This window comes from Streptomyces anandii JCM 4720 (assembly GCF_014650655.1).
GTDB classification, from domain to species: Bacteria; Actinomycetota; Actinomycetes; order Streptomycetales; family Streptomycetaceae; genus Streptomyces; species Streptomyces anandii.
The window spans coordinates 8,677-49,661 of the sequence record NZ_BMVJ01000024.1 but is presented as its reverse complement, the minus strand read 5'-3'; the positions used below and the strand labels follow the sequence as shown (position 1 = coordinate 49,661).

The window sequence follows — 40,985 nt, the reverse complement described above, 5'->3', positions numbered from 1 at the left end:
CGGGATGCCGCTGTGTTCGGCATCGTGGGCCGGTGCCTGTTGCCGATGGACAGAAGCCGGGCGGCCGCGTCCTGCTCGTACTCGCGTCACCTGGGGATTTCGGCCCAGACCACCTTGCCGGTGTTGGTCCATCGCACTCCCCATCTGCTGGTGAGTTTGTGCACGACGTGCAGGCCGCGGCCGCCGGCTGTGAGGAGGCCGTCGCTGTGCAGTCGCGGCCGGCCGTTGCCGGTGTCGCCGACCTCGCACAGCAGGCTGTGGCCCTTCGCGATCAGCCGCACGGTGATGGGCCCGGTGGCGAAGCGGACCGCGTTGGTCACCAGTTCGCTGATCACCAGCAGTACGTTGTCGCGGGTGTCGTCCCGGGTGCGCCAGCGCCGCAGCAGGGCCGACGCCTGTGTGCGGGCCTGAGCGGGTGCGTCGTCGCGGGCGGCCAGCCGCCAGGTGGCGGTGGCCTGCTTGCGGTAGCCGATCATGCGGGCGAGCAGCAGGGTCACGTCGTCGCGCTGGGGTACGGGCGCCAGCGCGGAGACGACGCGCCGCGCCGTCTGCTGCAGGGGGTCCCAGGGGTGCACCGTGGACACCGCGTCCGTGAGTCTGCCGATGCCTTCGTCGATCGGGGCGGCCGGATCTTCCACCAGGCCGTCGGTGTAGAGGGCGAGCAGGGAGCCGGGGGGAGCGTCGAAGGTGTGTACGTGGAAGGGCTCACGCAGGGCGAATTCGGTTCCCAGCCCGGGATGGGGGCGGACCGGGAGCGGGCCCGCTCGCCCGTCCGAGGAGACCAGGACCGGGGGCAGGTGGCCGGCGCTGGACAGTGCCACCTGGTGGCTGACCGGGTTGTAGAGCGCGATGCAGCAGGTCGAGCCCAGGGCGCTGTAGCCGGCCGCGAGTCCGGTGTCGGGTTCGTCCAGCAGGGACACGGTCTCGTCCAGGTGCTGCAGTACCTCGTCGGGGGCCAGTCCGGCGGAGAGGAGCGCGCGGGCTTCTATGCTGAGCTGGCCCATCGTCGCCGCGGCTCCCAGGCCGTGCCCGACGACGTCACCGACCACGAGTGCGGTACGGCCGTCCGGCAGGGGGAAGCTGTTGACCCAGTCGCCGCCGACGCCTGCGCTGTCCGGGGTGGCGGGCTGGTAGACGCTGGCGATGTCGATGGTGTCGTCGCCGGTCCGGGGCAGCAGTCGGCGCTGCAGTGCCAGTACCTGTGTGTGTTCGCGCTGGTGCTGGCGGGCGAGGTCGACGTGATGGGCGGTTCTGGCCACCAGTTCTTGCAGGTCGAGGAGTTCATTGTCGTGGAAGGGGTGGTCCGCCCGCCGCCAGACCTCCGCCACGCCCAGGACGACGGGTGGTGTGTCGTCCAGGACCAGCGGTATGCAGGCCACGCCGGCGGACCGGTCCACGGGTACCAGGGCGCGTATGGCTTGGGGGCTGCCGAGGACCCGTTCGATCGTCTCGCGGTCGGGTAGGACGATGGCCTGCGGGGCGTCGTCCCGCAGGACCGCCTGTGCGAGCAGGCGACTGGCGTCGCCGGGAAGATCGTCGCCCGGGGTCGCGTAGCCCTCGGGCCACGCCCGGTCCGGCACGAGGGCCGCCCGCCGCAGCCGGATGCGCTCCTGCCTGTGCCCGGTGGCTTTCTCGCCCGTCCACACCGCGTAGTCGAGGTCGACGGCGGCCACGTCTCCCCAGGCCAGCAGGGATTCTGCCAGCGACTGCGCGGTCTGGCCGATGTCGAGGGAGGTGCCGATCGCGGTCTCGGCGGCGTACAGGTGAAGTCTCGTCGCCATGGCGATCACGGAGACCGTCAGGCCCTCGTGGGGTTCCGCGGCGGGCAGGATGCTCAGCGACACCACCAGTTCCGAACCGTCCTCGCGTCGCAGGCGCTGGATCCGGGCGACGTGTGCCTCACCGGTTTCCAGGACCTGTCGCAGCCGCCGGGTGACTGTCGGTACGTCCCCGGGCGGCAGGAGGCCGACGAAGTAGCTCCCCGCCGTGGCGTTCAGGCCCGTGAAGACGGGGGCCTGGAGATTGCAGCGGGTGATCCTCAGCTCCCGGTCGAGGTTGACGGCGCCGAGGATCTGGTCCTGACGGCCGGCTGCCGCGTCGCCGGGCCGGCGCTGGCTGGTGATGTGGTTGTCCTGCGCGTCGTCGGGCGCGCCGGCGGCTGCCGCTCCACCACCCGGGATGTGGCGTCCCAGGGCGCCGCTGACCATCTCGAACGGCGACGGCGACGAAGGGGAGGGTGTGGAGTCCATGCGGCTCTCTCAGCGATTCCCGACGCCGGGCCGGGAGGGTACTCGGACCCGTGCGACCGGGGCCGGCGGGATCCCTGACCGCACACCTCATTGAATAACACCGGGGGTCGCTTCGCCCACATCGGTGAATCACGCGAAGAGCGCGGACAGGATCCGCGGGCGCCGCATCACGAGGGCGGCCGCACCCGCGGTGTCGCTCCCCGGTCTCCACGCCGCACCGGCCACGAGCCGGCGCCCGTCCGTGCGCGGCCGTCGACCACCTGGTCCACCAGCACCGTGTGGCGGGGCGTTCCGGTCGTCCGCGGACCGGTGGGACGGCGTCGAACGGCGGCAGCAGTCGTGCGGAGCCCCCTCTTGGCGCCCTGACGTACGAGGAGTCGACCACACAGCGAGCGGTCCAGCTCGGCCGCCGCCGTCGGGCTGTTCGTTCAGCGGGCGTCGGACCGGTGCTCGTTGATCCAGCGGGCGGCGAGGAGACCGGAAGCGGCGGTCAGGACCGCGGCGGCGATGACGGTGGCGTTCAGGCCCAGGGTGTCGGCGAGGACGCCCGCGACCAAGGCGCCGGCGGCGTAGCCGATGTCTCGCCAGAACCGGTACGTTCCGAGGGCGTTGGCCCGCCAGGCGGGGTGGGCGTGGTCGGAGATGGATGCGATGAGGGCCGGATAGACCATGGCGGTGCCCAGGCCGAGGAGGACCGCGGACACGATGCCCGCGAGCAGGGGCCGCTCCAGGAGGACGAGGGCGAGGACGAAGCCGCCTGCCTGGACGAGCATCCCGTAGACGATGAGCGGTTTGCGTCCGACGCGGTCGGAGAGGTGGCCGGTGGCGACCTGACCGAGGCCCCACAGGACGGGGTAGAGGCCCTTGATGAGGCCGACGGCGGCGAGGCCGAGGCCGTGGTCGGTGAAGAGCAGGGGGAAGACGCCCCAGGAGAGGCCGTCGTTGAGGTTGTTGACCAGGCCGGCCTGGCTGGCGCCGCGCAGGGAGCGGTTGAGCCAGGAGGTGCGGGCGAAGGTGGACCTCAGACCGGTGTTCTCGTCGCTGGGCAGCGGCTCGGAGTGCTGGGCGAGCTCGAGGGCGACGTGGGCGGCGGTGTCGCGCACGGCCAAGGCGAGAGCGAGCCCAGCGCCGACGAAGACGACACCGATGAGCTCGGGGAGGGGACGCAGGCCGTAGCCGGCCGGCCGAAGCCCACCAATCCGCCGTGGCCGCCGCGCGCGACGCCTACCTCCGCGAGAACGGCGCAGCCGAGCTCGGCCGTGAGGAGCTGCGGGTCCGCATCGCGGCCGGGGACGTCGTCGTACTCGACGTGCGCCCGGTGTCGGAGTTCCGGGCCGGGCACATCCCCGGCGCGATCTCCATCCCGGTCGAGGAGCTTGCCACCCGGATCAACGAGCTGCCCGAGGACCTGGAGATCGTCGTCTACTGCCGCAGCGAGTACTGCGTCCTGGCCTACGACGCGGTGCGACTGCTGATCGACCGCGGCCGGCGCGCGATCCGTCTCGACGACGGCATGCTGGAGTGGCGCCTGTCGGAGCTGCCCGTCGACGCCTCGGACCTGACGTGATGGACCCGGCGGCGACTTTCCGCCGCATCCGGGGCCGGCGGGCCGTTCTGAGGTGGCGAGTCGGGCGCCGCGGGTGCCGGTGAACGACGCCCTGAGCCGGGTGGGCCGCTCGCCGGCGTGAAAGTCCGGCTCTCACCGGTGAGGCCGGATCCCGCTCTGCGGGGGCGGGCAAAGGGCGGTACACAAGAGACAGGGCCAAGAGACAGGGCTACGGGTGGGGGCGTCCGCCACCGGTCCACGGAGGTTTCGAGCGTGTCCACGCCGATCGAGGAACCGAATCACCGCGCACGGGACGCCGCCGTGGAGGAAGCGTTCACACAGTGCCACATGCCGGTCGCGATATGCGACACCGAGCTTCGGGTCCTGCGGGCGAGCAGGGGGATGGCCCAGGAGGCCGGCCTGAGCGAAAGCCAGATGCACGGTCGGCGGTTCACGCAGTTCATGCCCGACTCCGCTTACGCGGAAGTGGAAGGCGGGATGCGCCGGGTGTTCAAGACCGGCACGGTCGAGCACCTGGTGGTGTTCGCCGACTCCCGGGCGGAGCCCGGTGAGCGAGTGTGGTCGGTGACGCTGTCCCCGCTGCGGAACGCTGTCGGCACGGTCCATCATGTGCAGTTCACCGCGGTGGACACCACCGCGGAGTACGGAGCCCGGGAGCGCCTTGCCCTGCTGAACGAGGTCAGCGCCCGGGTGGGGACCACCCTGGACGTGACGCAGACCGCTCAGGAGATGGCCGATGTGGTGGCGGGCCGGCTGGCCGACTTCGTCACCGTCGACCTGCTGGACTCGCTCTTCCGTGGTGTGGAGCCCAGGCCCGGTGCCGAGGGTGTGGCCCTTCTCCGTGCCGCGCACCAGTCGGTTCTGCCGGGCGTCCCCGAGTCGGTGATCAGGGTCGGCGAGGTGGACCACTATCCCCGGTCGTCGCCGCCCGCCCGCGTCCTGGCCACCGGCCGGTCCACTCTTCACCGCTTTCTGGACAAGGACATCGCGCGGTGGGCGGAGGGCGACCCGCAGCGGTCACGGACGGTTCACGCCCATGGGGTCCACTCCGTCATGGTGGTGCCGTTGAGTGCCCGCGGGATCACCCTGGGTGTGGCGGTGCTCGTACGCCATCGGCGCCGGGCGGCCTTCACCGAGGACGATCTGTTCCTCGCCGAGGAGATCGCGGCACGTGCCGCCGTCGCCGTCGACAACGCCCGCCGCTACACCCGTGAGCGCACCACGGCAGTAGCCCTGCAACAGAGCCTGCTTCCGCAGCAGTTGCCCGGGCAGGAGGCGGTGCGGGTGGCCACCCGCTACCTCCCCGCCCGTTCCCGTGCCGGAGTGGGCGGTGACTGGTTCGACGTGATTCCGCTGTCCGGGGCCCGCGTGGCGTTGGTCGTCGGTGACGTGGTGGGCCACGGACTGCGTGCGTCCGCCACGATGGGGCGGCTGCGGACCGCGGTACGCACGCTGGCCGATGTCGACCTGCCGCCCGACGAACTCCTCGTCCATCTGGACGATCTGGTCCCCCATCTCGCGGCCGAGGAGGAAACGGCAGTCGATCACGAGCTGGAGATCGTCACCGATCTCATCGCCACGTGTGTGTACGTGGTCTACGACCCGATCTCGCGGCGCTGCACCGTCGCCAGCGCCGGTCACCCCCCGCCCGCGGTGGTCACCCCGGACGGCACGGTGGACTTCATCGACGTACCGCCCGGTCCCCCGCTGGGCGTTGGAGGGCTGCCCTTCGAGGGCGTGGAGCGGGAGCTGCCCGAAGGAAGTCTGCTCGCCCTGTACACCGATGGTCTGGCCGAAGCCTGCGGCCGCGACATCGAGGCGGGCCTCCAGCGACTGCGAGGGGCCCTGGCCAGACCGGCGGACCAGCTCGAGGAGGTGTGCGCAACCGTCCTGGACAGCCTGCTCCCCGGCCCGCCCGCGGATGACGTCGCCCTGCTCATCGCGCGCACCCGCGCGCTGGACTCCCGTCAGGTCGCCACCTGGGACATGGCCAATGACCCCGCGGCGGTGGCAGGCGCGCGTGCTGAGGTCACCCGACAGCTCGCGGCCTGGGGGCTCGACGAGATCGCCTGCACCGTCGAGCTTCTCGTCAGCGAGCTGGTCACCAACGCCATTCGCTACGGCGGCCCGCCCGTCCAACTGCGTTTGATCCGGGACGCGGCGGTCATCTGCGAGGTGTCCGACAACAGCAGCGCCGCACCCCACCTGCGGCGAGCACGTACCCTCGACGAAGGCGGGCGCGGCCTGTTGCTCGTCGCCCAGCTCGCCCGGCGGTGGGGGACCCGCCACAGAGCCGCCGGCAAGACCATCTGGGCGGAGGTCGCCGTTCCCTGAGGTCCTGCCGTGACTCCCTCAGGCCAGTGACAGAAAGAGCCGCTCCAGGCGCGCGCGCATGGCTTCCGAGCTCTCGCCGTCCTTGCGGCCCGACTCGATGTCGATCACACACTGCTGCAATCCGGTGGCGATGATCGCGAAACCGGCGCGGTCGAGCGCCCGCGAGGCGGCGGCCAGCTGGGTGACGACGTCCTCGCAGTCCCGGCCCTCCTCGATCATCCGGATCACGCCGGAGATCTGGCCCTGTGCGCGACGCAGCCGGTTCAGCACGGACTTCAGGGACGCGCCCTCGAGCTCCAGTTCCACGATCACTCCTCAGAATACCCCCAGGGGTACTCTACCACTCCGATCCGGCATGGCGCTGTGGGTTCCCGGCAGGGGACATACCGCGCGTTCAGCGGCGGCCGAAGGGCCACCAGGAGCGCCTGGGCTCCGGAGGGCAGTCGCACCGCCGCGACCTCGGTACGCCCGCGAGGACTTGGTCCACGTGGTTTCCGCAGCCTGCGTACGTGGCCTTGCCGCACTTGGAGCAGGTGACGCGTCGGCACATGGCGGACTTCCTTTCCCGGGGTGGAGACCCGTGGCCCCGCTCGCCACGGAGAGGTGTGCGGGTTCGATCGCCGCGAGTTCGGGGGCCGCCCCCTCGCCCGAACCCGCGGTCGTCCAGGGTGGCTCAGGCAGCGGTTTCCCAGGCGCCGTAGCCGCCGAGCAGGTCGTAGACGTCGGTGCGGCCGCTGTGCCGGATCAGGCTGGCGGCGATGGACGAGCGGTGACCGCCGGCGCAGTGCACCACCAAACGGCCCTCGGCCGGGACCTCGTCGAGACGCTTGGCCAGTTCGGCCAGGGGGATGTGCAGAGCGCCTTCGATGGAGCGGCCGTCCTCGCGCTCGCCGCAGCTGCGCACGTCCAGGACCAGCGGGGGCCGGTCGGAGGCGAGCTCCTCGCGCAGGGCCTCGGCGGTCAGCCGCTCCGCCTGCCGTGTCTGGTCGGAGAGGGCGAGGAAGAGCTGCTCGGGCTCGGCCGCGTAACCGTGGACCCGGTCGAAGCCGATGCGCGCGAGGCGGGTGACGGTCTCCTCGGCGCGGCCCTCGGGGGCGACGATGAGGATCTCGTCCTCAGGGGTGAGAACGCTGCCGGCCTGCTCGGCGAAGCGGCCGTCGAGCGGGACGTTGACCGAGCCGGCCAGATGCCCGGCGGCGAAGTCGAACTGGTCGCGTGCGTCGAGGACCACGGCCCCGGCGGCGCGCAGGCGGGTGAACTCCGTCGCGTCCAGCGCGGGAGCGCCCTGCTGGGCCCGGAACAGGTCGCGGTTGCGGCGGTTGAGGTCGGCGTCGTACGAGAAGTAGCCGGGGGCGGTGGACTGGCCGGCGGTGACGAGGCGGACGAAGGTGTCGTGGTCCATGGGCCGGCAGGCGTAGTTGGTCAGGCGCTGCATGCCGATCGTCGACTGCAGTTCGGTGGAGAGGTTCTTGCCGCAGGCGGAGCCGGCGCCGTGGGCGGGGAAGACGCGGACCTCGTCGGGCAGGGTCATCAGCTTGCGATGCACGCTGTCGTAGAGCATCGCGCCCAGCTCCTCCGCCGTGACCCCCGCCGAGGCAAGCAGGTCGGGGCGTCCGACGTCGCCGATGAACAGGGCGTCGCCGGTGAGCACCCCGTAGGGGACGGTGTCCCCGGGCTTCTCGAAGACCAGAATGCTGATCGACTCGGGCGTGTGGCCGGGGGTCTCCAGGATCTGGAGCGTGACCTCGCCCAGGGAGATCCGCTCGCCGTCGGCGAGCTTGCGGATGGGGTACTCCGTGACGGCACGCTGTCCGTAGCCGATCCAGGCGCCGGTGCGCTGGGCCAGCTCGAGGTGGCCGGCGAGGAAGTCGGCGTGGAAGTGGGTGTTGATCACCGCTTCGACGGTGAAGCCATGCGCCTCGGCGTCCGCGACGTACTCGTCCACGTCCCGGCGGGGATCGACGACGACCGCCTTGCCGCTGGTCGGGTCACCGATGACGTAAGCCGCCTGGGACAGGCAGTCGAGGTAGTGCTGCGCGAAGTACATGAGGTGCCTCCTGGCGCCTGTAGTGCGGGGAACGGCAGTCCGTGGTCCCCGGCGGGGTGTGCAGGCGGATACCCACGGGGGTATCGACGAGGCTCACTGTATACCCAGGGGGGTATGTGGAGGCAAGCCGCCCTGAAGGTCCCGGCGGCCTCCCGGGTGGCCGGCCCGTAGCCGCGGAACCGAAGGTGAACGGCCGGGCGTGTGCCGCCGCCGCCCCGGTTGACCTGCGCTGTCCTGGCGGCGGCCTTGTGTCTGCGGTCTCCCGGGGCTGGGGGTCGTTCAGGGCCGGGAAGTCGAGGGCGGAGGGGTCGGACCGCCAGGTGGCGGTGCCGGTGAAAATACCCCTAGGGGTACCTGTGCTATCGTCGGACACATACCCCCGGGGGTAACCCGGCGGGGTGTCTCCCCGGTCTTCGCCGGCGGCGGTGTACGGACCGCCGCCAAGGCCCGGCTGCTGCACGCCGGCGGACCGGACGGGATGACCGCGGACGACGGCCTGGCTGCTGTCTCCGCTGCGGGCGCTGACCGCGCCCCCACCGGCCGAACACCCCTCCCGCTTCGCCCCTCCCCAATTTCGAGAGGTTGTGTGATGTCCCTCTTCCCCACCGGCGAGGACCGTGTCACCGTCGACGAGGCCGTCCGGCGCACCCGGGACGGCGACGCTCCGGCCGTTCTCCTGGATGTGCGTGAGCAGTGCGAGTGGGACGCCGGCCACGCGCCCGGCGCCGTGTACGCGCCGCTGTCCGCACTGGTGGCGGGGGCGGAGCTGCCGGAAGCGGCTAGGACCCGGCCGCTGGTCGTGATCTGCCGCAGCGGGCAGCGCTCCCGGCAGGCCGCCGAACTGCTGGCCGCGCGGGGTGCGCAGGTGGTGGACGTCAAGGGCGGTATGAGGGCGTGGGCCGCCGCCGGGTATCCGGTCGTGGACGACTCCGGGGACAGCGGCTCGATAGCATGACTGCTCTGATTCTCGCGCTCGTCGCCGGTGCCCTCGTCGGCCTGGCCCTGGGCGGCCTCGGCGGGGGCGGCAGCGTCCTCGCCGTGCCGGCTCTCATTTACCTTCTGGGCTTCTCCCCGGCGGAGGCGACGACAGCCAGCCTGGTCATCGTGACCATCACTTCGGTCACCGCGCTCACCGGGCACGCCCGGGATGGCAACGTGGCCTGGCGCACGGGACTGCTGTTCGCCGCGGCGGGTATCGTGCCCGCGATGGTCGCCGGGGCCGCCGCCGGCCACCTGCCACAGGCGCTGCTGACCGTCGCCTTCTCGGTCGTCGCGGCACTCGCCGCGGTGCGGATGCTGCGGCCCGACCGCGCGGTCGCCTCGTCCGGCGCCCAGGTGAACGCTGGTAAGGCCGGCGCCGCAGGGGCCGGCCTCGGCGCGGTGACCGGCTTCCTGGGCGTGGGCGGCGGCTTCCTCGCAGTACCGGCGCTGGTGAGTGTCCTCCGGCTGCCGATGCGCCGGGCGGTCGGCACCAGCCTGCTGGTCATCACGATCAACTCGCTGGCCGCGCTCGGCGCCCGTGCCGGCAGCGGGACGCAGCTGGACTGGGCCGTCGTCGCGCCGTTCACCGCGGCGGCCGTTCTGGGCGCCTGGGACGGCAAACGCCTGTCCAAGAAGCTCAACGGCGGCACGCTGCAGCGTGTCTTCGCGTACGTCCTGCTCGCGGTCGCCGCCTTCATGCTCCTCGACGCCATTTTCTGACCGACCCGACCGACCCGACCGACCCGACCGACTCGCCGCGGCCCGGGAGTCGTCTCACCGTCCCTCACGGGACGCGGACACGTCTGCTCCGGAGCTGCATCACCACATAAGGAAGTCATCTGCCATGACCATCGCTGCCATCGATCCTCGCCAGGCCAAGACCCGTCTGCACGAACTCGTCGTCATCGATGTCCGCACCCCGGGCGAGTATGCGGGCGGTCACGTCCCCGGCGCCCTGAACATCCCGCTGGACCAGATCGACACCGCGCTGTCCGACATCCGCGACGCCGCCGAGCGCGGTGAGGTGCTCGTGGTCTGTGCCTCCGGTGCCCGTTCCGAGAAGGCGTGCGTGCGGCTCGCCGCGGAGGGCATCCGCACGGTGACGCTCTCGGGCGGCACCGGGGCCTGGGCCGCCCAGGGCCACGAACTGGACCGCGCGCAGGCCTGCGACGTCAAGTCGGCCTGGAGCATGGACCGCCAGGTCCGTCTCACCGCCGGATCCCTCGTCCTGCTCGGCCTGGCCCTCGGTGAGTTCGTGCACCCGGCTTTCCGGCTGCTGTCCGCCGGCATCGCCGGCGGCCTGGTGTTCTCCGCCGTGACCAACACCTGTGGCATGGCGGCCATGCTCGGCAAGCTTCCCCACAACCGGCCCCGCAAGGCCGACCTGGATGCCACGCTCGCCCGTCTGCGCAGCTCCTGACCCCTACTTCAGCGCCGCCATCATGAAACGCCGGCAGAATATTTCGGTCACCGATGTAATCTGGGTGCATGGACACGCGCACGAGTCCCCGCCTGCCCAAGAGCCGCTGGCCCGCGATGCTCGTCGCGGAACGGCCCCGGCCCGAACGGATACGTTCGCGCCCGAACGCGTGGTGGCTCGCCGTGGGAACGGTCTGTTTCGGCGCGTTCATGGGACAGCTGGACGCCAGCATCGTGACGCTGACCTACGGCGGCCTGCGCAGCGAGTTCCACACGTCGCTGGCCGCGGTGGAGTGGGTGTCACTGGCCTATCTGCTGACCTTGGTGGCGCTGCTCGTGCCCGTCGGCCGGCTGTCGGACGCGCACGGCCGCAAGTTGCTGTACCTGTACGGCTTCGCGGTCTTCACCCTGGCCTCCGCGGCCTGCGGCCTTGCTCCCTCCCTCCTCGCGCTGGTGGCCTTCCGCGTGGTCCAGGCGGCGGGAGCAGCGATGATGCAGGCCAACAGCGTGGCGCTGGTGACCACCAGCGCTCCGCGCCGGCGGATGCGCAGCGCCCTCGGTGTCCAGGCCGCCGCCCAGGCGCTCGGACTCGCGCTGGGGCCCACGGTGGGCGGGACGCTGGTGTCGACGCTCGGTTGGCGCTGGGTCTTCGGCGTGAATGTGCCCATCGGGGTGATCGCGCTGGCCGGCGGGCACTATCTGCTGCCGCGGACCCGGGCCCGCACACGCGTCGCCCGTTTCGACTGGGCGGGGCTCGTCCTGCTGGCGGGTGCCACCACCAGCGCGCTGATGGCCGTTTCCGCGGCATCAGGACTGGGGGTGCCCGGCTGGGGAGTGGGCGTGCTGCTCTTCATGGCGGCCGTAGGGGGGTGGGGGTTCGTCCACCGGCAGCAGCGGACGAAGACGCCGCTGCTCGATCTGGACCTGCTGAAGGTACGTGCGGTGAGGCTCGGGCTCGTCGGCGCGCTGAACGGCTATCTCGTGCTGTTCGGACCACTCGTGCTCGTGCCCGTCGTGCTCACTGCCCGGGGTACGCCCGAGCTCACCGCCGGGCTCGTTCTGACGGCGCTGCCGACTGGTTTCGCGCTCTCCGCGACCGGCGGTGACCGGCTCTTGCCGCGGCGCCTCGCGGACCGCGGGCGGTGCATGGCCGGCTCCGTCGTCCTGATGTTCGCGCTGGCCGCCCTGCTGGTCGTGCCGCTGACCATGGTCTGGCTGCTGCCCGTGCTGGCTCTGACGGGGCTGGGGCTGGGAATGTTCACCCCTGCCAACAACGCCGTGATCATGAGTGCGATACCGGCGCGTTCCTCGGGGACCGGCGGCGGTCTCGTCAACATGACACGCGGTCTGGGTACGGCGCTGGGCGTGGCCCTGGTGACACTCGCCCTGCACCTGGCGGGCAGTGCCGGGACGCAGGCCGGGGCCCGGTCGGCCGCCGCCATCTTGATTGCGGCCTCGGCGTTCGCCCTCGCATCGGCATGGCTGAGCCCCCGCACGGATCCCCGAGCGTCGCAGGCGCACGCGACAGAGGACGCGGAGGGATCCCGGAGGTGATCCGAAGAGCGGCTCCCTGCGCGCGGGATGCCTGGATGACCGGCCTCGACGTCCTGTCCACGGCGGCGACAGTGACGGGGGCGGTGGCCTTGCGGTCGCGCTGGCTGGCAGCCGTGGCCGGCATGTGGTTCGTGCTGACGCTGCGACAGGGGTGGCTGGCAGTCAGGGAGAGGCGCCGGACCCACGGGCAGGCAGGCGGGTCACCGGCCGTTGGACGAGGAAGCCGACCACGAGGGTGACTCGGGGAGCCGCGTCGGCGGCGCAGTGGTCGCGGTGGCCGGGATGCCCGTGGGAGTGCCGGCCGGCGGCAGGCGCCCAGCACGCGCGCACCGGTACACCGCGACAGGAACCTGCCCCCGCCAAGAGGCGGGCCGGGGCCGTGGCGCGGAAGACGAACCCGGCCGGCCGACGGCGTGGCCGTGCGGAGAGTGCCCGCACACCGAGCGGTGGCAGCCGGGATGACAGACGTCCGGCCGGCGCGGTACGCCGAAGGTGACGTCGGAAGTGGGGGATGGCGAAGCGGCAGCTCACGCCCACGTCCAGTCGGCCGATCCGTTCGGCAGGGTGGCCGAACTCAATTCGATGTCGGCGCCGGCTCCGCTGCCCCTTCCCGGCCCGGCGGATACGGCGCGTCGTCGTCCGGGCGCGGACGGCGGGTGGTGATCAGACAGAGCAGCGCGGCGCTGAACAGAAGCAATGAGACGTAGTCGTTCAGGCGCAGCCCCAGGAAGCGGTTGGCGTGGTCGATGCGCAGGGCCTCGATCCAGGCTCGCCCGGCGGTGTAGGCGAGCACGTAGCAGGCGAAGAGCCGGCCACGGCGGAGCCGCGGGTGGTGGCGGTGGTCCAGCCAGAGCAGCAGCGCCATGACTCCCAGGTCCCACAGTGACTCGTAAAGGAACGTCGGGTGGTACAGGCCGACCGTCGGCATGTCGGCGGGGCGGTGGGCGGGATCGATCCGCAGGGCCCAGGGCAGGTGGCTCGGGCGGCCGTACAGCTCCTGGTTGAAGTAGTTGCCCCAGCGGCCGATGGCCTGGGCCAGCACGAGTCCGGGAGCGACGGCGTCGGCGAAGTCCGCGAGCTTGATGCCGCGGCGCCGGCAGCCGAGCCAGGCGCCGACCGCGCCGAGTGCGACAGCCCCCGGGATGCCCAGACCGCCGTCCCAGATGTACAGGGCGCGGATGGGCTGCCGGCCGGCGGTGAAATACAGCTCCGGGTCCGTGATGACGTGGTACAGGCGACCGCCGGCTATGCCGAAGGGCACCGCCCAGATCGCGACGTCGGCGATGTCCTCACGGCGACCGCCCCTTGCCTCCCAGCGGCGGCCGGTGAGCCACACGGCGGTGAACACACCGGCCAGGATGCACAGCGCATAGGCGCGAACAGGCACCGGACCGATGTGCCATACCCCCTGGGACGGGCTCGGAAGGTACGCCAGGTTCATGAGCTCGACCGTTTCTTTCGCGCAGCGGGCCCCGGCGGGCCGGCCGGGAAGGGATCCCCCCGACGATACATCGGATACCGAAGTTTCTGTGGCGAGCGGCCGTGGGGCGGCTGTCACGTCCGCGATCGGCAGGGCCGCCCCTGCCTGGAGTCCGGTCTGGATACTCTTTTCCCATGTCTGCGCAGGCCAGTTCCGAAGCCGGCGCCGCCCGCATCGCCGGGGCGGAGCCGGACGCCCGTCTGCTCACCGAGGCGGTGACCCGGCTGCGGCGCGCGCTGCGCTCGTCGATCCGCACCGACTACCCGTGGGAGGCCCTGCCCATGGCACAGGTCGAATTGCTGCAGGTGCTCGGCGAGCATTCGCCGGCCCGGATCAGCGACCTCGCCGCTCGCCGGCGACTGGCTCCGAGCACCGTCAGCGGCCTCATCGGCCAGATGATCAGCTCCGGGCTGGTCACCCGCGACGTCGACTCCGCCGACCGCCGGGCCTCGGTCGTCGCTCTGACCGAAGCCGGCCGCGAAAAGCTCGCCGCCTGGACCACCGCCCACGAGCGCCGCATCGACGCGGCACTCGCCGCCCTGGACGAGGACGCCCGAGGCGCCATCGGGCAGGCGCTGCCCGCCCTTTTCCAACTCGCCGAAACGCTTGGTGAGTCAGCGGGTGACACCAGGCCGGAGTGACCCCGTGACGACTCGGCCGGCCGGTCCGCCGAGCCGTGTGACGGCCTGTGACCGGCGGCGGCTCGATCCCCCGCCCAGCAGCAAGTCGTCCGGGCAGAGTGACGGAGTTCTGAGCGGGAATCGCCGTCCTTCAGGGCGGCGAGGATGTCAACGCTGCACCGGATACCGGGCCCTTGGCGCGTCGGAGTGTCCGGGAGGCACCTCGGCCCCTGACGCGCCGGCATCACGGCGGACCGTGTCAGTGACACGCTGAACGAGTCCGGTGAGGGCAAGGCCGATTCCCATGACCAGGACGCCGGCGACGGCATCCAGCAGGTAGTGGTTGGCCGTACCCAGCACCACCAGGACGGTGACCACGGGGTAGAGCGCTCCGAGGGCGCGTACCGGCCAGTGGCGTGCGAAGCGGAGGAGGACGACTCCGCACCACACCGACCAGCCCACGTGCAGGCTCGGCATGGCCGCGTACTGATTGGTGAGGTACCCGAGCCCACGTGGCGCGCTCGCATCGGCTCCCCACCAGCCGTAGGAGCTGTACTGCGCCATGGTGTCGACGAAGCCGTAATCCCCGGCCAGCAGCCGGGGCGGTGCTGTGGGCAGCACGGTGAAGCCGATCAGGCCGGTCAATGTGGAGAGCATCAGCCAGGTGCGGGCCGCCCGATAGTGCTGCGGGCGACGCCGCCACAGCCAGACCAGGACAGCAGGCGTCACGATGTAGTGCAGCGAGGCGTAGGCGAAGTCGGCGGGCACCCCCAGTACGGCGTGCGTCGCCAGGAGTTGGTTGAACCAGTGCTCCGGATCCAAGGGCACCAGCCGCTCGAGGTGCAGGATGTCGGCACCGTGCCTCATGGCGTCTCCTGCCTCCCCCCGGATGAGGAGGCGGGTCCCGGAGTAGAGGGCGTAGACGACGGCTATGAGGGGCAGTTCGGTTCGCCAGTGAAGGCGGCGGCGATGCGCCCCGATGGCAGTGATCGTCATCCTGATGTTTCTCCAGGTCACCCGACGGCAGTGAACGGACAGTCGTGAGGCGGTTGTTGTGGGAACGGGCCGAGGCGTTGCGGCTAAGGATCAGTACGTTGCGCGAACAAGCCGAAGACAAAATACATCGGTCACCGAAGTGGTTGGTGGCCGGTGTACCGGAGGTGGCGGTCCGGGGCCGGCCCGGTCCAACGCTCCGTCGAACGGCTTGGGCGGTCCGGACGGGGGCGAAGCTGTCCAGTCCGAACGCCTGAGCCGCTGGCGCCGCACTCGTCACGTTTTGCATAATGCAAGCCGTTCATCAGCCGCCCCGGCACCCACGGGGCATCGAGACCAAGGCACGCACGGGCGCTGCGGCCGTGGTGACGGAGGTGACCCATGGGTTCACGGCTCCGGCCGCCGACGGCGACGCGACCGTCCCTTCCGGATCACCTGCGCACCCGGCTGTGGGGGCCCGCGGAGTTCGTGGGAATGCCGCCGAGGCGGCGGCTCCTGCAAGGTCTCGCGGCCGGAACGACCGGCGTGACCGCCATCCTCGGCGGTGCGGTCCTGGGCGCCTGGCGAGGTCCGCCCGCCCTGGCGGACGGCGCGTTCGGCCTGGTCTGCGCCGCGGTTCTGACCGCCTATCTGCTCTCCTTGCGGGCCGGTCGGGCGCTTGTCGGCGTGGTCGCGGTGCTGGCCGTCTTCCTGGCCCTGCGGTCACCGCAGGCCGCGGCGGGCGTGGTGCTCGCGGAACGGGGGAGAGTGGAGTCGGCCGTGGTGACGTCGATCGAGGACGGCTGGCACCCGGCCGGCCGTCCCCGGCGCCTGTGCACGGTCCAGGACAGCGACGGCGCGGTTCTGCCGGTGCGCATCTGGCGCGGTTGTGAGGGTCGGACACGTCCCGGGGACGTGCTGGCCGTGCTGTACGACCCTGAAGGACGGCTGCCGCCGCGCGGAGCGGGCTCGGGGGCCTCGGTGGGCGGGTCCCTCGCCGGAGTGGCGGGCTGCGTCGCCGCGCTGGTCCTCGGCTGTCTCGTCGCGGTGGTTCGCTCGCACCGTCTGGTCCACGCCGTTCCGGCGTTCCGCGAGCCGGCCCGGTGACCAAGGGGCGGCCGCGTTCCGCGTGATGCGACGGGGCGCACCACGCGGAACCCGCCTGCCGGCGATCGGCGTGACGGCTCAGGTGCCTTCGGCGGAGGAGTGCCACGGCGTCGTGGGCTGCAGGACCGCCTCGGTCAGCGCGCGGGTACGCAGTTGTGTGACGGTCTGGTACTCGGGGTCGGCAACCATACGGCTGAACGCCTCGCGGCTGGGGTAGCGCACGAGGATCACCGCGTCCCACGCCTGACCGTCCTCGGCAACGAGCGCTGTCTCGCCGCTGCCCGCGTACAGCGCAGATTGAGCATCACGACCGGTTCACCCGCCTCCTCGGCGAGCAGGCGCTTCAGATCGGCACCCTTGGGGTCGACAGCCATGTGCGGTCCCCTTTCGTCCGTGTCGTCGCTCCCATGGGCGGAGGCGACGACACGGAGCATACTGACCGGTATGCCCGGTGCCGGTTGGGGGTCCGGCCCGTCGGCCCACTCGGCCCGGTGCCGGTCCGGGTGGGGGCGGGGGCAGGGGCAGGGGCAGGGGTGAGCAACGCTGCCGCAACCGGCCGCGTCTGTGCCCGCTGTGTCCGCTGTGCCCGGTGGTGGGCGGGGGATCCGTCGGCGGGCGGTGTGCCGCCGGCAGCCCGCGATACGGTGCCGGATCACTCCTGAGCGCCCGGCGGTCCCTGCCCGCCGACGGATCCCCTCATGCAAGCTTTGCATACTGCAAGTGTGCGGTGCCAGTGATTGCGGTGGCGTGTGACTCCTCGGCCCCGGGTCGGCCGATTCTCAGGACGAGCTGACGCGTGCCTGTACGCGCACCATCCCGGCCACACCGAACCGCAGGATCACGGGCGGGGTGTGCTCTGCGGTGGCACGGTGCACGTGATGGAGGAGGATTCGCGGTCCGCTGTCGCCGAAGGTGACGGTGCTGCCGCTCGGCACCAGGAATTCCGGCGGTGGACAGTGATCCGCTGCCCCTTGCCCGACCTCGCCACTTCCGGTCGGCAACGCGTTCCTCACGGTGGATCGGAGGGTTCGGGTCACATGAGGTCGGCTCGCGCCGTGGCGCGAGCCGACCGGTCGACTGCCGGTCTCAAGTCCGGCTTCGGGAGGCCATCGCCGTGGTCATCAGCCCGAGAATCACCGCCACGGCGCCCGTGATGGTGTTGCTGACGATCGTGCCCGTCGTGGCCGACGCGTGCTGCACGGCCCAGGGGCTGACGATCGTCCACGCGCCGATGCCGGCCGCGACCCAGCCCATGCCGAACGTCCGCTCGTAGACGGAGCCGAAGCCGAGCGCGAGGACGGCCAGGGCGATTCCGGTGACCAGGTTGCTGATGGCCAGGGGGTTGCCGTTGAATCCGACCACCCACGGGGAAATCGCCAGGTACAGGCCGGTCAGCAGGGTGAGCCCCTCGGCGGCCTGCAGCTGCGGTCGTGCGGAGACCTCCGCGTAGTGCGCCCGCATCGCCATGATATCCGGGTGTTCCTCGATGCGAGTGTGCGTGGCCACGAGGGCCACCTCCTTCCCGTCGGTTCGGGCGTTTGGTCCTCGTCTGGGTATCCGGGTGCGGGTGTCCAATTCGTTGGCATAGTGCAAATTTTTTGGTTCTCCTACGGCGGGTGGAGCGGGTGCCCGCAGGGGCGGTGGTCGGGGGCTGGTGTTCCTGCGCGGTAGAAAGGACCCATGGCGGAGATTGGAGCCCCGGTCGGGGACTTGGACGACGTAGACGCGGTCACGCGCGCTGTGCTGACTGCTTCCCGATTGCTGGTGGCTGTCTCCGCTCGTTCGCTCGCCGAGGTCGAGGAGCGGGTCACCCTGCCGCAGTTCAGGATGCTGGTCGTGCTGGCCAGCCGTGGTGCCACGAAGCTGGTCGACCTGGCCGAGCTGCTGCAGGTCGCGCCGTCGACGGCGATGCGCATGGTGGACCGTTTGATCGCGGCCGGTCTCGCCGACCGTCAGCCCAATCCCGCCAACCGCCGGGAGACCATGCTGGGGCTCACGGAGGAAGGGCGGCGCACGGTCGAGACCGCGACGGTCCGACGCCGGGCCGAGATCGCCGCGATCGTCCAACGCCTCCGTCCGACGCAGCGACTGGCGCTCATCGAGGCGCTCGACGCCTTCAACGAGGCGGGCGGGGAGCCGCCTGCCTCCGCCGGGGGCGCGGAGTCGCAGCCGCTCGGCTGGGCGCTCTGAGCGGCCGTGCCCAGGGTCCTGTGATGTGACTCATAGCATCGAAGTTATTTTGCATGATGCAAAGGTCGAGTGGGTGTAGCGCATCCCGCCGCCGTCAGGCCGTCGGCATCGGCGTGTGCACGGCGCGGAGCGCGCTTTGGTGGCTGAGCCAGCCCACCGGTTCGCCGTGCTCGGTGTCGAAGACGGGAACGCCGGTGCCGCGGGCGGAGAGCAGGACGTGCAGGGCTTGAACGAGTGGCTGCTCCGCGGTGACGGGTGCGGGCGGCTCGGCGAGCTGCTTGACGGTCGAGGGCGCGGCGTCGGCCTGTTCCGCGAGGGCTTCGGCGACGGCCTGGGCGGTGACGACACCGACGTACTTCCCGGTGTCGTCGACGGCGGGCAGCGCTCCGTGGCCGGACAGGCTCAGCAGGTCGGCGGCGTCCGTCAGGGTCGTGGAGGCGGGCATGGGACAGGGCAGCGGTTCCATGACGGCGCCGACGTGCTGCGCGCCGATCCGCGCCCCGGGCGCCGGGCCTGTGAGGTCGATGCCCCGGCGGCGGAGCTTGAAGGTGTAGATCGTGTCGCGGAAGAGCAGGCGGCTGGTTGCGGTGGCCAGTACGACGGCGAGCATCAGGGGAAGGATGATCGAGTACTCGCCGGTGAGTTCGAAGAGGATCACGACGGCGGTGATCGGTGCCCGCGCCCCGCCCGCGAAGGTGGCACCCATGCCGATCAGGGCGTAGGCGCCGACGGCTCCGGCCGTGCCGGGCAGCAGGTGATGGACGCCGATGCCGTACGCCGACCCGAGCATGGCGCCGATGAAGAGGCTCGGGGCGAAGACACCGCCCGAGCCGCCGATGCCGATGGTCAGGCTGGTGGCGAGCATCTTGCCGACCAGGAGCAGGAGCAGGAATCCGATGGCGTAGCCACCTTCGGTGGCTTTCTGCAGGACCGGGTAGCCGACACCGTACATCTCCGGCAGTGCCAGCAGGACCAGGCCGAGGGCCGCACCACCGATCGCCGGCCGGAGCCACTCCGGACCGCGCCAGAGCCAGTCGCAGGCGTCCTCGATCAGGTACAGGACGCGGGCGAAGCCGACGCCGACCACGGCCGCGACGACGCCGAGCAGGGCGAACAGCCCGTACTGGGTGAGGTGATCGACGTGGAAGTGCGGGAGGTCGAGGAAGGGGGCGTCGCCGAAGGCGGCGCGTCCGATGATGCTCGCGGTGACACTGGCCAGCACGGTCGCGCCGAACGCCTCCGCGGAGAATGTGCCGAGGATCAGTTCCATGGCGAAGAAGACGCCGGCCAGGGGAGCGTTGAAGGTGGCCGCGATGCCGCCTGCCGCCCCGCAGGCGACGAGCAGTTTCATGCGCCCCTCGGTGCCCTTGGCGACTCGGCCGAGGGTGGAGCCGAGCGCGGAGCCGATCTGCACGATGGGGCCCTCGCGTCCGACCGAGCCGCCGGATCCGATGGTCAGCGCGGAGGCGAGCGTCTTGACGACGGCGACCTTGGGGCTGATCTTCCCGCCGCGCTGGGCGACGGCCAGCATGACCTCGGGGACGCCGTGCCCGCGGGCCTCTCTGGCGAACCGGTTGACCAGCGGCCCGTACAGCAGGCCGCCGATCACCGGGGCGAGGAGTACGAAGTACGGGCCGAGCCACGGCACATGCGGATTGCCCGCGCCGGGGGAGGCCGCGTAGTCGGCGTGCCCCGAGAGCAGTCGGCTGAACGTTTTGATGCACCAGCGGAAGACCACGGACCCGGCTCCGGCGCCCGCCCCGACGACGACCGCCGGCGCCATCACGCTCCACGCGGCACTGCGCACGCCGGCCAGTCTCGGCGAAGACGTGGACGCCGGTACTCCACCACCGTCACCACTGGCAACGCGCTGACCGGCCGTGGCTGCCTCTAGGGCACTCATCGATTCGGTTCCCCTTCCTTAGTTTTGCATTATGCAATATAGGTCGGGGCGATGCGCGGTGCATCCATGTGGCGGGACTGTTGACGGACATGAGCCGGAGGAGGGTCAGCGCCCGATCGTCACGGTCTTCGATACGGTGACCTGGTCGACGTCGGAAACGCGCACGGTGGCCTTCATCGTCCATGTCCCGGCGACCGGGAGGTTGAGTGTGTCGGTGCCCCAGTAGCCGCGTTCGTCGGCGAGCCGCGCGTCCAGCGGACCGATGCCCCGGCCGTGGTGCGTGAAGGTGAGCCGCAGTTCGGGGATGGCCACGGGGCTGTCGTCGGCGCCGTAGACGATCGCCTCCACCACGTTCCGGCCGACCCGGCCCGGTTCGAGCGCGACCTGGACCTTGCCGCGTCCGACGAGGTTCTTCTCGCCCGTGTCGTACGGAATGAGTGTCAGGTTCACGTCCGGCTGGCCCGGAACCCTGCTCGCCGTGGCGGCGGTCTCCTCGGCGGCCCGCCCCGTCCGGGTGCCCGTCAGAACGGTCGTGAGAACGAGGACCACCACACCGGCCGTCACCTCGGCCAGCACCGAGCGGCGCAGCCGGCCGCGGGACGACGGCGGCACCGGCCCGGCGGGATCGTCGCCGTCCGGCAAGGAGGGCGGCGAAACCTCACCACCCGCGGTGAGCAGCACCCGCTCCTTCCTCCGGACGTCGAGCAGCCTGCCCGTCCAGCGCCGGGAGTACGACGCCGCCAGCAGCATCAGCATCACGGCCCAGATCTTGAAGGCGAGGATTCTGCCGTAACCGGTGGTGAACGCCTCCCAGGACCCGAGCCCGCGCCAGGACTGGTAGACGCCCGTCGCGGCCAGCGTGGCCACCGACGCGAGGGCGAGGCGCGAGAAACGGATCACGGCGGTGTGCGGCAGCGGGTCGTTCGCGGGTGCCCGGTACAGCGCGACCAGCAGAGCCACCAGGCCGCCCAGCCACACCGCCATGGCCAGCAGATGGAGCACGGCGCAGGAGACGGCGACGGGCACCTGTGTGCCGGCGGACGCGTGCTCGGCCGCTGCCCACGTCACCGCGAGGCCCAGGGAGAGCACACCGCCCGATGCGACGACGCCCCGGGTGGGTGCCGGCTCGCGCTGCCGGCGGCGTACCAGCGCGGCCACCACCAGCAGGAGAGCCAGCCGGGCCGACAGAGCGGCCCCCGGCCTGGTGCCGGCCGTCCGCAGCAGCAGTCCCGGGTCGAGGACCGAGCCGAGACCCTCGTCCTCGTCGAAGGGACCGCGCAGCAGCACCATCACGCCTGTGGACGCCAGCAGCGCCCACCAACCGATCACCAACGGCCGGCGCAGAACCCGCACGGACGTGGCCGAGGGCCAGCAGGCCAGGACGAACACGGCGATGCCGATCAGCAGTGCCAGACCGCCGTAGGCGACGTAACGGCACACGCCGTACAGCGCCTCGACGGCGGGGTCCACGGCCGGTGCCGCAGCGGTGGAACCACGGGTGCGCGAGGGTGCGCCGACCGAGAAGGTGAAGGCGCCGGACACGGCGTGCGCGTCGGCCGACACCACCCGCCAGGACACGGTGTACGTGCCCTCTCCCAGACCGCCGGTCAGCGGCACCCGAGCGGTGTTGCCACTGCCGCCGGCATGGTGGGGGTTGCCCGCCGTCACCGGACGGCCGTCCGGACCGAGCACCCGCAGGGAGTTCTCGACGAGGCTGACCGACTCGTCGAACGTCGTTGTGATCTGCCTCGGCGCGGCCTTCAGCACGCTGCCGTCACGCGGGTCGCTGCCCGTCAGCACCGCGTGCGCGGAGACAGGTGCGGCTGCGGCGAGAAGCGCACCGACGGCCACGGCGATCAATGTCAGGAGGACGCCGATCGTGCGGCCGCCGCGGTTCACGTGTCGTCGTGTCACGTCATGCCTCCGAGTTCCGGCTCCTGGTCCTCGGATGTTTACGCAGACGGCCTCGACGCTGCTCACCCCGGTGGCGCCCCCAGCGGAGACTCCATCCGCCCGTGGATCCGCGCCACGAGCGAGGCGGCGTGTTCACGGCGCAGCAGAACGTATGGGAACCCTCGGATTCGCCGTTCACGGCCCGGTGTACATGCTCATCGTCGGTGCCATCGTCCTGGCCGCCCATCTCGTCATCGGGAGGCGGTGGGGGCGCCGACGGGCGGGCCCACCGGTACCCCGTCCGTCGGCACCCCAGGGGGCGGTGTGAGGACCACGGGCGGTTGTCCGGCCGGGGGAACGGGCGGGGTGACCTGGGCTGAGGGGAGCTTCGGCGGGGTTGTCTCCTGGAAGTTGACCTGATCGAAGTTGACCAGTCCGGTCTTCTCCATCTGCGTGATGTGGTCGAGCACCACGTCGTTGGCCTGGTCGGCCAGTTGGCGCACGAGGGTGTTCTTGGTCGTGGAGCGGATCTTGGCGATGGTATTGAAGATCGAGCCGTGGGTGACGCGGAGGATGTTGGCCAGGTCGGTGTCGAAATTCTTGCCGCTGTCCGAGGTCAGGGTGTTCAGAAAGCCCTGCTGCTGCGGAGTGGGCTGGTTGGGCAGGGTGACTCCCAGCAAGGGGGCGATCCTCCGGCAGGAGGCGTCGAGTGCGGCGTGCCCGATGACCAAGTGCTGACCGGCGGTGCGCACGGCCGGGGTCGTGCCCTTCTTGAGGGCCAACTGCCCGGACGGGTACTCCCACAGCCCCGCAGCGCGTACGAAGACGACGAAGTTGCGATCGGCCTCGGTGAGCGGGCCGTACGGAGTCGTGGCAATGACGCGGGCTGGATTGCTGGACGCGTTCTGGACACCGAGCATGCTCGGGTAGGCGAGCGCGACGAGTGTGACGCTCAGCGCTCCGCCGACGAAGACGGTTCCGATCGTGCCGCTCCTGATGCGCATGGTGGCTCCTGAGGGGGACAGCGTGGTCGTCAGCAGGTACGTCGGTCGGAACAGAAGTTATCTTTGCGTTGGGTAAAATTTGCATTGTGCCAGGTATCGCGGTCGTCGATCACCGGGGCGGCAGCGGTGGCCGGCGGGAGGCGGCCATGCGGAGGTGTTCTTCGGCCCCGGCTACGATGCGGCCGAGGCCATGGGTGTGCTGCCCTGGCTGACGGAACTCAGTTATGCGGTCTCGGAGGCGCTCTGTGTGACGAGCAGGGCCGGTGCCGCGCCGGGCTCGGGTACGACCGGTTCGGCCGTTTCCTGAACGGGCGCCTGTCGAGCATCATGCGACCGGACCTGGAGCTGGCGCTGCGGGAACGGCTGTCATTGGCCGTCGGTCTGCGCTTCGGCGTCGGCCCGGCCCGCATCGACACGGGCGCCTACGGCGCCCGCCTCACACTCACAGACGGCCGCGCACTGGACGCCGACCTCCTTGTCGGCGCCGAGGGCATCCATTCCGCCGTGCGCTCTCTGGTCTTCGGCCAGGAGTCCCGGTTCGTACGTCACCCGGGCTACCACACCGCCGCCTTCACCTTCGACGACCCCGAGGCACACGCGGAACTGGGCGACCGGTTCTGTCTCACCGACAGACCAACCGCGACCACACCCCGTACTGGTCAGTGATGGTCTACCTGGCCGCGGCCGCACTGATCATCGTCGCGGCGGCCGGCCTTGAACAGGAACTCGTCCTCTTCTACGCCGTCGCGGTGTTCGTCAGCTTCCTGGTGGGCCTGCTCGCCCTGACACGTTTCGCCCGGAGCGAGAGCAAGCCCGTGCTGGCCTGGGTCAACGGCACCGGACGGCCCAGCGGCATCGAGGACGTCGAGGCGCAGGCTGAGGACTGAACCGTGAGGAAAGCAGCCGGTGATGGACAGGACCCGTGGGAGCAGTCAACGCTGCCGGCTGCCCATCTCCGCGGTGAAGAGCACCGGGTCACTGTCGAAGCCCCGGATCATCTCCCGCACCTGCCACAGTCCGGCGGAGTCCCGAGTGAACTCGGCCACCGTCGCGGCCGTGGCTTCGGCGACCCGGGCGAAGTCGTCCGAGATCAACTGCCGGTATCCCTCGACCACAACCACCCCCGCGTTCGAGATGTCACCGAACGTGCGGGGGTGGCCATTCTGGTGGATCGCCACCCCGACGACCACCCGCCCGTACGCGGACGAGAGACGGTCGAACTCCAGGACCATCACTTCCACGAACCCGAAGCCCATGCCGGTCCGGCTGTGCCGGCTCATGTTGATGGTGCCGTCCGGTGACCGGCTGTCGTAGTGCACGACATACGTCGGCCGGCCGTACGGGTCGTCTGCCGGGTATGTCGTCGCGATGATGTCGAGGTGCCGTGGCGGCTCACCGTACGGACTCGGATCCCACTTCAGTCGCACCTCGACCTTGCCCAGCCCCTGGCTACCGTCACTCACGTTGCCGCTCCCCCTCAGAACCACCGCTGGACCTTCTCGCAGGATCAAGTATGTGGTGCTCACGGCACTTTGACCCGTGCCTGACGGTCACCGTCCGACGCTCACTCGGGTACGACTTGCCGGTCATGCAAACGGCTCCTCGTCGATGACGTTCGCGGCCATCGACCTTGAGTTGAACGACGTTCAGAAGAACTCCGAGGCGGAGTCGGCCGCCTCCACTTCTGGACCGCGGAGTGGATGTGCGACCGACTTCCGCAGCAACCCGCGGCACCCCGCCGATCTGTCCGTCCGGGACACGACCGAGGGACCCGAGGGAGCTACGGCGTGGTCGACGTCGGCATTCCCGGGAAGGACAGACGCGCCGGTCGGCATTGACGGGTGGGTGCTATGAAGGGTGTATGGAGGTTTTTTCCGGGCGCCCTCGGAGCCCGGAACGTCATCCGCTCACCGGACACCCGCGGCGGCGCCGGGGCTTCCTCCTGGACGTGCGCAGTGCGGCCGGCCAGGTGTTCCTGCTCCAGGTCGCCATCGTGGTTGTGCTGGTCCTGGCCGCGGTGGCGGCCATGGTGTTCCAGACGGCCCGGGACGCGGTGCAGCGGGGCCGCCGTGAGTCGGTCGTCGCGGCCCAGTCGTTCGCCAGTGCCCCCGGCACGGCGGCGGCACTGCAGAGCCGCCACCCGACGGCGGTGCTCCAGCCGCGGGCCGAGGAGGCGCGCAAGCGCACGGGCGTGGACTTCATCGTCGCCATGAACACGCAGGGGATCCGCTACACGTATCCCTATCCGCGGGAGATAGGCAAGAAGTTCGTCGGCACGATCGCGCCGGCGGTGAACGGCCGGACCGTGATCGAGCAGGCCGGCGGGCCGCCCCTGCCCGCGGGCAGGGGCACGGACGTGCAGGCCGTGGTCCCGGTGACCGACTCGCGCGGCAAGGTGGTCGGTCTGGTCTCCGCCGGAATCACGGTCAGGAACGTATCGGCACTGTGGCTGCCCCAGCTGCCGATCATCCTGGGCAGCGGGGCCGCCGCGCTGGGGATGGCCACAGCCGGGACGACGCTGGTGGCGCGGCGGTTGCGCCGGCAGACCCGAGGCCTGGCCCCGGAGGAGCTGGCGAGCCTGTACGAGCACCACGACGCGGTGCTGCACTCGGTGCGCGAAGGGGTGCTGATCAACAGCGCCGACGGGCGGCTCCTGCTGGTCAACGACGAGGCCAGGCGGCTGGTGGACCTGCCGGCCGACGTCGAAGGGCGTCCGGTGGGGAAGCTGGGGCTGCCAGAGTCTGTCATGCGCCTGCTGTCGTCGTCGGAGCCGGTCACCGACGAGGTGCACCTCGTCGGTGACCGGCTGCTGACGGTGAACAGACGGCCGACGTACGGGCACGGCGGCCCGGGAGGCAATGTCGTGACCCTTCGGGACACCACGGAGCTGGCGGCGGTCTCGGGTCGGGCGGAGGCCGCGCGGGAGCGGTTGATGCTGCTCTACGAGGCCGGCGTGGGGATCGGCACCACGCTGGACGTGGAGCGCACGGCCCAGGAGTTGGCCGACGTCGCGGCGCCGCGGTTCGCCGACCTGGTGACGGTGGACCTCCTGGACGCGGTGATGCGCGGGTGGGAACCGACGGCGGAGGGCTGGCGGAACCTGCGCCGGGCGGCAGTCGGCGGCGAGCAGCGGTCGATTCCGGTGTTCCCGCCCGGCGAGGTGGTCACGTTCTCGAGCCGGGCACCGCAGTTGCGCGCGCTGCAGGAGCGGCGGGGCATGCTGGAGACGGACCTGAGACAGGCGCACGGCTGGCGGGAACAGGACCCGGAGCGCGCCCGGAAGGCCGTGGAGCACGGCTTGCGTTCACTGGTCACCGTACCGCTGCGGGCGCGCAACGTACCGCTGGGCGTGGCGAACTTCTACCGGACAGCGGACTCCCCGGCATTTCAGCCGGACGATCTCTCCTTCGCGGAGGAACTGGCCGCGCGGGCGGCCACCGCCATCGACAACGCCCGCAGGTTCACCCGGGAGCACGCGATGGCGGTGACCTTGCAGCGCAGCCTGCTGCCGCGGGCCCAGCCGGACCAGGACACACTGCAGGTGGCCTGGCGGTATCTGCCCGCGGAGGCGGGGGTGGGCGGGGACTGGTTCGACGTCATCCCCCTTGCCGGAATGCGGGTGGCACTGGTCATGGGCGACGTCGTGGGGCATGGCCTGCAAGCGGCGGCGACCATGGGGCGGCTGCGCACCGCAGTGCACAACTTCTCCACTCTGGACCTCCCCGTCGACGAGGTGCTCGGGAACCTGGACGATCTCGTCATCCGCATGGGCGAGGAGGAGAGGGCGGGCGATGCGGCTGACGGGCATGCTCACGGGCATGAGGGGATGGGTGTGACCGGAGCGACATGTCTCTACGCGGTGTACGACCCGGTGGCGGGGACGTGCACGATGGCCCGTGCCGGGCACCCGGAGCCGGTGGCAGTGCGGCCGGACGGGACGGTCGCCTGTCCCGGCGTTCCGGCCTCGCCCCCGCTCGGTCTGGGCGGCCACCCCTTCGAGACCGCCGAGATCGCGCTGCCGGAGGGTTCACAGCTGGTGCTGTACACCGACGGACTGGTGGACGACCGCGCCCACGACATCGACGTGGGGATGGAACGGCTGCGAAACGCCCTGGCCGGCTCGGGAGGACGCGCTCCGGAGGAGACGTGCCAGGCGGTGATCGATGAGCTGAAGCCGTCGCACGCCTCCGACGACGTCGCGCTGCTGGTGGCGCGCACCCGGGTGCTCCCGTCCTCGCACGTGGCGCAGTGGGCCGTACCGCCGGACCCGGCGGCGGTCCCCGAGGTGCGCGAGCGATGCAGGCGGACGTTGCGGGAGTGGGGGCTGGGGGAGGCCGGCTTCGCCACCGAGCTGATCCTCAGCGAGCTGGTCACTAACGCGATCCGGTACGGCTCGCCTCCGGTCGGCGTGCGGCTCCTGCGAGGGCGCTGCCTCGTCTGCGAGGTGTCGGACGGCAGCGGAACCTCCCCGCGTCTGCGGCGGGCGGCGACAACGGACGAGGGCGGGCGTGGGCTGTTCCTGGTGGCGCAGTTCGCTCAGCGGTGGGGCACGCGGTACACGACTGGTGGCAAGGTCATCTGGACGGAGCAGCTCCTCCTCGACGGCACGCCCGCCGCCACGAGCCACGCGCCGGTCGACTTCCTCCTCGACCAGTTCGACGACCTGGAAGCGTGAACGCGTGTGGCCCACGGGGCGCCTAGCCCTTGAGCGGCCGGTCCTTGCCGGACCCGCCCGACACCAGGTGCGCAGGGCGATGGCCGGGGTGAGCGAGGAGCGGACGGCCCGTGACGCCTGAGGCGATCCGATCAACTGGAGTACGCGCCGGAGAGGACGCTCGGCGTGGTGCTGAGCGCCGTGCTGTGCACCACGAAGTGCGTCGACGCCGCCGTCGCCCGGCAGCGCCACGGGATTCCGCCCGGTACGGTTACGAGCCGGGGACGGTTCGCGGGATGCGCAGGGCGAGCAGGGCGAGGTCGTCGTGGCCGTCGCTGGGGTGGTGGTCGGCCAGGGCGCGGCACCACTGGTCCAGGGGTAGCCGATGGTGGGCGCGGGCGGTGGCGGCCAGTGTGTCCAGGCACTGCTCCAGGGCGCGGTCGGGGTGTTCGACGAGGCCGTCGGTGAAGAGCAGCACCGTGTCTCCGGCGGCCAGCGCGTCGGTGTGGTCGGGGCGTGGCAGGTGCTCGTCCACCCCGAGCGGAACACCGGGCTCGCCCTCCAGGTAGCGGGTGTGCCCGTCTGCGGTCATGACCAGCGGGGGCATGTGGCCGGCGGTGGACCAGTGCAGGCGCCACGTGTCGTCGACGTGTTCGATGCGGGCGAGGCAGGCCGTCGTGACGGGCGCTTCCGTGATGGCGTGCAAGGTGAGGTCGAGGCGTTGCAGGACCAGGCTGGGCGGGGTGCGCCGGTCGTAGAGAAGGGCGCGCAGCATGTTGCGGATCTGCGCCATGGCCGCGGCGGCGGTCAGGTCGTGGCCCAGGACGTCGCCGATGATGGCTGCGCAGGACCCGTCCGGGAGCATCAGTGCGTCGTACCAGTCGCCGCCCAGGTGGTGGCCGGGGGCGGTGGCGGGCCGGTAGACCGCGGCCGCCGTGAACGGCGCCAGGTCGGGCAGTGTGGGCAGCAGCAGCCGCTGGAAGCGTTCGGCGGAAGAGCGGGTCTGCTCGAAGAGGCGGGCGTTTTCGATGGCGATACCGGCCGCACCGGCCAGTGCGGTCACCACCGCCTCGTCGTGGTCGTCGAAGGGTTTCCCGTCGCGCCGGTCGCAGAGGTACAGGTTGCCGTAGATCCGGCCGCGCACGCTGATCGCTACCCCGAGCAGCCCCCGCATCGGCGGGTGCCCCTGGGGGAAGCCGACGGAGTCCGGGTGACGGGTCAGATCCTTCACGAGCAGCGGCTCGGGATGACGGATCAGGTGGCCGAGCAGGCCCCGTCCGTGAGGCAGGTCGTTCCCGTTCAGGTCCTGGCGTTCCTGCGGACCGAGGCCGAGGGGGATGAACTCCTCCAGAGCCGTCCCGTCAGGGGTCAGCACGCCGAGCGCACCGTAACGCGCGTCCACGAGTTCCATGGCGGTGCTCACGATGCGTCGCAACACCGAGGGCAGCTCCAGCTCCCGGCTGACGGCGAGGACTGCGTCCAGCAGGGCGTGCATCCGCCGCTGCGCCTGGGCGAGCTGACCGATCCGCTCGGTGATGCGGTCCAAGTTGTCGTCCCAGCTGAGCGGTGGCAGGTTCCAGTGCCGCCGGTCGTCGTCCCGGACCACTCTTTGCCCACCTCTCGTCGCACGCCGGACACGGCATCGGCAACCCTAGAACACGCAGCCAGCACGTTTGCGTTTCACCCAGTGCTACCGGGATGTGCCGACCGGGGGCCGCTCACGACGGCTGGGGCAGGCGGCCCTTGCCGGCCGGGGCTGGGTACCAAGGCTTTTTTGTGGGAGGTGGGACAGTGCCGACGGTCCGCACCAGTTTCACACCGAGCGGTTGGAAGTGGGACGACCGGTCCTGGCGTTGACGTATGCCGTGGGCGACGCAGTCGTGATCAGTGTGTCCGACGGGATCAGGTGCGGACAAATCCTGCTGGGTCCGTCAGATAGCGGTCGAGCTCCGGGTCTTCGTGGAGCGGGAGGAACTCATCGTGGATCTGCCACGCCGGGCCGAGTTCCGCGCGAAGGCGGCCGAGCGCCTGGCGCACCGCCTCGTTGAAGTCCTGGCACTCCGCTTCACGCCAGGGTCCCGGATCCGGGGGGTAGTCCCGGTTCAACGACGTATCGTACCGAGCCATCAGCCTACTCAGGCCATGACGGAGGTCGTGACTGATCGGTAGTCGCTCCAGGTCAACCGGGTACCCCCACGCCTCCCGATCCTCCGTGCCCGCCCACAGAACTGCGCCTGACCCCGCGTCGAAGAAGAACCTGGCGGTGGGCATGGGGTCGGCCTCTCCATGGGTAAGTCGGCTCAAGCGGCCACCACGGTACTCAACGGCAGAGGCGGCGTGGAAGGACCAGGCTCTGCTGCCGGCCTGGCCTGCGGCTCCTGTTGTTCCGTCAGTTCCCATGCGGAGCCGGTCGGTCATGATGGAATGCACCGCGTCGTGGTGCTCGGAGTGCTGGTGCCACGCACACTCTCTCCTCTCGACGTGACGCGGGTCACATCGACCCCACGTCACGAACGGAAGGGCAGCTTGCGTCTGGTGGTCGTCCGCACAGCGGGAACGACCGACACGGAAGAGGCAGCAGAGCGATGAACGCGACAGCAGCGCAGCAGCACGAGGTCCTGGTCCTGGGCGCCGGCTACGCCGGGCTCTCCGCCGCGATCCAGCTCGCGGTCCGCGCCAAGAAACGCGGAAACGCGCGAGTGACGCTGATCAACCCCTACGACACCTTCACCGAGCGACTCCGACTGCACATGACCGCCACCGGTCAGGAGACGGCCGCGATGAACATCCCGGGGCTGCTCGACGGCACCGGCGCCGGCTTCGTCCGTGGTTGGGTCACCGCCGTGGACGCCGAGACGAAGACCGTCCGGATCGACGACGACCGGGTCCTGCGCTACGACACCCTTGTCTACGGCCTGGGCAGCATCGCGAACACCGTGACCGTCCCCGGCGTGGACGACCACGCCTACACCCTCAACAGCCCGGAGGACGCCGCCCTTCTCGCCGACCGGCTGACCCGGCTCGACGGTGGGACCGTCGTGGTCGGCGGCAGCGGCCTCACCGGCGTCGAGGCCGCCGCGGAGATCGCCGAGCGGCACCCGGAACTGAAGGTCGTGCTGCTGGGCCGGCAGGAGCCGGGCGCGAGCATGCACCCGAAGGCCAAGGCCTACATGAACACGGTGCTCGCCCGGCTCGGCGTGCGGGTGCGCAGTGGCGTCGAGGTAGCCAAGGTGCTGCCGGACAGTGTCGAGCTCGCGGACGGCTCCAGCATTCCGGCGGGCGCGGTGCTGTGGACCAGCGGCACCCGTGTCTCGCCGCTGGCTGCCGCCGCCGGCCTGACCGTCGATGAGCGCGGCCGTGTGGTCACCGACAGCGCGCTGCGCTCGGTCTCGCACCCGGACGTCTACGCCGTGGGCGATGCGGCGGCGATCCGTCAGGGCTACGGCGTGATGCACGGGACCTGTCAGGGGGGTATGCCCACCGGCGTGCACGCGGCCCTGTCGATCCTGCGGGTGCTGGTCGGCAAGGAGCCCAAGCCCTTCCGTTTCGGCTACTACCACACACCTGTCAGCCTGGGCCGGAACGACGCCGTCGTGCAGTTCACCCGCCCCGACGACAGCCCGCGCCGGATCGTGCTGACCGGCAAGCGAGCCGCAAAGTACAAGGAGGCGGTCACCGCCGCGCCGTGGCCGACCTTCGCCCGCATGAAGAAGATGCCCGCCTCGGGCGCGTTCTGGCCGCGCGGCGGCCGCTACACCCGGATGCGGAGCGCCAAGTGACCCAGCCGCAGCAGGCCGGCCCCGACCAGCTTGCCTTCCACCAGTACCGCACCCTGCTCTTCTCCGTCGCCTACCGCATCCTCGGCACCGCCGCTGATGCCGAGGACGTGGTCCAGGACACCTGGCTCAAGTGGTCGGCGGCCGACCGTTCCCAGGTCGCCGACCCCAAGGCCTACCTGACCCGGATCGTCTCCAACCTGGCGATGGACCGGCTTCGTTCGACTCGCCATCAGCGCGAGACCTACATCGGGCCATGGCTCCCCGAGCCGATCCTCACCGGCCCGGACACCGCTGACGGCGTGGCCACGACGGACTCGGTCTCCATGGCCCTGCTGGTTGTGCTGGAGACGCTGAGCCCCCTGCAGCGCGCGGTCTTCGTGCTGAAGGAGGTCTTCGCCTTCAGCTATGCGGAGATCGCGGAGGCGGTGGAACGCTCGGAGGCGGCGGTCCGGCAGGCCGCGCACCGCGCCCGAGAGACGTCCGGGCCCGCCGGCCCCGTTTCACCGCGGACCGCGCCCGCCAACGCGACGTCACCGAGCGCTTCTTCGCCGCGACGGCGGGCGGCGACCTCAACACCCTCATGGAAGTGCTCTCCCCGGACGTGACGCTGTGGACCGATGGCGGCGGCAAAGTCCGCCAGGCCCTCAAGCCGGTCGTCGGCCTGGAGACCGTGGCCCGTTGGTTCGCCGCACTCGGCACCGCGACCTACCAGGGTATCGAGCCTGGGCAGATGCGGGCAGAGCTCACCTGGATCAACGGCGGCCCGGGCATTGTCTTCTGCGGCCCGGATCGCGTGGTCGCCGCGCTGACCTTCGACTTCGATCCGGAAGGCCGCATCTCGACCATCCACAACGTGGCCAACCCCGACAAGCTCCGCGCAGTCGCCGACGGAACTCTGCACGAACTCTCCTGAGCCGCCCGTTCATTGTCGACGCCCTCCGCAATCACCGTGAGCGCCCGGGCCCGCTTCCCCAGCACGGCCCGGGCCCAGGTGGAAGCGGATGCGGCAGGCTGCGGCCGTCTGATCCACTTCTACTGATCGGCGTGCCTGCCTTGCCCGTTGCTGCCGCGCGCCCGATAGCCCTGACCGCCACCGAGCGGCACCGCTTGAAGAAAGCGGCCTGGGGTCATAAGACCGACTACAGGGCCAGGCTGCGGACGCAGATCGTGCTCCGGGCGGCTCGGGGGCAGGTCCAACGCGCGGATCGCCGTCGACGTGGGAGTGGTGTGGACACCGTGCGCATGCGGCGGGCCGGCTCGCCGACCTGGGCCTGCCGGGCCTGGCCGACCGCAAGCGCCCCGGGCGGCCCGCCGCTTTCACCGCGTTGCAAGCTGCGCAGGTCAAGGCGCTGGCCTGCCGGCTTCCGGCCGAGGCCGGGGCACCGCTGTCGCGCTGGTCGTGCCCATAGCCGGCCCGCGAGGCCGTCGAGCGTGACGTCTCGCCCTTCCTGTCGGCGTCCACCGTGCGTCGCCGGCTCGACCAGGACGCGCTCAAGCCCTGGCAGCACCGCTTGTGGATCTTCATCAGCGACCCGGACTTCCGGCCCGAGGCCAAGCGGGTGCTGAACCTGTATACCCGAGCCTGGGACGGCACCACGCTCGGCGCGGACGAGTACGTGATCAGCGCGGACGAGAAGACCTCCATCCAGGCCCGCTGCCGCTGCCATCCCACCCTGGCACCAGGCCAGGCCAGAGCGATGCGGGTGCCTCACAACCTACAGGCGCGGCGGCGCGCTGGCCCGTTCATGGCCCTGGTCGCCCAGGTGATTCGCCAGGAGCCCCACGCGAGAGCGAAACACGTATTTTGGATCGTCGACAACGGCTCCTCCCACCGCGGCAAGGCCGCAGCGGACCGCCTCTTGGCCGCGTTCCCGAACGCCGTGCTGGTCCACACTCCGGTGCACGCCTCCTGGTTGAACCAGATGGAGATCTTCTTCTCCGTCGTGCACGCCGCAGCGCGGCATAGAGCTCGACCTTCGACTGACCAGGCGGCATCGGAGGTGCTCCTTCACTGAGCACATTTCACGAACATACTTCCCAGCCAACCAGCCGATGACATCCACTCAGACGGACAACCGACAACCGACAAAAGCGGTCAGAGCCATCCTTGCGAAAACCATTGGTGCCCGGCTTGCTCCGCTGATGGACTGACGTCCTGCCGTGAGTCTGCCGCGTGACGGAGGTAGTGGTTGTGACAGGTTATGACGTGCTTGCCGAGGTGTACGAATGGCTCATCTCGGATGCAAAGTTGCCTCCAGCCGAGTTCGCTGCGTCGTTCGACGACGTCCTCAATCTCCTGCCGTCGAACGCTCACGTCCTCGACTGTTCGTGCGGAACCGGCCAGTTGGCGGTTGGCCTCGCCGGTCGTGGCATGCAGGTTGTCGCAACTGACGCCAGCGAGGCGATGGTTCGTCGGACTGCAGAGTTGTCTGAGGAGTTCGGGGCATCCGTCCGGGCCTTACGGGCGAACTGGGAAGAGTTGCCCGAGCATTTCCAGGACAACACGTTCGACATGGTCTTCTGCGTTGGCAACTCCCTTCACCATGCCACGGGCGCGACAGGCAGGGGTGCTGCTCTGGAGTCGATGTCACGGCTTCTGCGCCCCGGCGGGCGCTTGGTACTCACGTCGCGCACTTGGGAACTCGTGAGGGCCAGAGGTTCCCGGCTGGAGATCAGTGACCGACTCGTCCGCCGGCACGGTCGCGATGCCGTCGTGGTCTACCGCTGGGAGATTGCGCCGCGTTGGGAGGAGGAGCACCACATCGAGATTGCGATCGCGCAAGTTGATGCGACCGGGTTGGTTCTTGTCCGCTCGGAACTGCTGTCCTGCTGGCCCTACCGGTACGAGGAACTCGAAGTCGAGCTGCACCGGGTCGGACTCCAGACGGAACTGAGCACGTTCGATCCTGAGGCCGAGAACTACATGGTGGTCGCGAGCAAGGTATGAGCACCGGCCTCTCAGTCTCTTGCCGGACCGCGCGGTTGCTCGCAGGACGCTTGCGCCCTCTCATCGGTTGGGGTTCAAGTGGTCGACGCGACGCCTCGGACGAGGAGTGCTCGTCGATCAGCAGCGTGAACGGATCCAGCTTCGACGACCGGGCCGAAGCGGTTGTCGTGCGTGGCTGCGGCCAAGCCGAGGTCAGGGCCTTGTTGACCGTGCTTCATAGGCAGGTTCCGGAAGTCACACCGGAGTTCCGCGGCCCTCTGTCTCGACCACTGCCCCTGCACGAACGGGCCGGAAGGGTCGGAGCCACCCGTGCGAGGCCACGTCACCGGTATCTCGTAGGCTCCCGGTCATGAGCGACGGGGAATCCGGCAGACGGGTCGTAGACGGGCGCTTCGAGCTGGAGGCGCGGCTCGGTGGCGGCGGCATGGGCATGGTATGGCGAGCACGCGATCTGGTCCTGGACCGGGCCGTTGCGCTCAAGGAGGTGCGGCCGCCAGATCCGAGTCTGGCCGAATACGACCCCCATGGCGCGGCGATGCTCAGAGCCCGGGTACTGCGCGAGGCACGGGCACTCGCCCGCGTCGACCACCCCAACGTGGTGACCATCCACCACATCGTGGACGACGGGGAGCACACCTACCCGTGGCTCGTCATGGAGCTGGTGACCGGCGGATCGCTCCAGGACAGGCTCGGGAAGGGGCCGATCCCGCCCGTCGAGGCCGCCCGGCTCGGCCGCGAGCTGCTGGCCGCGCTGCGCGCCGCGCACGAAGTGGGCATCCAGCACCGGGACGTGAAACCCGCCAACGTTCTGATGAGGCCCGACGGACGTCCCGTCCTCACCGACTTCGGTATCGCGGCTATCAGGGAGTCGACCGCCCTGACCGCGACCGGGTCCGTCATCGGCACGCCCGATTACATGGCGCCCGAGCGTGTCTCGGGCGGTGAGGGCGGGCCGGGCTCCGACCTGTGGTCGCTTGCGATGATGCTGTACGTTGCAGTCGAGGGGCATCATCCGCTGCGCAGGGGAACCACGCTCGCGACGCTGGCGGCCCTTCTGAGCGAGGAGCTTCCACCGCCCCTCAAGGCCGGAGCGCTGACTGGCTTCCTGAACGCCGTACTCGTCAAGGACCCGGCCGGCCGGGCTGACGCGGAGACCGCTGACCGGATGCTCGCGGAAGCGGCCGAAGGCAGGGATACGGCTGCGAGCACTCCGCACGGGACGGGCGGGGCCACCTCGTACCGGCTGGCACCTCCGCCGGGTCCGACACCCACACCCCCCGCACCGGCCGGGTTTGGGCCGCCTTCGGGCCACGGGCCGCGGACGGGCTTCGAACCGTCGTCTCCGCACCAGGCCGTGCCCGGCCTCGATGAGCCGCCGGCCTTCTACCCGGTGGGCCCCACACGGCCGACGCGGCCGCGGCCGAGTGGTCGTGCCAAGAGCCGGATCGCGATCGCCTCGTCCGTCGTGGGGACCGTGCTGGCAGGTGTCATGGTGTGGACTCTGCTACCGCAGGGAGGCGACAAGGACGGGGAAAGGGGCGCCAGTTCACTCGGCTCGTCCTCGACCAGAACGACGGGCCCCACTCCAGCACCGCCCAGAGCGTCGCGTTCGGCGCCGGCGCCGCGGGGCGATGCGAAGACCGACCTGCTCACCCCGGACGGCATCCGGAGGGCGGTGAAGGAGATCAAGGCCGCGACCGGCACGGACCGGGCGTGCGACCTCACCGTCTATCCGAACTACGTGTCCGCAGAGATCATGATCAAGGGCAGTGACACGAAGTACGACAGCTACACCTACCGACCGGGCCAGGGGGTCCAGAAGGGGATCATCAGCAGCGCCCTCATCGGCGGCGAGCGTCCGTTCAGCCTGGACGACTTCAACTGGGATGTCCTCCCCGCCCTTCTGAAACGGGCTGAAAGAGACCTGAACGTGAAACGGCCGACCATGCGCTACGTCCTGGTCCGCCCGGCCGACACCACGTTCAGCACTCCGCTGGAACTGGCCGTCTACCTCGCTGACGACCACGTTACCGGCTATCTGAACGCCGATCTGAAGGGCAAGGTGACCCGGGTGATGCCCGCCCAGGACTGACCGGACTGCGGCTGAGTCCGGCAGCCTCGTAGGCAAACGCCACACTGAACGGCCGTGGGGCACCCCTACGCAAGCTCCAGCAGAGTCCACGCACCGGCTTGACTTGGCGCGGGGAAGGAGCGGTCACCGCAACGGTCGGGCAGGCGACCAATCCGCAGCTGTACCGGGGGCCCACTTCTTCCGCGAACGCGTCCAGGACGGCCTTATGGAGCGGAAGGGCCGAGATGTGCAGGAGGTCGTTGTCGACCTCGGGTCCGTCGTCGTTCCAGTCGCGGCGCAACCGGGTCTTCCGGAGCGGCGCGCGCCGCCGTCGAAGACGGACCCGGATCAGTTCCAGATACCGGTGATGTCCGAGGCGCTGGCCGCGGACCCGGCATGGGTGGTCAGGCCGGCCAGATCCTCGATGGTGCGCAGGGTGTCGTAGTGGTTGTAGTGGGTCGTCGTGGAGCTGCCCGGAGCAACGTGTGCGCCGTAGAACACGGTGGCGACGTGGTTGCCGTGAGAGCTGTCGTCCTCGTCGAAGGTGACGGCCAGGATGCTGTTGTGCGTCTTGGCCCAGGCGGCGTAGGCGTCGAGCTTGTTCTGCAGCCAGGTGTCACCAGTGCTGATGGAGCAGTCGTGCATGTCGTCGCACAGGTTCGGGATGACGAACGAGATCTTGGGCAGGGCCGTGTAGTCCGTCGGGAACTGCGCGAAGGTGTACGCCGTGTTCAGCGGGACGTTGCCGAAGGCGAACCACGGGTTGTGCTTCCGGGCGTATTTGGTGGCGGAGTTGGTGCACACCGTGGAGCCCTGGGAGGGCAGGCCCTCGTTGTAACTGCCCCACGTCTTGCCGGCGGCGATGAGCTCGGAGCCGAGGTTCGCGGCGCTGCTGAACTGCGGCGTGTAGCAATTGTCGTTGGTGATGCCCTGGTTGTTGCCGGAGAACAGGTCCAGGTAGTTCGGCTGACTGGGGTGGGTGATGGCGTACGACTGGGTGAGGTTGCCGCCGCCGGCCACGAGGGTGTTGTTGAGGTACGGGGCACTCGTGCTGCCGATGACCTGCTCGTAGGAGTGGTTCTCGAACACCACCACGACCACGTGGTCGGGGGCGGGAAGAGCGGCGGCCTGTGCGGCCGGGGCAGCGGCCCACACCCCGACCAGGGCGGTGGGGAGAACGGCGAGTGAGAGTGCCCGGCGCAAACGCTTCATGCGGCACAGCATGGACACGGTGGACCTCCAGCGGAAGCAGGGGGACAGTGCGGGGGCGTGCTGCTCAGGTGGTCGTCTGTTCTTCGGGCACTGAGAGAGTAGGAGGCCGTTCTCAAGGTCTTCAGGGTCCCTCGATGAAGGTCCGTCGAACAGTTGGTGATGCCTGCGGGTGATCGGCCTGCTTCAGGCGCACGGTTCGCTTCGGAGAGGCTTCTGACCGCTGTGCGGCAGCGGTACCGGGGTGAGTTGGTGGCGTACTGCTACCGGATGCCGGGTTGGTCTGGGCGGCGGGCGCCGCGGTCGTGGCCCGGCTGCGGCCGGGAGCGGGTCTGGCTGCCGCCTCTAGGCTTGCAGCGTTGTGTTCCGGGTGGTCGCGTCGTCGCACGGGTGCGCCGGTCGGGCTGTACGCCTTCCAGGGGTCCCATGTCAAGTCCCGACATGCAGCGGCATGACCCGGCCGGGGGCGGGTGGGCTCAATGGAGACATGAGGCCGCGCACGGCGCACGGCCCGCCCCGGTCCCCGGGAATCCCCGGCACCACCTCCTCATCCCCTTCCTCGCTCAAGGAGAGACCTCATGGCCCGCACCCGTACCCAGCGTCTGTCCCTGCTGACCGCCTCGACCGCCCTGGCCGCCGGTGGCGTCCTGCTGCCGACGAGTGCGTTCGCCGCCGACGCCCACACGGCGGCTCCCGCCCTCGCCGCCGCACACGGTGGCCACGGGCACGGCCACTGGGACCACAGCCGGCACAACGGCAGCAGCGGCGCCAGCAACCGGCCCGGGGGCCAGCCCGCCGTCGGCAACATCATCATCGTGAACAACATCCCCATCACCAACAGCAACACCACCGCCACCGGCGCGGCCGCGCCGGCGGCCAAGTGACCCTCGTCGGGGCGGGCCCGCCGGCTTCTGCGGTTGGTGGGTGCCGGGTGCGGCTGACGGCCGGCGGGCTTCCAGGGCGTATGCATGCAGGCCGGGAGTTCTCGGCGATGCCCGCCGACCGCGGCCGTATCCGCGCCCTCGCCGGCGGCCGCGTCCGTGGTCTGGACTGTAGCGTCGCCGATGTCCCCACCGCCGGGGTTCGCCGGGGGCGGGGTGGGGTCGACCATGGTGGCGGCGCAGCCGTGGGCGTGCTCATGGGGAAGTGACCCCCGAGAAACTCGGCCGGTTCGTCGAGAGACGCAGCGTCTGTACGCGGGCGGCAAGGACGACCGGATCGGTTCGTTTTGCCGACAAGCGGCCTGTCTACCCCGCTCTGCCGGAGTGAGGCAGGACGATATCGGCGGGCGGCAGCCGTGCCGGTTCCCTGCTTGCGCGGCCGATGTGTGCACGGAGCGGTGCGGGAGGGCTGGCGCCACCACTTCCGGGATTGCCGATGCCCCCCAGGGGTACCTGGCGGACTCGGTTGCACCAGGTAGGAGGGTAGGGCATGTCCGTGGTCGGGACGGAATCGGCGAACGCGACGCGCGGCGGTCGGGTCCGGCCAAGCTCGTGTGGCCGGTCGGCCGCCCACCGGGGGAGTGAGGGCGCATGAGCGGTACAACGGCGGCGCTGTCCCTCCTCGGTGTTGCTCTGGTCGCCGTTGCCGCCCTGTACGGGGCGGGATGGGCGGTGCGGATCGCTTCGGATCCGCTCAGTGCCGCGCCGTTCGGGTCGGGGCTGGAGCCGGAGGAGCACGCGGTGAGCCGGTTCCACGTGCGGTGGTACACGGTGACGATGCTGTTTCTCGCGTTCGACATGGAGATGGTCTTCATGTATCCGTGGACGCGAGTGATCTCCGCGATGGGGCCCAGCGCGGTGATCGAGATGTTCGTCTTTCTCGCCATTCTGGTCGCCGGGGTCGTCCATGCCTGGCGGGAAGGCGCGCTGCGATGGGCGTGACGGGCCTGGCTCTGCGCGCCGCGGCGGAGCGGCCGCGCGTTCTCCTGGCGGCTCTGCCGGGCGGCGCGGCGGTACGGCTGGCCACCGAGCGACTGCTGCGGCTGCGTGACTGGCCGCAGACGTCCACTCCGGCGCAGGCCGATCTCCTCTTCGTCGCCGGTCCCGACTGTCCCGGACTGCGGGCGGCGCTGGATCGGCTGTGGCAGGACATGCCCGCCCCCCGCGCCCGGGTGTTCGCCCGCAGGGCCGATGAAGTGGAGGCCGTGTTGGACGCCGGTCGCGCCCTGCTCCGTTCACCGGCTGAGCAGGAGGGGCTCGCAGCGGCGGCCGAAGCGGGCGGTGGGCGGAACGGAGAGCGTGCGGGGCAGGGGCACCGCGAGGGCGGCGACGGCGGTGGTTCCGGCCAGGCGCGGCATGAGCGTCACGGGGGGCACACCGGTGACGGGAAGACGGATGGCGCCGACGGCGGGGGCGACGGGCACGACGGGGAGCATGGCGAGCACGGTGACGGCGACCTCCCGGAGGCGGAGGACGGCGACCACGATGACGATGACGAGGGCGCTGACGGTCACGCCGCACACGGAGGCCATGGCAGTCACGGGGGCGGCGGGATGGAGATGCCGGGCGGGCTGCCCATGGCCGGGCAGGGCGAGGACCGCGACGGGCTGACGTTGGACCAGTTGCATGTGCCGCTGGGGCCGCTGCTGGCCGACTGGCCAACGGGCCTGACGATCCGTCTGGTGCTGCAGGGCGATGTCGTGCAGCAGGCCGATCCCGAGGAACCTGCCGCGCACACCTCCGGGTCGGCGGTTGAGCCCTTCTGGGTGCAGCCGTGGCTGCGGGCGGCATCGGGCGAGCCGGTGCCCGTCGGCGAGGCGATGCGGAGGCGGGCCGCAGCACATCTGGACAGTCTGGGCCGGCTGCTGTCGGTGGCGGGCTGGCCCGCCGAGGCGGTCTCGGCCCGGCGGCTGCGCGACGACCTGCTGTGCGGCGCGTCCCGCGCCGCGGTGGCACCCCGGCTGGAACGCTTCGCCCGCAGGGTCGGCCGGTCGCGGACCCTGGCCTGGCTGACCCGCGGCATCGGCGTCGTGACGGCCGAGGAGGCGCGCGAGGCGGGGGTGA

At 70.7% G+C, this 40,985-nt stretch carries 36 protein-coding genes and 2 pseudogenes; 20 read left to right on the top strand and 18 right to left on the bottom strand.

Going from position 1 to position 40,985, the window contains the following annotated elements:
• Nucleotides 1-86: 86 nt before the first annotated feature.
• Nucleotides 87-2,249, bottom strand: a complete 2,163-nt coding sequence (locus IE249_RS30440) for an ATP-binding SpoIIE family protein phosphatase (protein ID WP_189709939.1) — start codon at nucleotides 2,247-2,249, stop codon at nucleotides 87-89.
• Between the two features lie 428 nt (nucleotides 2,250-2,677).
• The gene (locus IE249_RS30435) at nucleotides 2,678-3,352 is read right to left on the bottom strand and encodes an MFS transporter (RefSeq protein ID WP_229859614.1); all 675 of its coding nucleotides are present in this window, start codon (nucleotides 3,350-3,352) and stop codon (nucleotides 2,678-2,680) included.
• Nucleotides 3,353-3,453: 101 nt separating this feature from the next.
• Here IE249_RS30435 and IE249_RS30430 point away from each other — a divergent pair, with 101 nt between their 5' ends.
• Nucleotides 3,454-3,816: a rhodanese-like domain-containing protein gene (locus IE249_RS30430; protein WP_229859583.1), complete on the top strand. Its 363-nt coding sequence runs from the start codon at nucleotides 3,454-3,456 to the stop codon at nucleotides 3,814-3,816.
• A gap of 327 nt (nucleotides 3,817-4,143) precedes the next feature.
• A complete protein-coding gene (locus IE249_RS30425; protein ID WP_189709937.1) occupies nucleotides 4,144-6,150 on the top strand; it encodes a SpoIIE family protein phosphatase in 2,007 nt (668 codons plus the stop codon).
• A gap of 18 nt (nucleotides 6,151-6,168) precedes the next feature.
• On the opposite strand, the gene IE249_RS30420 is transcribed toward IE249_RS30425, so the two are convergent.
• From IE249_RS30420 to IE249_RS30415, 3 genes are all read right to left on the bottom strand, one after another.
• Entirely contained in the window at nucleotides 6,169-6,456 is a 288-nt protein-coding gene (locus tag IE249_RS30420) for a metal-sensitive transcriptional regulator (protein WP_189709935.1), read from the bottom strand.
• Nucleotides 6,457-6,544: 88 nt separating this feature from the next.
• Nucleotides 6,545-6,700, bottom strand: a complete 156-nt coding sequence (locus IE249_RS40375) for a DUF8730 family Cys-rich protein (RefSeq protein WP_506367740.1) — start codon at nucleotides 6,698-6,700, stop codon at nucleotides 6,545-6,547.
• Nucleotides 6,701-6,823: 123 nt separating this feature from the next.
• Nucleotides 6,824-8,197: an MBL fold metallo-hydrolase gene (locus IE249_RS30415; RefSeq protein WP_189709933.1), complete on the bottom strand. Its 1,374-nt coding sequence runs from the start codon at nucleotides 8,195-8,197 to the stop codon at nucleotides 6,824-6,826.
• A gap of 589 nt (nucleotides 8,198-8,786) precedes the next feature.
• Between IE249_RS30415 and IE249_RS30410 the strand changes: the two genes are divergently transcribed.
• The 4 genes from IE249_RS30410 to IE249_RS30395 all read left to right on the top strand — a co-directional run bounded on the left by IE249_RS30410 (nucleotide 8,787) and on the right by IE249_RS30395 (nucleotide 12,151).
• On the top strand, nucleotides 8,787-9,152 hold the full coding sequence (locus IE249_RS30410; protein WP_189709931.1) for a rhodanese-like domain-containing protein: 366 nt from the start codon (nucleotides 8,787-8,789) through the stop codon (nucleotides 9,150-9,152).
• Nucleotides 9,149-9,898, top strand: a complete 750-nt coding sequence (locus tag IE249_RS30405; protein WP_189709929.1) for a sulfite exporter TauE/SafE family protein — start codon at nucleotides 9,149-9,151, stop codon at nucleotides 9,896-9,898. Before IE249_RS30410 ends, IE249_RS30405 begins: the two co-directional genes overlap by 4 nt.
• 124 nt (nucleotides 9,899-10,022) lie before the next feature.
• Nucleotides 10,023-10,598, top strand: coding sequence for a rhodanese-like domain-containing protein (locus IE249_RS30400; RefSeq protein WP_189709927.1), 576 nt, complete (start codon nucleotides 10,023-10,025; stop codon nucleotides 10,596-10,598).
• A gap of 116 nt (nucleotides 10,599-10,714) precedes the next feature.
• Complete coding sequence (locus tag IE249_RS30395; RefSeq protein ID WP_189710024.1) at nucleotides 10,715-12,151, top strand: MFS transporter; 1,437 nt, start codon at nucleotides 10,715-10,717, stop codon at nucleotides 12,149-12,151.
• A 574-nt stretch (nucleotides 12,152-12,725) separates the two neighbouring features.
• Here IE249_RS30395 and lgt read toward each other — a convergent pair.
• Nucleotides 12,726-13,592: a prolipoprotein diacylglyceryl transferase gene (lgt, locus tag IE249_RS30390; protein ID WP_189709925.1), complete on the bottom strand. Its 867-nt coding sequence runs from the start codon at nucleotides 13,590-13,592 to the stop codon at nucleotides 12,726-12,728.
• Nucleotides 13,593-13,765: 173 nt separating this feature from the next.
• Between lgt and IE249_RS30385 the strand changes: the two genes are divergently transcribed.
• Nucleotides 13,766-14,272 carry a MarR family winged helix-turn-helix transcriptional regulator gene (locus IE249_RS30385; RefSeq protein WP_189709923.1) on the top strand — a complete coding sequence of 169 codons (507 nt, stop codon included), beginning with the start codon at nucleotides 13,766-13,768 and terminating at the stop codon, nucleotides 14,270-14,272.
• Nucleotides 14,273-14,419: 147 nt separating this feature from the next.
• Here IE249_RS30385 and IE249_RS30380 read toward each other — a convergent pair whose 3' ends face one another.
• The gene (locus tag IE249_RS30380; RefSeq protein WP_373304493.1) at nucleotides 14,420-15,118 is read right to left on the bottom strand and encodes a phosphatase PAP2 family protein; all 699 of its coding nucleotides are present in this window, start codon (nucleotides 15,116-15,118) and stop codon (nucleotides 14,420-14,422) included.
• 651 nt (nucleotides 15,119-15,769) lie between these two features.
• On the opposite strand from IE249_RS30380, the gene IE249_RS30375 reads away from it, so the two are divergent.
• Nucleotides 15,770-16,330, top strand: coding sequence for a hypothetical protein (locus tag IE249_RS30375; RefSeq protein WP_229859582.1), 561 nt, complete (start codon nucleotides 15,770-15,772; stop codon nucleotides 16,328-16,330).
• 78 nt (nucleotides 16,331-16,408) lie between these two features.
• Here the strand turns inward: IE249_RS30375 and IE249_RS38970 are convergent, their stop codons facing one another.
• The 3 genes from IE249_RS38970 to IE249_RS30365 form a co-directional block, all read right to left on the bottom strand.
• Nucleotides 16,409-16,552, bottom strand: coding sequence for a DUF1330 domain-containing protein (locus IE249_RS38970; RefSeq protein ID WP_229859581.1), 144 nt, complete (start codon nucleotides 16,550-16,552; stop codon nucleotides 16,409-16,411).
• Between the two features lie 5 nt (nucleotides 16,553-16,557).
• Nucleotides 16,558-16,704: a hypothetical protein gene (locus IE249_RS38965; RefSeq protein ID WP_229859580.1), complete on the bottom strand. Its 147-nt coding sequence runs from the start codon at nucleotides 16,702-16,704 to the stop codon at nucleotides 16,558-16,560.
• Between the two features lie 712 nt (nucleotides 16,705-17,416).
• Nucleotides 17,417-17,836, bottom strand: coding sequence for an SPW repeat protein (locus IE249_RS30365; RefSeq protein WP_229859579.1), 420 nt, complete (start codon nucleotides 17,834-17,836; stop codon nucleotides 17,417-17,419).
• Nucleotides 17,837-18,010: 174 nt separating this feature from the next.
• On the opposite strand from IE249_RS30365, the gene IE249_RS30360 reads away from it, so the two are divergent.
• Complete coding sequence (locus IE249_RS30360) at nucleotides 18,011-18,520, top strand: MarR family winged helix-turn-helix transcriptional regulator (protein WP_189709917.1); 510 nt, start codon at nucleotides 18,011-18,013, stop codon at nucleotides 18,518-18,520.
• 94 nt (nucleotides 18,521-18,614) lie between these two features.
• Here the strand turns inward: IE249_RS30360 and IE249_RS30355 are convergent, their stop codons facing one another.
• The 3 genes from IE249_RS30355 to IE249_RS30345 form a co-directional block, all read right to left on the bottom strand.
• Nucleotides 18,615-20,303 carry a chloride channel protein gene (locus tag IE249_RS30355; protein WP_189710020.1) on the bottom strand — a complete coding sequence of 563 codons (1,689 nt, stop codon included), beginning with the start codon at nucleotides 20,301-20,303 and terminating at the stop codon, nucleotides 18,615-18,617.
• Between the two features lie 225 nt (nucleotides 20,304-20,528).
• A complete protein-coding gene (locus tag IE249_RS30350; protein ID WP_229859578.1) occupies nucleotides 20,529-22,337 on the bottom strand; it encodes a copper resistance CopC/CopD family protein in 1,809 nt (602 codons plus the stop codon).
• A 230-nt stretch (nucleotides 22,338-22,567) separates the two neighbouring features.
• On the bottom strand, nucleotides 22,568-23,320 hold the full coding sequence (locus tag IE249_RS30345; protein WP_189709913.1) for a DUF4142 domain-containing protein: 753 nt from the start codon (nucleotides 23,318-23,320) through the stop codon (nucleotides 22,568-22,570).
• A 327-nt stretch (nucleotides 23,321-23,647) separates the two neighbouring features.
• On the opposite strand from IE249_RS30345, the gene IE249_RS30340 reads away from it, so the two are divergent.
• On the top strand, nucleotides 23,648-23,986 hold the full coding sequence (locus IE249_RS30340) for a Rossmann-fold NAD(P)-binding domain-containing protein (protein ID WP_189710047.1): 339 nt from the start codon (nucleotides 23,648-23,650) through the stop codon (nucleotides 23,984-23,986).
• Nucleotides 23,986-24,207, top strand: coding sequence for a hypothetical protein (locus tag IE249_RS30335; RefSeq protein ID WP_229859572.1), 222 nt, complete (start codon nucleotides 23,986-23,988; stop codon nucleotides 24,205-24,207). The genes IE249_RS30340 and IE249_RS30335 overlap by 1 nt, the downstream gene beginning before the upstream one ends.
• A gap of 45 nt (nucleotides 24,208-24,252) precedes the next feature.
• Here the strand turns inward: IE249_RS30335 and IE249_RS30330 are convergent, their stop codons facing one another.
• On the bottom strand, nucleotides 24,253-24,783 hold the full coding sequence (locus tag IE249_RS30330; RefSeq protein ID WP_189709911.1) for a TerD family protein: 531 nt from the start codon (nucleotides 24,781-24,783) through the stop codon (nucleotides 24,253-24,255).
• Nucleotides 24,784-25,181: 398 nt separating this feature from the next.
• Here IE249_RS30330 and IE249_RS30325 point away from each other — a divergent pair, with 398 nt between their 5' ends.
• Entirely contained in the window at nucleotides 25,182-27,995 is a 2,814-nt protein-coding gene (locus IE249_RS30325) for a SpoIIE family protein phosphatase (RefSeq protein WP_189709909.1), read from the top strand.
• Nucleotides 27,996-28,245: 250 nt separating this feature from the next.
• On the opposite strand, the gene IE249_RS30320 is transcribed toward IE249_RS30325, so the two are convergent.
• Nucleotides 28,246-29,469 carry a PP2C family protein-serine/threonine phosphatase gene (locus IE249_RS30320; protein ID WP_189710018.1) on the bottom strand — a complete coding sequence of 408 codons (1,224 nt, stop codon included), beginning with the start codon at nucleotides 29,467-29,469 and terminating at the stop codon, nucleotides 28,246-28,248.
• A gap of 407 nt (nucleotides 29,470-29,876) precedes the next feature.
• The gene (locus IE249_RS40370) at nucleotides 29,877-30,245 is read right to left on the bottom strand and encodes an immunity protein CdiI family protein (protein ID WP_189709907.1); all 369 of its coding nucleotides are present in this window, start codon (nucleotides 30,243-30,245) and stop codon (nucleotides 29,877-29,879) included.
• A gap of 314 nt (nucleotides 30,246-30,559) precedes the next feature.
• On the opposite strand from IE249_RS40370, the gene IE249_RS30310 reads away from it, so the two are divergent.
• From IE249_RS30310 to IE249_RS30290, 5 genes and pseudogenes are all read left to right on the top strand, one after another.
• Nucleotides 30,560-31,753 (top strand): NAD(P)/FAD-dependent oxidoreductase, encoded by a 1,194-nt coding sequence (locus IE249_RS30310; protein ID WP_189709905.1) that lies wholly within the window; start codon nucleotides 30,560-30,562, stop codon nucleotides 31,751-31,753.
• Nucleotides 31,750-32,666: pseudogene (locus IE249_RS30305) on the top strand (RNA polymerase sigma-70 factor). The gene IE249_RS30310 and the pseudogene IE249_RS30305 overlap by 4 nt, the downstream one beginning before the upstream one ends.
• Nucleotides 32,667-33,216: 550 nt before the next feature.
• Nucleotides 33,217-33,768 carry a transposase gene (locus tag IE249_RS30300; RefSeq protein WP_229859567.1) on the top strand — a complete coding sequence of 184 codons (552 nt, stop codon included), beginning with the start codon at nucleotides 33,217-33,219 and terminating at the stop codon, nucleotides 33,766-33,768.
• 176 nt (nucleotides 33,769-33,944) lie between these two features.
• A complete protein-coding gene (locus tag IE249_RS30295) occupies nucleotides 33,945-34,700 on the top strand; it encodes a class I SAM-dependent methyltransferase (protein WP_189710016.1) in 756 nt (251 codons plus the stop codon).
• 349 nt (nucleotides 34,701-35,049) lie between these two features.
• Entirely contained in the window at nucleotides 35,050-36,792 is a 1,743-nt protein-coding gene (locus IE249_RS30290; protein ID WP_189709903.1) for a serine/threonine-protein kinase, read from the top strand.
• A 327-nt stretch (nucleotides 36,793-37,119) separates the two neighbouring features.
• Here the strand turns inward: IE249_RS30290 and IE249_RS30285 are convergent, their stop codons facing one another.
• Nucleotides 37,120-37,983, bottom strand: coding sequence for an alkaline phosphatase family protein (locus IE249_RS30285; RefSeq protein WP_229859566.1), 864 nt, complete (start codon nucleotides 37,981-37,983; stop codon nucleotides 37,120-37,122).
• 575 nt (nucleotides 37,984-38,558) lie between these two features.
• Here IE249_RS30285 and IE249_RS30280 point away from each other — a divergent pair.
• Together IE249_RS30280 and IE249_RS30275 are read left to right on the top strand one after the other, a co-directional pair.
• The gene (locus tag IE249_RS30280) at nucleotides 38,559-38,864 is read left to right on the top strand and encodes a hypothetical protein (protein ID WP_189709901.1); all 306 of its coding nucleotides are present in this window, start codon (nucleotides 38,559-38,561) and stop codon (nucleotides 38,862-38,864) included.
• 648 nt (nucleotides 38,865-39,512) lie between these two features.
• Nucleotides 39,513-39,863: an NADH-quinone oxidoreductase subunit A gene (locus IE249_RS30275; protein WP_189709899.1), complete on the top strand. Its 351-nt coding sequence runs from the start codon at nucleotides 39,513-39,515 to the stop codon at nucleotides 39,861-39,863.
• A 293-nt stretch (nucleotides 39,864-40,156) separates the two neighbouring features.
• Here the strand turns inward: IE249_RS30275 and IE249_RS38955 are convergent, their stop codons facing one another.
• Complete coding sequence (locus IE249_RS38955) at nucleotides 40,157-40,462, bottom strand: hypothetical protein (RefSeq protein WP_229859564.1); 306 nt, start codon at nucleotides 40,460-40,462, stop codon at nucleotides 40,157-40,159.
• Between the two features lie 12 nt (nucleotides 40,463-40,474).
• Between IE249_RS38955 and IE249_RS38950 the strand changes: the two are divergent.
• Nucleotides 40,475-40,985, top strand: a pseudogene (locus tag IE249_RS38950) (hypothetical protein); the annotation flags it as partial.

Excerpts from the sequence above, each read along its gene's own strand:
- IE249_RS30440 (WP_189709939.1), bottom strand. The coding sequence starts at position 2,249 with ATGGACTCCACACCCTCCCCTTCGTCGCCGTCGCCGTTCGAGATGGTC.
- IE249_RS30425 (WP_189709937.1), top strand. The coding sequence starts at position 4,144 with ATGCCGGTCGCGATATGCGACACCGAGCTTCGGGTCCTGCGGGCGAGC.
- IE249_RS40375 (WP_506367740.1), bottom strand. The coding sequence starts at position 6,700 with ATGTGCCGACGCGTCACCTGCTCCAAGTGCGGCAAGGCCACGTACGCA.
- IE249_RS30415 (WP_189709933.1), bottom strand. The coding sequence starts at position 8,197 with ATGTACTTCGCGCAGCACTACCTCGACTGCCTGTCCCAGGCGGCTTAC.
- IE249_RS30410 (WP_189709931.1), top strand. The coding sequence starts at position 8,787 with ATGTCCCTCTTCCCCACCGGCGAGGACCGTGTCACCGTCGACGAGGCC.
- IE249_RS30405 (WP_189709929.1), top strand. The coding sequence starts at position 9,149 with ATGACTGCTCTGATTCTCGCGCTCGTCGCCGGTGCCCTCGTCGGCCTG.
- IE249_RS30400 (WP_189709927.1), top strand. The coding sequence starts at position 10,023 with ATGACCATCGCTGCCATCGATCCTCGCCAGGCCAAGACCCGTCTGCAC.
- IE249_RS30395 (WP_189710024.1), top strand. The coding sequence starts at position 10,715 with ATGCTCGTCGCGGAACGGCCCCGGCCCGAACGGATACGTTCGCGCCCG.
- lgt (WP_189709925.1), bottom strand. The coding sequence starts at position 13,592 with ATGAACCTGGCGTACCTTCCGAGCCCGTCCCAGGGGGTATGGCACATC.
- IE249_RS30385 (WP_189709923.1), top strand. The coding sequence starts at position 13,766 with ATGTCTGCGCAGGCCAGTTCCGAAGCCGGCGCCGCCCGCATCGCCGGG.
- IE249_RS30380 (WP_373304493.1), bottom strand. The coding sequence starts at position 15,118 with ATGAGGCACGGTGCCGACATCCTGCACCTCGAGCGGCTGGTGCCCTTG.
- IE249_RS38965 (WP_229859580.1), bottom strand. The coding sequence starts at position 16,704 with ATGGCTGTCGACCCCAAGGGTGCCGATCTGAAGCGCCTGCTCGCCGAG.
- IE249_RS30360 (WP_189709917.1), top strand. The coding sequence starts at position 18,011 with ATGGCGGAGATTGGAGCCCCGGTCGGGGACTTGGACGACGTAGACGCG.
- IE249_RS30355 (WP_189710020.1), bottom strand. The coding sequence starts at position 20,303 with ATGGCGCCGGCGGTCGTCGTCGGGGCGGGCGCCGGAGCCGGGTCCGTG.
- IE249_RS30345 (WP_189709913.1), bottom strand. The coding sequence starts at position 23,320 with ATGCGCATCAGGAGCGGCACGATCGGAACCGTCTTCGTCGGCGGAGCG.
- IE249_RS30340 (WP_189710047.1), top strand. The coding sequence starts at position 23,648 with ATGCGACCGGACCTGGAGCTGGCGCTGCGGGAACGGCTGTCATTGGCC.
- IE249_RS30335 (WP_229859572.1), top strand. The coding sequence starts at position 23,986 with ATGGTCTACCTGGCCGCGGCCGCACTGATCATCGTCGCGGCGGCCGGC.
- IE249_RS30325 (WP_189709909.1), top strand. The coding sequence starts at position 25,182 with ATGGAGGTTTTTTCCGGGCGCCCTCGGAGCCCGGAACGTCATCCGCTC.
- IE249_RS30320 (WP_189710018.1), bottom strand. The coding sequence starts at position 29,469 with ATGCACGCCCTGCTGGACGCAGTCCTCGCCGTCAGCCGGGAGCTGGAG.
- IE249_RS40370 (WP_189709907.1), bottom strand. The coding sequence starts at position 30,245 with ATGCCCACCGCCAGGTTCTTCTTCGACGCGGGGTCAGGCGCAGTTCTG.
- IE249_RS30310 (WP_189709905.1), top strand. The coding sequence starts at position 30,560 with ATGAACGCGACAGCAGCGCAGCAGCACGAGGTCCTGGTCCTGGGCGCC.
- IE249_RS30290 (WP_189709903.1), top strand. The coding sequence starts at position 35,050 with ATGAGCGACGGGGAATCCGGCAGACGGGTCGTAGACGGGCGCTTCGAG.
- IE249_RS30285 (WP_229859566.1), bottom strand. The coding sequence starts at position 37,983 with ATGAAGCGTTTGCGCCGGGCACTCTCACTCGCCGTTCTCCCCACCGCC.
- IE249_RS30280 (WP_189709901.1), top strand. The coding sequence starts at position 38,559 with ATGGCCCGCACCCGTACCCAGCGTCTGTCCCTGCTGACCGCCTCGACC.
- IE249_RS30275 (WP_189709899.1), top strand. The coding sequence starts at position 39,513 with ATGAGCGGTACAACGGCGGCGCTGTCCCTCCTCGGTGTTGCTCTGGTC.